The organism is Pseudomonas sp. Z18(2022) (genome assembly GCF_036346535.1).
In the GTDB taxonomy this organism is placed as follows: domain Bacteria; phylum Pseudomonadota; class Gammaproteobacteria; order Pseudomonadales; family Pseudomonadaceae; genus Aquipseudomonas; species Aquipseudomonas yamanorum_A.
The window spans coordinates 1-57545 of the sequence record NZ_JAOTOA010000023.1; the positions used below are offsets into that span (position 1 = coordinate 1).

At 63.1% G+C, this 57545-nt stretch carries 47 protein-coding genes (1 of these 47 running past the window's edge); 19 read left to right on the forward strand and 28 right to left on the reverse strand.

What is annotated here, in order from left to right; genetic code table 11:
- Positions 1–37 precede the first annotated feature (37 nt).
- The 3 genes from V3W39_RS28455 to V3W39_RS28465 all read right to left on the reverse strand — a co-directional run bounded on the left by V3W39_RS28455 (position 38) and on the right by V3W39_RS28465 (position 5025).
- Positions 38–1885: an ABC transporter ATP-binding protein gene (locus tag V3W39_RS28455; protein ID WP_177116290.1), complete on the reverse strand. Its 1848-nt coding sequence runs from the start codon at positions 1883–1885 to the stop codon at positions 38–40.
- Positions 1878–3644, reverse strand: a complete 1767-nt coding sequence (locus tag V3W39_RS28460; RefSeq protein ID WP_330213799.1) for an ABC transporter ATP-binding protein — start codon at positions 3642–3644, stop codon at positions 1878–1880. The genes V3W39_RS28455 and V3W39_RS28460 overlap by 8 nt, the downstream gene beginning before the upstream one ends.
- A gap of 148 nt (positions 3645–3792) precedes the next feature.
- Positions 3793–5025 carry an acyl-CoA dehydrogenase family protein gene (locus tag V3W39_RS28465; RefSeq protein ID WP_177131241.1) on the reverse strand — a complete coding sequence of 411 codons (1233 nt, stop codon included), beginning with the start codon at positions 5023–5025 and terminating at the stop codon, positions 3793–3795.
- A gap of 411 nt (positions 5026–5436) precedes the next feature.
- Between V3W39_RS28465 and V3W39_RS28470 the strand changes: the two genes are divergently transcribed.
- The 7 genes from V3W39_RS28470 to V3W39_RS28500 all read left to right on the forward strand — a co-directional run bounded on the left by V3W39_RS28470 (position 5437) and on the right by V3W39_RS28500 (position 13763).
- A complete protein-coding gene (locus tag V3W39_RS28470) occupies positions 5437–6480 on the forward strand; it encodes an ABC transporter substrate-binding protein (protein WP_330213800.1) in 1044 nt (347 codons plus the stop codon).
- A 16-nt stretch (positions 6481–6496) separates the two neighbouring features.
- Positions 6497–7228 carry a class II aldolase/adducin family protein gene (locus tag V3W39_RS28475; RefSeq protein ID WP_177079989.1) on the forward strand — a complete coding sequence of 244 codons (732 nt, stop codon included), beginning with the start codon at positions 6497–6499 and terminating at the stop codon, positions 7226–7228.
- Between the two features lie 158 nt (positions 7229–7386).
- The gene (locus V3W39_RS28480) at positions 7387–8562 is read left to right on the forward strand and encodes an LLM class flavin-dependent oxidoreductase (protein ID WP_330213801.1); all 1176 of its coding nucleotides are present in this window, start codon (positions 7387–7389) and stop codon (positions 8560–8562) included.
- A gap of 3 nt (positions 8563–8565) precedes the next feature.
- Positions 8566–10116 carry an ABC transporter substrate-binding protein gene (locus V3W39_RS28485; protein ID WP_177116292.1) on the forward strand — a complete coding sequence of 517 codons (1551 nt, stop codon included), beginning with the start codon at positions 8566–8568 and terminating at the stop codon, positions 10114–10116.
- Positions 10109–11155, forward strand: coding sequence for an ABC transporter permease (locus tag V3W39_RS28490; RefSeq protein WP_330213802.1), 1047 nt, complete (start codon positions 10109–10111; stop codon positions 11153–11155). The genes V3W39_RS28485 and V3W39_RS28490 overlap by 8 nt, the downstream gene beginning before the upstream one ends.
- On the forward strand, positions 11152–11988 hold the full coding sequence (locus V3W39_RS28495) for an ABC transporter permease (protein ID WP_177079985.1): 837 nt from the start codon (positions 11152–11154) through the stop codon (positions 11986–11988). Before V3W39_RS28490 ends, V3W39_RS28495 begins: the two co-directional genes overlap by 4 nt.
- On the forward strand, positions 11985–13763 hold the full coding sequence (locus V3W39_RS28500; RefSeq protein ID WP_177116293.1) for a dipeptide ABC transporter ATP-binding protein: 1779 nt from the start codon (positions 11985–11987) through the stop codon (positions 13761–13763). The genes V3W39_RS28495 and V3W39_RS28500 overlap by 4 nt, the downstream gene beginning before the upstream one ends.
- A gap of 87 nt (positions 13764–13850) precedes the next feature.
- On the opposite strand, the gene V3W39_RS28505 is transcribed toward V3W39_RS28500, so the two are convergent.
- From V3W39_RS28505 to V3W39_RS28535, 7 genes are all read right to left on the reverse strand, one after another.
- Positions 13851–14309: an REP-associated tyrosine transposase gene (locus V3W39_RS28505; RefSeq protein WP_177079983.1), complete on the reverse strand. Its 459-nt coding sequence runs from the start codon at positions 14307–14309 to the stop codon at positions 13851–13853.
- Positions 14310–14451: 142 nt separating this feature from the next.
- Complete coding sequence (locus tag V3W39_RS28510) at positions 14452–15531, reverse strand: LLM class flavin-dependent oxidoreductase (protein ID WP_330213803.1); 1080 nt, start codon at positions 15529–15531, stop codon at positions 14452–14454.
- A 19-nt stretch (positions 15532–15550) separates the two neighbouring features.
- The gene (locus V3W39_RS28515) at positions 15551–18112 is read right to left on the reverse strand and encodes a TonB-dependent receptor plug domain-containing protein (RefSeq protein WP_330213804.1); all 2562 of its coding nucleotides are present in this window, start codon (positions 18110–18112) and stop codon (positions 15551–15553) included.
- Positions 18113–18260: 148 nt separating this feature from the next.
- Positions 18261–19817, reverse strand: coding sequence for an ABC transporter substrate-binding protein (locus V3W39_RS28520; protein WP_177121403.1), 1557 nt, complete (start codon positions 19815–19817; stop codon positions 18261–18263).
- A gap of 4 nt (positions 19818–19821) precedes the next feature.
- Positions 19822–21030, reverse strand: a complete 1209-nt coding sequence (locus V3W39_RS28525) for an LLM class flavin-dependent oxidoreductase (protein WP_177116296.1) — start codon at positions 21028–21030, stop codon at positions 19822–19824.
- A gap of 13 nt (positions 21031–21043) precedes the next feature.
- Positions 21044–22270 (reverse strand): alpha/beta hydrolase family protein, encoded by a 1227-nt coding sequence (locus V3W39_RS28530; RefSeq protein ID WP_177079978.1) that lies wholly within the window; start codon positions 22268–22270, stop codon positions 21044–21046.
- Positions 22271–22284: 14 nt separating this feature from the next.
- On the reverse strand, positions 22285–23361 hold the full coding sequence (locus V3W39_RS28535; RefSeq protein ID WP_177116297.1) for an ABC transporter substrate-binding protein: 1077 nt from the start codon (positions 23359–23361) through the stop codon (positions 22285–22287).
- Between the two features lie 402 nt (positions 23362–23763).
- Here V3W39_RS28535 and V3W39_RS28540 point away from each other — a divergent pair, with 402 nt between their 5' ends.
- Together V3W39_RS28540 and V3W39_RS28545 are read left to right on the forward strand one after the other, a co-directional pair.
- Positions 23764–24840: a sigma-54 interaction domain-containing protein gene (locus V3W39_RS28540; protein ID WP_177079976.1), complete on the forward strand. Its 1077-nt coding sequence runs from the start codon at positions 23764–23766 to the stop codon at positions 24838–24840.
- A gap of 48 nt (positions 24841–24888) precedes the next feature.
- Complete coding sequence (locus V3W39_RS28545) at positions 24889–25500, forward strand: LpxA family transferase (RefSeq protein ID WP_259201230.1); 612 nt, start codon at positions 24889–24891, stop codon at positions 25498–25500.
- 835 nt (positions 25501–26335) lie between these two features.
- On the opposite strand, the gene V3W39_RS28550 is transcribed toward V3W39_RS28545, so the two are convergent.
- The 7 genes from V3W39_RS28550 to V3W39_RS28580 all read right to left on the reverse strand — a co-directional run bounded on the left by V3W39_RS28550 (position 26336) and on the right by V3W39_RS28580 (position 33929).
- Positions 26336–27106: an SDR family NAD(P)-dependent oxidoreductase gene (locus tag V3W39_RS28550; protein WP_201124220.1), complete on the reverse strand. Its 771-nt coding sequence runs from the start codon at positions 27104–27106 to the stop codon at positions 26336–26338.
- 27 nt (positions 27107–27133) lie between these two features.
- On the reverse strand, positions 27134–28192 hold the full coding sequence (gene rhaT, locus V3W39_RS28555; protein WP_177079746.1) for an L-rhamnose/proton symporter RhaT: 1059 nt from the start codon (positions 28190–28192) through the stop codon (positions 27134–27136).
- 39 nt (positions 28193–28231) lie between these two features.
- Complete coding sequence (locus V3W39_RS28560) at positions 28232–29107, reverse strand: amidohydrolase family protein (RefSeq protein WP_330213805.1); 876 nt, start codon at positions 29105–29107, stop codon at positions 28232–28234.
- A 70-nt stretch (positions 29108–29177) separates the two neighbouring features.
- Positions 29178–30611 (reverse strand): aldehyde dehydrogenase, encoded by a 1434-nt coding sequence (gene aldA, locus V3W39_RS28565; RefSeq protein ID WP_330213806.1) that lies wholly within the window; start codon positions 30609–30611, stop codon positions 29178–29180.
- Between the two features lie 10 nt (positions 30612–30621).
- The gene (locus V3W39_RS28570) at positions 30622–31422 is read right to left on the reverse strand and encodes an HpcH/HpaI aldolase family protein (protein WP_177079749.1); all 801 of its coding nucleotides are present in this window, start codon (positions 31420–31422) and stop codon (positions 30622–30624) included.
- 11 nt (positions 31423–31433) lie between these two features.
- Positions 31434–32618 carry an L-rhamnonate dehydratase gene (gene rhmD / locus V3W39_RS28575; protein ID WP_330213807.1) on the reverse strand — a complete coding sequence of 395 codons (1185 nt, stop codon included), beginning with the start codon at positions 32616–32618 and terminating at the stop codon, positions 31434–31436.
- Between the two features lie 15 nt (positions 32619–32633).
- Complete coding sequence (locus tag V3W39_RS28580; protein WP_177048912.1) at positions 32634–33929, reverse strand: MFS transporter; 1296 nt, start codon at positions 33927–33929, stop codon at positions 32634–32636.
- 117 nt (positions 33930–34046) lie between these two features.
- On the opposite strand from V3W39_RS28580, the gene V3W39_RS28585 reads away from it, so the two are divergent.
- The 3 genes from V3W39_RS28585 (at position 34047) to V3W39_RS28595 (ending at position 36531) form a co-directional block, all read left to right on the forward strand.
- Positions 34047–34988, forward strand: a complete 942-nt coding sequence (locus tag V3W39_RS28585; RefSeq protein WP_177048913.1) for a LysR family transcriptional regulator — start codon at positions 34047–34049, stop codon at positions 34986–34988.
- Between the two features lie 92 nt (positions 34989–35080).
- Entirely contained in the window at positions 35081–35599 is a 519-nt protein-coding gene (locus V3W39_RS28590) for a sigma-70 family RNA polymerase sigma factor (protein WP_177048914.1), read from the forward strand.
- Complete coding sequence (locus V3W39_RS28595) at positions 35596–36531, forward strand: FecR domain-containing protein (RefSeq protein ID WP_177122092.1); 936 nt, start codon at positions 35596–35598, stop codon at positions 36529–36531. The genes V3W39_RS28590 and V3W39_RS28595 overlap by 4 nt, the downstream gene beginning before the upstream one ends.
- A 601-nt stretch (positions 36532–37132) precedes the next feature.
- On the opposite strand, the gene V3W39_RS28600 is transcribed toward V3W39_RS28595, so the two are convergent.
- From V3W39_RS28600 to V3W39_RS28610, 3 genes are read right to left on the reverse strand one after another with little or no spacing between them, the layout of a single operon-like run.
- The gene (locus V3W39_RS28600) at positions 37133–37846 is read right to left on the reverse strand and encodes an ABC transporter ATP-binding protein (protein WP_177048916.1); all 714 of its coding nucleotides are present in this window, start codon (positions 37844–37846) and stop codon (positions 37133–37135) included.
- A 2-nt stretch (positions 37847–37848) separates the two neighbouring features.
- Positions 37849–38682: an ABC transporter permease gene (locus V3W39_RS28605; protein ID WP_177048917.1), complete on the reverse strand. Its 834-nt coding sequence runs from the start codon at positions 38680–38682 to the stop codon at positions 37849–37851.
- A 10-nt stretch (positions 38683–38692) separates the two neighbouring features.
- Positions 38693–39664: an aliphatic sulfonate ABC transporter substrate-binding protein gene (locus V3W39_RS28610; protein ID WP_177048918.1), complete on the reverse strand. Its 972-nt coding sequence runs from the start codon at positions 39662–39664 to the stop codon at positions 38693–38695.
- Between the two features lie 411 nt (positions 39665–40075).
- On the opposite strand from V3W39_RS28610, the gene V3W39_RS28615 reads away from it, so the two are divergent.
- A complete protein-coding gene (locus V3W39_RS28615; protein ID WP_003217010.1) occupies positions 40076–40291 on the forward strand; it encodes a TOBE domain-containing protein in 216 nt (71 codons plus the stop codon).
- 72 nt (positions 40292–40363) lie between these two features.
- Here the strand turns inward: V3W39_RS28615 and V3W39_RS28620 are convergent, their stop codons facing one another.
- Complete coding sequence (locus V3W39_RS28620; protein WP_177077471.1) at positions 40364–43711, reverse strand: hypothetical protein; 3348 nt, start codon at positions 43709–43711, stop codon at positions 40364–40366.
- A gap of 94 nt (positions 43712–43805) precedes the next feature.
- A complete protein-coding gene (locus tag V3W39_RS28625; protein WP_330213808.1) occupies positions 43806–44954 on the reverse strand; it encodes a MalY/PatB family protein in 1149 nt (382 codons plus the stop codon).
- A 147-nt stretch (positions 44955–45101) separates the two neighbouring features.
- Between V3W39_RS28625 and V3W39_RS28630 the strand changes: the two genes are divergently transcribed.
- Entirely contained in the window at positions 45102–47357 is a 2256-nt protein-coding gene (locus tag V3W39_RS28630) for an Orn/Lys/Arg decarboxylase N-terminal domain-containing protein (RefSeq protein WP_177048921.1), read from the forward strand.
- Positions 47358–47377: 20 nt separating this feature from the next.
- Positions 47378–47947: a GNAT family N-acetyltransferase gene (locus V3W39_RS28635; protein ID WP_177048930.1), complete on the forward strand. Its 570-nt coding sequence runs from the start codon at positions 47378–47380 to the stop codon at positions 47945–47947.
- Positions 47948–48055: 108 nt separating this feature from the next.
- Here the strand turns inward: V3W39_RS28635 and V3W39_RS28640 are convergent, their stop codons facing one another.
- Positions 48056–48973 carry a LysR substrate-binding domain-containing protein gene (locus V3W39_RS28640; RefSeq protein ID WP_177048922.1) on the reverse strand — a complete coding sequence of 306 codons (918 nt, stop codon included), beginning with the start codon at positions 48971–48973 and terminating at the stop codon, positions 48056–48058.
- Positions 48974–49149: 176 nt separating this feature from the next.
- On the opposite strand from V3W39_RS28640, the gene gspG reads away from it, so the two are divergent.
- Positions 49150–49578, forward strand: coding sequence for a type II secretion system major pseudopilin GspG (gene gspG, locus V3W39_RS28645; RefSeq protein WP_330213809.1), 429 nt, complete (start codon positions 49150–49152; stop codon positions 49576–49578).
- Between the two features lie 4 nt (positions 49579–49582).
- On the opposite strand, the gene V3W39_RS28650 is transcribed toward gspG, so the two are convergent.
- On the reverse strand, positions 49583–49819 hold the full coding sequence (locus V3W39_RS28650; RefSeq protein WP_010171188.1) for a hypothetical protein: 237 nt from the start codon (positions 49817–49819) through the stop codon (positions 49583–49585).
- Positions 49820–50047: 228 nt separating this feature from the next.
- On the opposite strand from V3W39_RS28650, the gene V3W39_RS28655 reads away from it, so the two are divergent.
- The gene (locus V3W39_RS28655) at positions 50048–50605 is read left to right on the forward strand and encodes an NADPH-dependent FMN reductase (protein ID WP_177048924.1); all 558 of its coding nucleotides are present in this window, start codon (positions 50048–50050) and stop codon (positions 50603–50605) included.
- Positions 50606–50747: 142 nt separating this feature from the next.
- Here the strand turns inward: V3W39_RS28655 and V3W39_RS28660 are convergent, their stop codons facing one another.
- On the reverse strand, positions 50748–51377 hold the full coding sequence (locus V3W39_RS28660) for an FMN-dependent NADH-azoreductase (protein WP_177048925.1): 630 nt from the start codon (positions 51375–51377) through the stop codon (positions 50748–50750).
- A gap of 100 nt (positions 51378–51477) precedes the next feature.
- Here V3W39_RS28660 and V3W39_RS28665 point away from each other — a divergent pair, with 100 nt between their 5' ends.
- Positions 51478–52332 (forward strand): LysR family transcriptional regulator, encoded by an 855-nt coding sequence (locus tag V3W39_RS28665; protein ID WP_177048926.1) that lies wholly within the window; start codon positions 51478–51480, stop codon positions 52330–52332.
- On the opposite strand, the gene poxB is transcribed toward V3W39_RS28665, so the two are convergent.
- Complete coding sequence (poxB, locus tag V3W39_RS28670; RefSeq protein ID WP_010171185.1) at positions 52329–54053, reverse strand: ubiquinone-dependent pyruvate dehydrogenase; 1725 nt, start codon at positions 54051–54053, stop codon at positions 52329–52331. The two genes, V3W39_RS28665 and poxB, sit on opposite strands and share 4 nt — an antisense overlap.
- Before the next feature lie 78 nt (positions 54054–54131).
- A complete protein-coding gene (locus tag V3W39_RS28675; RefSeq protein WP_177048927.1) occupies positions 54132–55364 on the reverse strand; it encodes an NADH:flavin oxidoreductase/NADH oxidase family protein in 1233 nt (410 codons plus the stop codon).
- Positions 55365–55433: 69 nt separating this feature from the next.
- On the opposite strand from V3W39_RS28675, the gene V3W39_RS28680 reads away from it, so the two are divergent.
- Positions 55434–55856: a MerR family transcriptional regulator gene (locus tag V3W39_RS28680; protein ID WP_177048928.1), complete on the forward strand. Its 423-nt coding sequence runs from the start codon at positions 55434–55436 to the stop codon at positions 55854–55856.
- A gap of 33 nt (positions 55857–55889) precedes the next feature.
- Here V3W39_RS28680 and acnB read toward each other — a convergent pair whose 3' ends face one another.
- Positions 55890–57545 carry the 3' portion of a bifunctional aconitate hydratase 2/2-methylisocitrate dehydratase gene (gene acnB, locus V3W39_RS28685; protein WP_177048931.1) on the reverse strand. The gene runs 945 nt beyond the window's last position, so the window shows 1656 of its 2601 coding nt (coding positions 946–2601); its start codon lies beyond the right edge, outside the window; it ends in the stop codon at positions 55890–55892.

Genomic DNA, 57545 nt, shown 5'->3' on the forward strand with positions numbered 1-57545 from the left:
ATAGCGGCCCTGACCGCAGCAACGGATATGCCCCCCATCACCCAGCCACCAACCCCCCCACCTGAGCACCCCGCAAATACGTCTGATACAACGCCGCATAAGCCCCCCCACGCTCAATCAACGCATCATGCGCCCCAAGCTCCACAACCCGCCCATGCCTCACCACGGCAATCCGGTCCGCGTCCCGAATGGTCGCCAACCGGTGGGCTATGATGATCGCCGTGCGCCCCAGACACAGCCTGCGCAACGCCCGCTGAATCCGTCGCTCCGTGTGAATATCCACCGCCGAAGTCGCCTCATCCAGCACCAGCACCGCCGGGTCCGCCAGATACGCTCGCACCAGGCAAACGAGCTGCCGCTGCCCATGACTCAAATGTGCGCCCAGGGGCCCGACTTCGGTGTGGTACTGATGCGGCAACCGCTCCAACACCTCATCAGCCCCCAGCTCCCGGGCCGCCGCGATCAATGTCGCGTCATCCGCCAACGGCGCCGCCAGCCGCAAGTTGTCGAGAATGCTCCCGCTGAACAACACATTGTCCTGCAACACCACCCCGACATTGCGCCGCAACGCATGCTGGCCCAGCTCCCGCACGTCAATTCCATCCAGCCGCACCGCGCCCGACTGCACCTCATAAAACCGCGTCAGCAACTGCACCAGCGTGCTTTTCCCATGCCCCGAAGGCCCGACAATCGCCAACACCTCACCTGCCGGAATATGCAAATCCAGGCCATCGATCACCGGCGCCTGCGCACTCGGCACATAGCTGAAGTCCACTTTTTCAAAACGCACCTCACCCCGCGCCCGCCCCAAATGACGGGGCGCCACGCTGTCGGTAATCTGCGCCTGGGTATCCAGCAACAGGAAAATCCGCTGCGCCGACGCCGACCCGGTGGCATACCGCTCAAACAGATCCGACAGTTCCTGCAGCGGCCCCAAAAACAAAAACACGTAGAACAGACTCTCGGCCATTTGCCCGACCGACACTTCACCCGCCGCCAGCCCATAGCCGCCCACCAGCAGCAACAGTGCGATCCCCGCCGAACTCAGCAGCGCCGTAAAGGGCGCAAACCACCCCGACCGCAGGCTGCCGCGAATCAGCGCGTGGTTGAAGTCGTCCAGCAGCCCGCGATAACGCAGCAGGTTCGGCGCTTCCTGGGCGCACTGCTGCAGCATCCGCGCGCCGCTGACGCTTTCCACCAGGTGCGCGGTAAAGCGGCTGCGGTTTTCCGCGACCCTGGCCCAGTTGCGCTGGGAAATCCGCTTGAAACTCCAGGTCGCCAGCACCAGCAAAGGTACGGTGGCCGCCAGGCTGAGGAAGAAGCGCGGGTCGATCCGCCACAGCATCACCGACGCCAGGCCGCAGCGCAGCACGGCCCCGAGCAATTCCGGCGGGCCCTGGATCACCAGCGGTTCGAGGGCGTCCACATCACGGTCAACCCGGGAAATGATCCGCCCGGCACGGGTCTGGTCGAAGTAGCTCACGCTCAAGCCCTGGACATGCGCAAACACCTGCACCCGCAGGGCATTCAGCACGCGGATCGCCGCGCTTCCGGCGACAAACTGCGAGACCCCGGCCAGCAGGAAGCGCACCAGCCAACTGGCGGCCAGCCCAAGGCCCAGCCACAGCACCAGGCGCTCATCCAGCAGCCAGTGGTCGGCTTGTTGAATCAAGCCACGGTCCAGCAGTTCACGCACGAACCAGGGGCGCAAAAACACCGTGAACACCAGCAACAGCTCAATGCCGATCACTGCGACAATCGAGCGGCGGATTGGCCTGAGCAGCGGCAGCAAGCGTTTGAACATGCTGCGGTCGAGGGCCTTTTTTGCGAGCATTTCTTCAATTTCGATATCGCTCAAGGCTTTGCCGGCGATTGGATTAGCCATGGTCGATCCCCAGCAGGTCGCGGTAGTGCGGGTTGGTGTGTTGCAGCTCGGCGTGGGGGCCTGCGGCGGCGATCTTGCCGTGCGCCAGCATCAGCACCCGGTCGGCCAGGAGGATGGTCGACAGCTTGCTGGAGATCACCAGCACCGTGGTGCCGCGCAAGTCCCGCAGGTTATTCAGCACGTGGCGTTCGCTGATGGCGTCGAGGGCGCTGGTGGCGTCGTCCAGGCACAGGATGTCCGGTTTGCCCAGCAGCGCCCGGGCCAGGCACAGGCGCTGGCGCTGGCCACCGGACAAGGTTACGCCGCGATCACCCAGCGGCGTGGCCAGGCCGTGGGGCAGGCGCAGCAAGATATCGTCGGCCGCGGCGAGACGCAGGGCTTCGTGCAGTTGCTCATCGGTGGCGTCGGGGGCGGTCAGGCGCAGGTTGGCGGCGAGGCTGCCGGCAAACAGGAAGCTCTCTTGCGGAACCACATGCACCCGTTGGCGCAGCGAGCCGAGGTCGAGTTCACGAATGTCTTGCCAGCCAGCGTCGTCGTTACCGAGCAACACACGCCCGGCGCTGACATCCGTGAGACGCGGCAGCAGGCTGGCCAGCAGGCTTTTCCCGGTACCGGTGGCGCCCACCAGCGCGACAATTTCACCGGGCACCAGGGTCAGCGAACAGTCATGCAGAATGTCCCGGCCACCGCCTGGAGCGCTCACACTGACGTGCGCCAGGCGCAGCCCCAGGGGCGAAGCGGGCAGGGTGGCGCTGCCGCTGCGTATGGCGGCCGGGGCGTCCAGCAGTTGCCAGATGCGCTCGGCACTGGCCCGGGCATCGGCGAAGGTCTGCATCACCCGGCCAATGCCTTCGATGCGAAACACCAGGGTGGTGGCGATCAGCAGCGAGGTCACCAGTTCACCAATGCCCAGTTGGCCGGCGGCCACCAGGTGGGCGCCGTAGACCAGGATCCACACATGGCCGAGGGCGACCACTGCCTGGGGCAGCGGAATACGTGAACTGGAGTACGCCAAGGCTTGGCGGGCCAGCCCGGCGAACACCGCCACTTGTTCGGAAAAGCCCTGGATACGGCTCTGTTCAAGGGCAAAGGATTTGATCACCCGCACGCCGCCGATGCCTTCGCTGAGGTCCTGGTTGACCCGGTCGTAGGCCGCGCCGACGCTGCGGTCGAGTTCAACCAGGCGTTCGGTTTGCAGCACGAAGATCCACAGCCCGGTGACGGTCAGCAGCAGCGGTACCAGCCCCAGCCACGGGTTGTACCAGCTCAACAGGCCGACGGTGGCCAGCACCACCAGCGGGGTTTCCACCACCTGGCGCCAGAAGGTGATCAGGGCGTCACGCACCTTGTCGGCGTCACGGGTGGTACGGGTGATCATCTCGCCCATGCCGTGCTGCCAGTGGTAGCCCAGGTGCAGGCTTTGTACCTGGGCCAGGATGCGTTCGCGCAGGCGCGTCAGCAGTTCCTGGCTGAGCACCAGGGACAGTACGCTGGCGGCGTATTGCAGTACGCCACGGCCCAGGGCCACGGCAAGCATCAGCCACAACCAGTGCCAGCCGAGGCTCGCGTCGAGGCTGCCGTCGGCCTGGCGGATCACCGCGCGGCCGGCGCTCACGTCGTTGACGGCATGGCCGATCAGCCATTGTTGCCAGACCAGGCCGAGGTTGATGGCTACGAACAGCCCGGCGACCAGGGCGAAGCGCCAGGGCATTTCGCGGTAGATCGCCAGGCTGCGCAGAAGAGGGTGTTTTTCGATCATGAAAAGCTCGTTGGGGGGTTATTGATCGTTCCCAAACTGTGGCGAGGGAGCTTGCTCCCGTTGGGTTGCGAAGCGACCCCAAAAACTGGGCCTGCTACGCAGTCCAGCGGGAGCAAGCTCCCTCGCCACAGGGATGTGTTGGGCGGGTCTAGCGAGTGGTCGCCCCCTGGGTTTCCTTGGCGTTGAGGATCGCCGTGTACTCCCCCGGATCAATCCCGTTCAGGTAGTAGTTGCCCACATGGTGCAAGCGCCAGCGAATCGGGTCATGGGTGGTGTGCACCCGGGCGTTGCGCCAGAACCGGTCCAGGTTCCATTTGCTCAGTGACGAGCTGGCCCCGAGCAACGAGAAGATATCGCTGGAAATCTTCAACGACGCGCTGTCTGAATGCGCCCGTGCGGTGGCCACCGACAGGATCAATTCGTCCTGCAGTTCCTTGTTTTCCGGGTCCCGTTCATGCGCGTCAAACACCCGCGCCGCATCCCGCAGCAGTGATTCGGCGGCGCGCAGGGCCACCGCGTATTCGCCGATCTGCTTGATGATGTGCGGCTCTTCATTGGCGTGGTCCACGCCGCTTTCCACCCACGGCCGGGCGTTGTGTTTGAGGTAGTCCACCGCAGCGCTCAGCGCGCCGGAAGCAATCCCGGTATCGATCGCCGCATGCAGGATCTGCGGAAAGGTCAGCCCGGTGCGTTTCATCGGGCCCTTGCGCCGGGAGACGAAGTCTTCATCCAGTTCGATATTGTCGAAATTCACCGTGCCGCTGACCGAGTTTTTCTGGCCGAAGGCTTCCCAGTCGTCCACCAGGGTCAGGCCCGGCGCGTTGCGGTTGAGCAGCACGCCGGCACCGCCGTCATCGGAGGCGGCGGTGAGGGAGATCCACTCGGCAAGGTAGGAACCGGTGGAGTAGAACTTGCTGCCATTGAGCACCAGCTTGCCGTCGGCACGCCGCTCGACGCGGGTCTTGAGGGCGAACTTGTTCTTGCCGCCGACTTCCGCCAGGGCGTTGCCAAAGCGCTTGCCGGCCAATACGTCAGCCACCAGGCGATCACGCACCGTATCCGGATAACCGTTGAAGATGCCCCGCAGCATCACGTTGTGAATCTGCAGCAACTGCCCCACACCGCCATCGGCCACCGAGACCAGGCGCACGGTTTCGACGATGGTTTGCACCGAGGCACCCAGCCCGCCAAATGCCTTGGGCACGCCGATGGCGGTCAGGCCGCTCTGGGACAGCAATTGCGCCTGGCGCCACGGCAGTTGGCCGTTCTGGCTGCTGTCGGCGGCGATCGCGGCGATCTCCACGGCGATCTCTTTGGCTGCGGCAATCGCCTCGGCCTCGCTGTGCAGTTGGCGTACCGGTACCTGTTCGAACGTACTCATAGTTTCTTCCCTTGATGTGGCCCGTGTGTGTAAGCCCCCTGTAGGAGCTGGCTTGCCAGCGATGGTGGTTAACGATGACGTGTACTGACGGGTTTACGCGGTGCACTTGAGTCCATCGCTGGCAAGCCAGCTCCTACAGGGGATTGCGCTGGATGTCGGGCATTGAAGGTGCCTTGAGCAAGTTCTGCGCCAATGCCGAAAACCACGCCTGGCGGGGCCTGCGATAACGGGGTGTTGCTGGGGAAGCAGTGGTGAACGGGTGACTGCTGGATCAGCAGCAGTGCTGCTGACAGGCCAGCAACCGCGCTTTGGCCGTTTGCGCCAAAGCCTTGCAAACCGGGGCTTTGGCCAATTGGCACGGCCTCTGCAATACCTCCATGGACTGCCTTGCCCAATTCAATGGAGCTGCCCATGACCCTTTCCGCCGTCCTGCCCAAGCCTGCGCTTGAGCAGATCTGGTTTACCCGCTGCCCGGTGCCGACCGCTTCCGGCATCGCCTACAAACTTGGTTGGTTGAGCGAAGAATTCGCCGCCGACGGTCTGCCGGTCTCGACCCTGCAGGAGGCCCGCCAGTTGGGCCATCACCACTACGATCACGAACTGCCCGGGCTGTTTCGCGAAGGCGGTAACGTGCCGGCACTGGCCGCCCGTGCCGCCGGTGCACCGAGCCGTTTGATCGGCCTGACCTGGATCGAGGAATGGCAGACCATTCTGGTCCGCCCGGACTCCAGCATCACGCGTCCCGAACACTTGAAAGGCAAGCGCCTGGCCTTGCCGGCGTGGGGCGACAGCCGCCCGGGCAGTATCGCCCGGGCCATGAGCCTGCACGGCTATAAAGGCGCGCTGAGCCTGGCCGGCCTGGGCTTTGATGATGTGCAACTGGTGGAGGTCGCGCTGCACGATCAGGAACAGGCGAGCAACCCTCAGGAAGGTTTGCAGCGCCTGTGGTCGGGCCTGGATTACCTGGCTCGCGGCGAAGTGGACGCGGTGTACGTCAAGGGCGCTTCGGCTGCCGACGCTGCCCGTCGTCTGGGCCTGGTGGTGGGCATCGACCTGGACCTGATCGCCGAGCCGCGCTACCGCATCAACAACGGCACGCCGCGCCCGATCACTGTCCACCAGAGCCTGCTGGACAACCACTTTGACCTGGTGGTGCGATTCCTCGCGCAAACCCTCAGCGCGGCTGACTGGGCTGCGAACAATCGCGACGGCCTGAACGCGATTCTCGAAGAAGAAACCCGCGCCGGCAGTGCCGGGGTGGCCGAGGCCTATCGCGGTGATTTCCATACCACCCTGGCCCCGGACCTGTCGGCCCAGCGCCTGGATTTTCTCGGTGTCCAGAAAGACTTCCTGTACCTGCACGGCTTCCTGGAGCGCGATTTTGCAATCGCCGACTGGGTCGACCCGCGCCCCCTGCAAGCTGCCCATGAACTGTTGGCCAAGCGCCGCGCCTGAACCCGGAGAAACTGCCATGACTGCCATTGTCCACGCCCAACCGATCACCCAGGAACTGCAGGGCTTCATCGACAAAGTCCTGCTGGAAGCCGAAGAAGCCTTCACCGTCTTCCGTGAAACAAACACCATCACCGCCAATGGCACCGTGGGCTTTATCGAGCGTGTGCCGGGCCAGGAACTGCTGGTGTCGGTCAACTACGGCGGCCCGTGGAACTACCGCAAGCCGCTGCAAGCCACCGTCACCGACTTTGCCGGCAACGTGATCTTCGGCAAAGGCAAGGGCGGCCTGGGGCGCTACACCAAGCTGTTCCAGCAGCATGCGGACGTGACCACCGTGTCCCACGTGCACTCGCCGTACCTTGGTGCCTGGGCCCAGACCCATCGCACGCTGCCGTTCCATTACGTGCCGGTGCAGCGCTACCAGCTGGCGCGCGAGCTGCCGGTGTACATCGACCGTCGCCAGCAGGAAGTGGATTTCATCCTCGACAAGATCGCCGAAAACCCCTTCAACCTGGCGATCCTCGAAGCCAATGGCGGCTCCACCGTGTGGGGCAAGCAAGGGCTGCGGGCCACGGCTGAATTCATCCTGTTGCTGGAGGAGGGCGCGCAGCTGCAATTGCTGGCGGACGCCCTGGGTGGTTCGCGGGCTTACGGCCCGGGCGTGCTGACCCAGCAGTGGAAGATGAGTGGCTTGTTTGAGCAGGCCACGGCGCTGGGCCTGGTCCCCGCCATCGACCGCAAAAACTGAACACACCCTCATCACGGTGACTGAAACCACCACGACCCCTGTAGGAGCCGGCTTGCCGGCGATCGCGGTGCATCAGGCGACATTCCTGTTGGATGTGCCACCGTCATCGCCGGCAAGCCGGCTCCTACAAGGGGCGGTTCCATTCAAGGATGTCTGTCATGGCTGTAAAGATTCTCTGGTACCTCACCACGCCCGATGGGCCTTATCCGTGGGAGCCTGAAGGGCGCTGGAAAACGGACTTCCAACACCTCAAGCAATTAGCGGTCGCCAGTGATCGCCTCGGCTATTACGGCTCGCTGCTGGGTTCCAGCCCGAATGAAAGCCTGGCGGTGGCCGCCTCGCTGATCGACGCCACCCAGCGCCTGCGTTTCCTGGTGGCGCAACACCCGGGCGAACTGTCGCCGGCGGTGTTGGCCAAATGGGCCCTGACCTTCGACCAGTTCTCCAATGGCCGCCTGCTGTTCAACGTGGTCAACGGTAACGACGCGGGCCTGGCGACCCTCGGTGTGCATTACCCGCACGATGAACGCTACGCCTTCAGCCTCGAATACTGGCGCGCTTTCCAGGGCTTTTACGCCGGGGATACACGGGGCTACGACGGCGAATACATCAAGCTCGCCCCGCGTGCGCCGGGGGCGGCCAAACATCCGCTGGGCGGCTGGCACCCGCCGTACCAGAAACCCGGCATCCCGCTGTGGGGCGCCGGCACGTCGGGCCCGGGGGTTGAACACTCGGTGCAGTTGCTCGACGTGTACCTGAGCTTCGCCAATACGCCGCCAAAACTGGGTGACAAGTTCCGCAAGGTCGCCGCCGAAGCCGCAAAGATCGGCCGCGACCTGACCTTCGGCACCCGCCTGCAAATCATCGTGCGCGAGACTGAAGAAGAGGCTTGGGCCCACGCCGAGAAACTGCTGCAACGCACCTCGCTGCAAACCGCCCGCACTGCCATCGAACGTCAACTGCCACCCGGAGTGAGCTTCGAGGATTTCCACAGCGACGACCCGCAAACCCAGCGCAACGTCGAGACCATTCGCGCCGGCCGCCTGCCCAAGGCCCGCGACCTGGAGATCTACCCCAACGTATGGCTGGGCCCGAGCCTGTTCGGCTTCAACATCCTCGGCCCGGCCGCCGGCACGTATCTGGTGGGCAGCGCCGAGCAGGTGGCCGAGCGCATTCGCGAGTACGAAGCCCAGGGCACTTCGGCGTTCATCCTGTCGGGCTTCCCGCTGATCGATGAAGCGCACCGGGTGGCGGACCTGCTATTCCCGCTGCTGGGCCTGGACCACGGTTTTGAAGTGCCGCGTCTGAACGCCGTGCAACACCAAGAGGCGTAACTGATGAGCGAAGGATTTTCCCGCCGGGTGTTTCTCGGCAACAGCCTGGCCATTGGCGGCGGTTTGCTGCTGGGTGGCTGCGACAGCGGTGCAGCGCCAGCGGCGCTGATGTCGACCACACCGACCACCGGTGGACGCCTGCGCATCGGCATCATCGACGGCGACCAGTCCGGCAACCTCGATGCCCATAAACCGGTAGGCGGCGGGATCATTCGCGGCTGGGCGCTGTACAGCAAGTTCTGGGAGTGGAACACCGACGTCAGTACACGCCTGGCCCTGGCCGAGTTCGCGGAACCGAACGCCGACGCCAGCGCCTGGACCATCCGCATCAAGCCCGGGCTTGAGTTTCATCACGGCAAGACCATCGGCGCGGACGACATGCTGTTCTCGCTGCTGCGCCTCACCGACCCGAAACTCGCCTCGCCGTTTGCCGGGCTGGTGGGCGCCATCGACCGCAATGCGCTGCGCAAGCTGGATGAACGCACCATCGAAATCCGCTTCAAACAGGGCCAGAGTTTCTTCCCGCTGGATGAAACCCTGATCAGCTTCGGCGGCATCGTGCCCACCGACTACGACCCCATCACCAATCCGGTGGGCGCCGGCCCCTACAAGCTCAAGCGCTTTGTGCCCGGCCAGCGTTCGCTCTACAGCCGATTCGAGAATTACTACAAGCCCGGCCAACCCTATGCCGACGAACTGGAAATCATCGAGTTCAAGGACCAGGTGTCGCGGGTCGCGGCCTTGCGGGCCGGGCAGATCGACGTCGCCAGCGGGGTGCAGGCCGAGCACAGCGCATTGCTCAAGGCCGACTCGCGCCTGTCGCTGTGCGTGTCGCCCAGCACCTCGTTCACCGGGTTCAACCTGAACCTGGCCAAGCCGCCGTTTGATGACGTGCGGGTGCGCCAGGCGTTCCGTCTGCTGGCCGATCGGCAGGAGCTGGTGGACCGTGGGCTCAACGGTTTTGGGCGCATCGCCAACGACCTGTATTCGCCCCACGATCCCACCTATAACCATGACATCGCTCAGCGTCCCCATGACTTGGAACAGGCGCGCTCGCTGCTGCGTCAGGCCGGGCAGACCGATCTGCGGGTGGAGCTGACCACCCCGTCGGGCCCCGGCGTGAATGCCGCGCTGGTGTTTGCCCAGCAGGCGAAGAAGGCGGGCGTGGAGGTGCGTGTGACTCAGGTCGACGGCGCCGTATTCAACGGCCCGCAGCGTGAGCAATGGCAACTTTCACCGGGTTCGACACCGGCCCGTGGCTTCCTCGCGTCGGCTTTACATAACGACGCGCCATTGGCGATCTACAACCGCAGCAATTTCCACGACGAGCGTTTCGACGCGCTGTACCGCCAGGCCCTGGCCCAGCCGGACTTGCAATTGCGCAAAGGTCTGGTGCACGAGGCCCAGCAGATTCAACACGAACGCGGCGGGCTGCTGATCTGGGGCTTCAACGATGTGCTGGACGCCGCTTCGGTGCGGGTCGGCGGCCTCACGCCGGAACAGACCACCTTCGCCTCCTGGCGCTTTGACGAGCTGTGGTTGAACCATGTCTAAACCCCTGCGAACGCCGGCCTGGCTGGCCTGGTTTATTGGTCGGCTGGGCTACGGCCTGCTGACCGCCTGGGTGATCAGCCTGGTGGTATTTATCGCCACCCAGGCGCTGCCCTCGGACCCGGCCCGGGTGATTCTTGGCCCCGACGCGCCGCTGCAAAGTATCCTCACCCTGCAACATCAACTGGGGCTGGACCAGCCGATCCTGCGGCAGTACCTGCGCTGGCTCGGCTCGGTCCTGAGCGGCGACCTGGGGGTGTCACTGGACTCCAACGCGCCGGTCAGCAGCATCCTGTGGGGGCGTTTCGGCTACACCCTGGCGTTGCTCGCCGGGGTGATCGCCGTGGTGGTGCCGGCAGCGCTGGCCCTTGGCGTGTACCTGGCGTTGCGTCGTGACAGCCACCTCGACCGCTGGAGCCTGTCGTTGCTGATTTTCCTCAAGGCCACGCCGGGCTTCCTGTTGGCCATCGGCCTGGTGTTGCTGTTTTCCATGCCGCATATGGACTGGTTGCCGGCGGTGTCGATCCTCGATCCGGACCAGTCGCTGTGGCGCCAGTTGCCGTTCCTGGTGCTGCCGGTGTTGGCCCTGAGTCTGTCGGCGCTGCCGTACCTCACGCGCATGGTGCGTGCGGCGATGATCGATGCACTGGAGTCCGACTACGTGATTGCCGCACGGCTGCGGGGCATTCCCCACTGGCGGATCGTGTGGCGGCACACCTTGCCCAATGCGCTGGTGCCGGCGATTCAAGGCGTGGCGCTGACCCTGCGCACGTTGATTGGCGGCGCGGTGCTGGCGGAAGTGATCTTCAGCTACCCGGGCATCGGTACGGCACTCAACGCGGCGATCCAGATGCGTGATCTGCCGATGATCCAGGCCATCGTGCTGGTGATCACGCTTGCAGTGGTGTTGATCAACCTGCTGGCCGACCTGTTGACGGTGCTGCTCACGCCCAAGCTGCGCACGGCCCGTCGTGTGACCCTGATTTCGCGCAACCGCCGGGGCATTACCCCATGGTGGCGGCGCTCCCGAGGTGATGCATGAGCAAGAGTCGAGTATCCCGCTGGCTGGCTGAGCCGCAAACCCGCAAGGGCGCGCTGATCACCCTGCTGGTGATCGCTGTGGCGCTGCTGGGGCCATTGCTGGCGCCCCATGGCTCGACGGACATGGTCGGGCCGGTGTACGGCGCGCCGACGGGGTGGGCGCTGCTGGGCTATGACTTTTTGGGGCATGACGTGTTGTCGCGGCTGCTCAGCGGTGGCCTGTCGGTGCTGTGGATGTCAGTGGCGGCGGCAAGCATTGCCCTGGCGGTGGGCAGCACCCTCGGCTTGCTCGCAGGGCTCTCGCGGCGGCGCCTGGACCAGTTGATCACCTGGCTGGCGGACGTGTCCCTGGCGTTTCCCGACCTGATCCTGGTGTTGTTGATTGTCTCGATGCTGGGCCGTGCACCGTGGTTGATCGTGCTCACCGTATCGATTGCATTTATTCCCGGGGTGATTCGCCTGGCGCGGGCCAGTGCGGTGGCAGTGGCGGGGCAGGAGTTTGTCGAGGCGGCGCAGATGATGGGCTACTCGCGACGGCGGATCCTGTTCAAGGAAATCCTGCCGAACATCCTGACGCCGTTGCTGGTGCACTTCGGCAACATGCTGACCTGGGGCGTGGGCATGCTCTCGGGCCTGAGTTTCCTCGGTTATGGCGTGGCGCCGCCGACGGCGGACTGGGGCTTGATGATCAATGAAAACCAGGCAGGTTTACTGGTACAGCCCTGGGCGGTGCTGGCCCCCGCCGTACTGATCGGCGTATTTGCCTATGGCACCAATATCCTCGCCGAAGGCATTGGCCGCAGCAGCGCACGCCTGGGAGAAAAACAGCCATGAATGCAATTGCGGAGATTACGACGACGGTGCTGCAGGTCAGCGGCTTGCGGGTTGAGTTGCCGGGGCAGGTGGATGTGCTGTCCGGGGTGTCTTTCAGCCTGCAGGCTGGCGAAATCCTTGGGCTGGTGGGTGAGTCGGGTTCCGGCAAGACCACCTTGGCCACCGCGCTGCTGGCCCATGCCCGGCGCGGTGCGCGGATTGTCGGTGGCCAGGTGCATATCGCCGGCCAGGCGCTGTTGAGCCTGGAAGGTGAAGCCTTGCGCCGCGCCCGTGGCAGCCTGATCGGCTACGTCGCCCAGGACCCGGCCACCGCGCTCAACCCGGCGCTGCGCATTGGCAGCCTGCTGCGCGAAACCCTGGCGGTGCACCCACTGCAGTTGGACAAGCCTGCGCAGCAACAGCGAATTATTGAAACCTTGCGTGATGTCGGCCTGCCGGATGATCCGGAGTTTTTACGGCGCTTTCCCCATCAACTGTCCGGCGGCCAGCAACAGCGGGTCATGCTGGCCCTGGCGTTTGTGCTGCGGCCCCGGTTGATCGTGCTGGACGAGCCGACCACCGCCCTGGACGTCACCACCCAGGCGCACATCCTCGCCACCTTGCGCCGCTTGTGCAAAAGCCAGGGCGTGGCGGCGGTGTATGTTTCCCATGACCTGGCGGTGATCAAGGACCTGGTGGACCGGGTGATGGTGATGTACGCCGGGCGGATTGTTGAAACGGCCACCCGGGAAGGGTTGTTCAGCCGGCCGTCCCATCCCTACACCCGGGGCTTGCTGGCGGCGATTCCCGATGTGGCCGGGCGCCGTGAGTTGCTCGCGATTGCCGGGCATGCACCTGCGCCGGGGCAGCGGCCGCAAGGCTGCGGGTTCGGGCCACGGTGTGAGCGTTTCCGGCCTGAGTGTTCACAGCAGGAACCGTTATTACAGACGCTGTCGGCGGCGCATGAAGTGGCGTGTTTCGCGCCCCATGATCAGCCGTTGCAGCGCATCGCCCTGACGCCGATTGCCGCCGTGGATGCGCGCACCGATACCGCCTTGCTGGAGATCAGCGGGTTGAACGTGGCGTATGACCGGCAGGTGCTGTTTGACGTGTCGCTGCAGTTGCTGCCGGGGGAATGCCTGGCGCTGGTGGGCGAGTCCGGTTCCGGCAAGACCAGCCTGGCGCGGGCCGTTGCCGGGCTGGGGGAGAATGCCGAAGGCGAGCTGCGTTATGCCGGGCAGCCGTTGCCGCTACAGGCACGGCAGCGCGAGGCGGAGTTGCGGCACCAGATTCAGTACATCTTCCAGAACCCGTATCGGGCGTTGAATCCCCGGCAGACGGTGTATCAGACCTTGAGTGCACCGCTGGAGCATTTCTTTGCGGTGAAAGGTGCTGCGGCGCGGGAGCGGGTGGAGGCGGTGCTCAAGCGGGTGTCGCTGCCGGCGTCGGTGGCCGGGTTGTATCCCCACAGCCTGTCCGGCGGTGAGCGCCAGCGCGTGGCGATTGCCCGGGCGTTGCTGTGTGAACCGAAGCTGCTGATCTGCGATGAGATCACCTCGGCGCTGGACGTCTCGGTACAGGCCTCGATTCTGGATTTGCTGCGCCAGTTGCAGCGGGACGGGTTGACGTTGTTGTTCGTCACCCATGACCTGGGCGTGGTGCGGGCGATTGCTGACCGGGTGCTGGTGCTGAAGGTGGGGCGGGTGGTGGAGCAGGGCGCGGTGGATAGCGTGCTGGATCAGCCGCAGGCGGCGTATACGCAGACGTTGCTGGAGCATTCGCCCTCGCTGGGTTGACTGGCACTGCTGCGCAGTGATCGCCGGCAAGCCGGCTCCTACAGGTTTCGTGTAGGAGCCGGCTTGCCGGCGATGGCGTCCGTCCGTTCACACCCAAATGGCATCCCACAGCGGATAGTCATGTACCCGCCGCACCAGCCCCGCCCGTATTGGGTTGGCGATGATGTAACGAGCCACGGCCTGCAGGTCTTCCTCCCGGCGAATTGCCCGATCGTGAAAACCTTTCTGCCAGAAACGCCCCGAGCGCCCCAAGTGCGCGTTAACCGCTCGTGCACTGCGGGACTTTGTTGCAAGCATCAGTTGCGCCAGCGTGCTGTGCTTGAGCTCAACCAGCCAATGGAAATGATCAGGCATGACGACCCAGGCGAGAGAGTCAGCCAAGCCTTCGGTTTGGGCCTGGCGGAATTGATGAACGACTAGTCGGCCGACCCGCCAATCGGCAAAGACAGGATCGCGGTGCTGGGTGACTGCCGTAAGCATGTAAATCTGCCCGGGTTCGGAATAGCGGCCGCAGCGTAGGTGTTTGGCGTGGGGAAGCGTGGACATTCCTTGTCCTCCTGTTGTGAATACAGGCAGGAAAGGCTAGTGCGGAACGTCGAGATTTGCGGCGGGCTTTTGGCTCAGGGTGTGTCTGTGGGGGCGCCATCGCCTGTAGGAGCCGGCTTGCCGGCGATGGCGTTGGCCGCCGTTACGCGACCTTGCGCCTACGCGCGGCCTCGCGCACCGCCGGAATGATCCACCGCCCATAATCCACTGTGTCATACAGCGGGTCATACCCCCGGTTCAAAAACGTCGTGACCCCTAGATCCACATAATCCAGCAGCGCCTGGGCCACGGTCTCCGGTGTGCCTACCAACGCCGTGGTGTCGCCATACGCCCCAACAGCCGTCGCCGTCGGCATCCACAACGCCCGATCATGCCGATCCCCCAGCGCAGCCGCCGCCAACAACCGCTCCGACCCCGTGCCCTTGATCCTCTTCTGCCACGGACTGCCCGCCGCAAACTGCGGATTGGCCTTGATCTGCGCCAGGATCTGCTCGGCCCGCTGCCACGCCAATTCCTCGGTCGCCCCCAATATCAGGCGCACCGACAAACTCACCCGTGGCGCCTGCACACCGGCCGCACTGGCCGCTGCCTTGAGCTTGGCAATCTGCTCCGCCACACCGCTCAACGGCTCGCCCCACAGCGCGTACAAATCCGCATGCTTGACTGCGATCTGATAGGCAATGTCCGACGAGCCGCCAAACGAAATCGGGATATGCGGCTGTTGCAGCGGCTTGACCGGCGAAAACGCGCCCTTGATGTTGAAGTACTTGCCCTCGAAGTCGAACGGCTCTTCGGCGGTCCAGGTGCGTCGCACAATCTCCAGGTATTCGTCGGTACGCTGGTAGCGCTCGGTCTTGTCCAGCAGGAAGTCGCCTTCCTGGGGTTCGGCGGTGATGCCGGTGATGGCGTGCAGGCGAATACGCCCACCGCCGGTGGTGTGATCCAGCGTGGCAAACGCACGGGCTGCGACGGTTGGCGCGGTAAGCCCCGGGCGGTGGGCGATCATGAAGCCCAGGCGCTCGGTGTGCGCTGCCGCATAGGCGGCGATCTGCAAGCTGTCTGCACTGACGGGCCCGCTGGCGATCAGCACCCGGTCAAAGCCTGCGTGTTCATGGGCGCGGGCGTGGTGGCGGATAAACTCGAGGTCGAAATCCGGGCTGCGCACGCCACGGGTTTCGGACCATTGGCGGGGGAAGATCATGCCGACAAATTCGATGGACATGGTGGGGCTCCTTTGAGGGTTAGAACTGGTAGTCGACCTGGGCGAGCAAGGTGCGGCCCGGCATCGGTTGCAGGAAGGTGTTGGTGGAGCCGGCCAGGCCACTGACGAAATTCAGTTCGTTGGTCAGGTTCAGCACGCGCAAGGTGGTGCTCCACTGCGGCTGGCGGTAGTACACGGCAAGGTCGAGGTTGTATTCGTTGGGGATCTTTACGGTCTTGCTCAGGTTCAGGTACCAGTTGCTGGTCCACCAGCCGGACAGCTCGGCGCCAAAGCCCGAGTCGAAGCGGTAGTCGACGTAGCCACTGGCGGTGTATTCAGGAATCTGCACCGCGTCGAAACGCCCGGAAGGCCGCTGGTTGAGGCTGTTGTTGTCGCCGAATACGGTGCCGTTGTCGGGCACGAACCCGGCGGAGGCAAAGCCTGCCTGGGAGGTGAATTCGTTGTAGGCGTTGAGCTTGGACAGGTTCAAGCCGCTGCGCAGGTGGTCATCCGGCTGGTAGCGCACGGTGGCCTCCACGCCCTTGATCACCAGCCGCGCGATGCTGTTGTTGCTGTCCGGCGCCTGGTCCCGGGCCTGCTTGAACGCGGCCAGGGTCATGAACAGCTGGTTAGGCACCGCTTCCACTTTCACGCCCACTTCGTGCAATACGCTCAGGCTCTGGAACGCCAGGGGATTGAGCAGGTTCGCGCCACTGCCGCTGCCCCAACCGAGGCCGTTGGAAAAGAACCCGGTGTTGACCGCCAGCGATCGATCGAAGGTGTAGTAGAGCGTGGTGTTTTCCGTGGGCTTGACGTAGGGGCTGACCTGGAAAGCGAACAGCCGGTAGTTGTCGCTGTCCTTGCGCGGGTTGCCGCCTGCGAGCACGAACGGGTTGTCGATCTCGGCCTCGATCCAGCTGCGGCTGGCACCGATGTTCAGGCCGAAATAATCGCCGTACTTGAGGTTGTGCTGGCTGAACAGGGTCTTGGTGGTCCAGGTGCTTTCGGCGGTGTAGGGCGCCACGGACTCGGCGTAGAGCCCGTGCCCGGCGGGGTACATCGGCGGCAGACTCAGCCAGCCGTAGTAGTTGGAGTACTGCGGCACGCCGGGTTGGCCGATCCAGGCGCCATTGCCGCCGGCGGGGTTGGCGCCGTTGAGGCCCAGCAGATCGCCGGAGTTCTTGCCCGAAGGGTCCTGGGTCAAGTCATAGGCATTGATGGTGGAGCCGAAGCTGTTGTTGGCAGCGATCGACTGGTTGAATTCCCGGCGATAGATCAGGCCGGTGTTGCTGTCATCCCGCAGGGTCCAGCCGCCCAGGCGGGTTTCATTACGCGAGCGGAATTCGAAGCGGTTGTCGAAGATGTTGTCTTTGGACTGCACCTGGAACGAACCCACGGCATCGGTGATGTCTTTGGAGCGTTGGTAGAACGTGCTGTTGGCCACGGTGATGGTGGGCGACAGGTCGGCCTCGATGCGCAGTTGCGTGGTAAAGCGTCGCGAGCTGCTTTCATCTTCCTTGCGTTGCCCGGTTTGCGAGGACAGCGAGCGCTCACCATTGCCCGCCAGCGTCGGGTCATACACCCAGCCCCGCAGGCTGCCGGGGTTGCTCTGGGTGTTGGGCGAGGCGGTCTGGAAGCTGCCGTCCACCACGCTGTATTGGCCCTGGGCATTGCGCTGGCGTTTGACCCAGCCGAGGGTCGGCGCATCGGCGGCGCCGGAGGCCAGCACCGGCGACCACAGGGTGTTGCCGTTCTGGATAATCGGCGTGGCGCGCCCGGCGTAATACTTGCCGTTGTCCACCAGGTCCTGGGTGGCGCGGTTCCAGCCGTGGGTGATGTTGTAGTCGTAGTAGTTGTCGTAGCTGGCGTTCCAGTCCACCCGCACGTTGTCGTTGCGCCAGGCGAGGGCGCCGTAGAAGGCGTCGAAGTTGTTGTCGACGTTGTCGTAGAAGTCCTGCTGGCGCTGCTTGGTGATGCTCAGGCGGTAGGCCAGGTTGTCACTCAAGGGCCCGGTGTTGTCGATGCTGAACTTGTTGGAACTGCGGGACGTGCCGTCCGGTATCCACGAGCCCAGTTCGCCACTGAGTTTGGTCTTGAACTCGTTGAAGTTCGGCTTCTTGCTCAGGTAGTTCACATAACCGCCGCTGCCGGACACCGAACCGTAGGTGACCGAGGATGGCCCGGCGACGATGTCGGCGCCTTCATAGGCGTTGAAATTCGCCGGGTGGCGCACGCCGTAGGCGCGCTGGCCGTCCTGGAACACCTCCGAGCCCTGGGCGCGAAACTGCGGGGCGATGCCGGCGTTCTGGCCGCCGCCGCGGGTGATGCCGGGGGCGTATTTGACCAGGTCGTCGGCGCTGCGGATCGAGTCGTTGGCCAACTGCTCGGCGTTGATTTGCACCACCGAACGGGGCGTATCGAGGACCTTGGTCTCGGTGCCGCCGTACACCGACGTCGGCGGGCGAGTGGGCAGGGCGTCGTCATCGGACTGGCTGGCACTGGCCTGCACGGTCACGGTTTGCAGTTGGGTATCGGCGGCAAAGGCCTGGATTGGCAGGCTTGCGGCCAGCAGCAGAGGTAAACGCAAGGCGATAGCGTGCATGGCAGAAATGCCCCATAAAAAGAATGAAGAGCGCACGGTCCCTTGTAGGAGCTGGCTTGCCGGCGATAAGGCCCTTGAGCCCTGCGCCGGTCGACCGGACGTCATCGCCGGCAAGCCGGCTCCTACAGGGCGATGCGGTGTAAGTGGGTCAGGCGGTGTCTTTGAGCCAGAGCTTTTCGAAGCGCCAGGTGCTGAACAGCGACTCTTCCGACTGCGCCCCGCCGACGCGGGTGGAGACGCTGTCGAGCAAGTCGGCGTAGCCCCAGATCAGCATCCCGCCGCGCTCGTACTGGATCTGCTGGACCTGATGCACCAGGGCCTTGCGTTTTTCCAGGTCGGGCTGGGCCATGGCGGCCAGGAACAGCTCACTGAATTGCGGGTCGTTGAAGTGGGTCTTGTTGGACACCGCGAACGGCGCGTCGGTATGGATCGCACTCGCCAGGAACGGCGCGCCGATGCTGCCGCCGGTGCTCAGGGTCCAGTCGTTTTTCAGCGGCCCCTGGAAAGTCGCCAAATCCACCTGCTTGACCTTGAGGGTCACGCCGATGCGCTTGGCCTGTTCGGCCAGCACCAGCGCCGAACTCAAGCCCGGCCCCGGGGTGGTGATCAATTCCACCTCGAGGTTTTCCTGGCCGGCGTCCTTGAGCAGTTGCGCCGCGCGTTGCGGGTCGTAGGGGCGCGGCCCGAGGTCGTGGTTGAAGGTCGGGTCGCTGGGTGCATACAGGTCGTTGGCCACCCGGCCCTGGCCGTTCAGGGCACGGCGTACCAGCTCTTCACGGTCGGCCATCAAGCGAAACGCTTCGCGCACCCGTGGGTCGTTGAACGGTGGCTTGTCGAGGTTCATGTCGAACGACAGCCAGTTGCCGGTCACCGAGGTGATCACCTTCAGGCGCGGGTCCTTTTGCAGGATCGGCAGCTGTTCGGTGGGCATCACGTTGGCCATGTCGATTTGCCCGGAGCGCAGGGCGGCCAGGCGCGAAACCTGGTCCTTGAAGTCGATGATTTCCAGCTCATCGGCGTAGGGCTTGCCGTCCTTGTAGTAGTTCTCGAAGCGGGTAAACAGCGAGCGCTGGCCGGGGGTGAAGCTTTTCAGCTTGTAGGGCCCGGCGCCCACCGGGTTGGTGACCGGGTGGTAATCCACCGGCACGATGCCGCCGAAGTTGACCCAGGTTTCTGCCAGCGGCATGTAGCTGCGGCCGTCGCGAAAGCTCAGGCGCACGGTGCGGTTGTCGAGCTTGACCAGGTTGTCACGGTCCACCCAGTGCAGCAGCGCCGCGTAGGGCGAGGCCAGTTGCGGGTCGGTGAGGCGGCGGATCGAGAAGATCAGGTCATCGGCATCGATGGTCTTGCCGTTGTGGAATTCCAGGCCGGGGCGCAGGCGCAGGGTCCAGCTGCTGGCGTCGGCATTCGGCTCGGCAAATTCGGCCAGGGCCAGGCGCGGTTGCATCTGCTCGTCCCATTCCCACAGCTTGCTGTACAGCGCAAAGCCGCGAACGATGCCACTGCCCACGGGCTTGTGGGCATCGAGGTTGCCGCTCTGGTTGCCATCCAGGATGCCCAGGCGCAGGCGCCCGCCATAGCGTGGCTGATCGTTGCCGGCAACGCTTTTGGGCGTGTCTGCGGGGCCGCAACCGGCCAGCAGCAAGCCGCCGCCGACGGTCACGCTGTAGCCGAGAAAGTCCCGGCGGCTAAGCAGTAGGCTCATGGCATCAGACTCCGGCCGGGCCGTTGGCGGAGCGCAGTTCCAGCACGGGCTCCTGAGGGCGACTCAGCTCGGCGCGTTCACTGCGAAAGTGCGGCAGGATGTGCTCGCCCAGGCGATAGGCCTCTTCCAGATGCGGGTAGCCGGCGAGGAAGAACAGGTCGATGCCGATGGCGTTGTACTCGCGAATCCTTGCCACCACGTTCTCGTAGCTGCCCACCAGCGCACAGCCCGGCGGGATGCCGATGTAGCCCAAGCCAGTCCATACATTGGGGTGGATGAAGAAGTCGTCGAAGCTTTGGGTCTCGGTTTTTTCACTGAAGCCGTGCTCGTAGCTGAGTTTGCGCGCCGTACGCAACCCGGCATGGGCCGCCACGGCCTTGACCGCGCCCCGGGCGATGCCTTCGTCGAAGAAACGCTTGGCTTCGGTGCGGGCCAGTTCTTCGGTTTCCCGGGTGATCACGTCAATCGACAGGCCGAAGCGAATGTCGGTGCGGCCCCATTTCAACGCGCGCTCGCGCAGGTCGGCGATCAGGGCGGCGATCTCGTCCGGGTGTTCGGCACGCATCAGGTAGAAGTCAGCATGCTTGGCGGCAAACTCCCGGGCGGCGATGGACGAACCGGCGGTGCAGATCAGCGGCAACCGGGCCTTCTTCAACGGCCCGCGCAGGCCGCCACCCTCGGCCTTGTAGAACTTGCCGTCGTAGTGGAAGGACTCGTTGTGCCAATAGCCCTTGACCACGTCCATGAATTCGGTGGCGCGCGCGTAGCGTTCATCGTGGTCGCTGAAGTCGCCCACCTGGCGCTGGATCGCGTCCGAGCCGCCGTTGATGATGTTCCACACCAGGCGGTTGCCGGTGGCGCGCTGGTAGGTGGCCGCCTGCTGCACCGCCACCCACGGGGTGTAGTGGTAGGGTTGGAACGCGGTGACGAATTGCAGGGTGCGGGTTTCCCGGGCCAGCAGCGCGCAGACGGTCCACGGCTCTTCGCCGGTGGGCGCGTTGACCATCAGCGCACCGCCAAAGCCGTTGATTTCTGCGGCCCTGGCGATTTGCCCGAGGTAGTCGATGTAGGTGAAGTGATCACCTACGCTGAAACCCGATACTGCGCCGGTGCTGGGCCCGCCGCGATGCCAGTCGCCGCGGTTGCGTGGGTCGCCGGGCAGGAACTGGGTTTCGCCGTGCAACGGCAGGCGGGTGAAGAATTCGATGCTCATGCAAGCCTCCTGCTTATTGCGCGGTCGGGGCGCAGATCGGGGTGATCGGCTGGTCGTTGATGACCTTGTGGGCAAACGGGATCGAGTCCTTGAGTGATGCATTGACCGTGGCGCTGTGGCCCAGGCCTTTGTACAGGTGGCCTTCGACGATGGAGCCGGCCTTGCACGCGTCCTGCATCAGCTTGACCTGGGTCGCGGCGGCCGGGGTGGTGTCTTCGGCACCGGTGCCGATGAAGATTGGCTTCGAGGTTTTCAACGTCGGGTAGGACACTTGCGCCAGCCACGGGGCGAGCTGCTTGCCCTTGTAGTCTTTCTTGGTGTTGGCGATGCTCAGGCCCAGGCCTTCCACGTCGCCTTCGAGGGCGAACAGGCAACTGGTGCGGGCCTGCTCGAAAATCGGCAGGGCTTTTTCGGTGTAGAAGTCGGCCGGGTTGATGCTCGGGTCGTATTGCTGGGCGGCGAGCAAGGTGTAGAAACCGTAGGCCAGGGTGGGGTCGACCTTGTTGCGCACTTCTTCGCTGGGGTTTTTCGCGTAGTCGAGGGTGTAGATCACACCGGTGCCGATGCTGCCTTTCACTCCCAGGTCCGGGGCGTAGGTGGCGGCATAGGCTGCGGCGGCGAAGGCACCGGCACCGCCCTGGGACTGGCCGACGATCAACACCTTGTCGGCCAGCCCAGGTACGCCGGCCACCACGGCCTTGGCGGCGTCGAGGATTCCGTAGGCAGCCATGCGGCTGTTCAGCAAGGGGTGGCCGCCGGGCACGCCGAGGCCCTGATAGTCGGTGGCGACCACGGCAAAACCTTCGGCCAGCCAGCGATTGAGGTAGGCCACGTCACGGTACGAGCGACCTTGCCAGGACGGTGCACACACGTCCGCCACGCCCACGGTGCCATGGCCCCAGCTCGCCACCGGCCAACCACCGGCAGGCGGCGTGCCTTTTGGCAGGAACAGCGCGCCGGACACCACCACCGGCGTCTTGTTATCGATGCCGTCGGTGGAGGTGTACAGAATCCGCTGGGCGCTGGCGGCATTGGCCAGGCTCAAGGTGTTATCCAGGGGCTCGCTGCGCAGCAGTTTGCCGGGAACCGTCGGGATGGCTTTTTCCCAGGTGTAGAACGCCGAGACGCGGCCATCGCCTTGCAGCGGGTCGGGTTTGGGGGCGTAGGTGTCGGCAGCAAACACGCTCATGGACAGGGCCAGGACGCTGAGGCCAAAGGCAAAGGAGTGCGACAGTTTCATGCTTAATTTCCCTATTACGGATTAGTGCTGACCTGGCCATGCAGGGCCGGCCAGTAGTCGGTGAGTTTCAGGTCGATCAGGGCCTGGTTGGTAAAGCCGGTGGCCAGTGACGGGCCGATGTCGTAGGTGCTGCGAATCAGGTGATTGGCCAGGGCGTAGGTGGTGAGGGCCTGGTAGTGCGCCTTGAGTTGCTGGTCGCTTTTCGGCGCCCAGCGATCCTTCCAGGCCACCGGGTCGTCCTGGTCGTCGCGGCGCAATACGCTTTCGGCGGTGCCGGCGCGGGAAGACAGCTGGTAATAGGCGTCCTGGTTCTGCGGCTGGGAAATCCACCACGCGGCTTTCACCCAGGCCGTGGCGAGCAATTGGGTGATGTCCGGGTGCTGCTGCACGAAGCTGTCGGTGCCCCACAGGTCGGAGACCAGGCGCCAGTCGTTGTTGCCTTGCTTGGTGGACCAGATGATCTTGCCCACGCCCTTGTCTTCCAGGGCATAGGCCTCGCTGAGCAGCACCGCAGCGTCGACCTTGCCGGCAGACACGGCCGCGGCGCCGACTTGCGGGTTGAGGTTGGCGATCTTGAAGTCGTCGAGCTTCAGGCCCTTGCTGGCCAGGAAGTTGCTGAAGGCGAACTCCCATGGCCGGCCGCGATGCAGCGCCAGGCGCTTGCCCTTGAGGTCGTCGATGGTTTTTGCGGTGGAGCCTTCGGGCACCACCAGGTAGATGTTGTTGCCGCTGCCACCGGGCACGATCAGCTTGCCCGGCACGCCGCCGGCCCCGGCGATCACCGAAGGCAGGTCACCGCGCACGGCGAAGTCCAGGCTGTTGTTGCTGAAACCTTCGTTGATCTGCGGCCCGGCGCCGGCGTGGGGCAGGGCGATCCACTCCAGCTTGACCCCGCGTTCACGCAGTTGCGCTTCGAGCCAGCCGTCTTCGATCACGCGCCCGGCGATGCCGCCGAACACCGGTTTGCCGCCCTGGGTGTAGGCGACGATGGCGATCTTCACCGACGCCGGTGGCGCCTGTTCGGCCAGCACGCCGGTGCTGACCAGCACACCGAACACGGTGGCAATGCTGTTGCGCCAGAAGTTTTTCATTGGGATCTCCCTGCTAAGTGATCGCGACCCCCTGTAGGAGCCGGCTTGCCGGCGAAGGCGTCCGTTTGGTCGGTGCAAGGCCTGAGGGCCTCATCGCTGGCAAGCCAGCTCCTACAGGGGAGGCGGCGTTGGGAGGGAGAGAGCAGATTGCATGCCATCAGCGGAAAAACGCGCTGCGCGCCTTGTAGGCCGTGGCTTTGAGGGTTTTCGAAAAGCTGGCTGGCAATGGCTTGGTGTTGATCTGCACACACGCAGGTGCTGGCCGATTGCTGCTCCAGCAGCAGGTGGAGGGGGATGTGTTGGTATATTCTTTTAAGGCATATATAAATATTAATTAATAATTAAATGGTATAGAAAACTTCATGCACTATTGACACGCGCTTTTACTGCCAGGAATGCACCATGTCGCTGATTACCCATCCCAACGCCCGTGAATTGACCAAGTCGGTGCGCGCCACCGTGCTGGTCTTCAAGGACCCGCGCTCACAGGAACTGCTGGCCCGCATCGAGCGCCTGGCACCCAGTGAGGCCAACACCTTGATCATTGGCGAGACCGGCACCGGCAAGGAATTGGTTGCGCGGCATATCCATCATCTGAGCCGTCGCGGGCGTGAGCCGTTTGTGGCGGTGAACTGCGGCGCGTTTGCCGAAACCCTGGTGGAAAGCGAGTTGTTCGGCCATGAGAAGGGTGCGTTCACTGGCGCCACCACCCACAAGGCCGGCTGGTTCGAAGCGGCCAACGGCGGCACGCTGTTTCTCGATGAGATTGGCGATTTGCCGTTGAACATGCAGGTCAAACTGCTGCGAGTGTTGCAGGAGCGCGAAGTGGTGCGCCTGGGTTCGCGCACGCCGATTCCGATCAATGTGCGACTGGTAGCGGCCACTAACGTGAACCTTGCCGATGCAGTGGTGGCGGGGCATTTTCGTGAGGATCTGTTCTACCGCCTGCACGTCGCCACCATCCGCCTGCCGCCTCTGCGGGAACGGCCGGGGGACATCCTGCCACTGGCGGAATTTTTCCTTGAGGAACACTGCCAGCGCCTGGGCTACAACCGCGCTTCGCTGAGTATCGAGGCCGAGCGCAAGTTGCTGGAACACAGCTGGCCGGGGAATATTCGCGAGCTGGAAAACGCGATTCACCATGCCTTGCTGGTGTGCCGAAACCAGTTGGTGCAGCCGCCGGACCTGCACCTGGTGGACATGCGTTCCTCGGGCATTCGCCAGGACGAGGCGAACCAGGCCGCGCCTGCGATCGCCGGGCCGGTGAGCCTTGAGGCGGCGCTGAATGCGTTGTTCGAGCAGAACATTCCGGACCTTTACGAACACATCGAAGAGACGGTCTTTCGTGCGGCCTATCGTTACTGCCATGGCAACCAGTTGCAGACCGGGCGCTTGCTGAATATCAGCCGCAACATTGTGCGGGCGCGGCTGGAGAAGATCGGCGAGTTGGGCAAGCCGGTGCTGCTCGACGGGCAGTGACGGGGGTGTTAGCGTTTCGGGCTTCTCTGATCTGTAGAGGGCTCGACGTTGATTCGACTCACCGATTACATCGCTGATTTTTCCCGTTCGCCGCTGGCACCCTGGGTTGATCTTGCTCCCTGGGAGTTGGTGAGCCAGGCGCCTGGCGTTGTTCGCCAATTGCTGGCGGGGTTGTCTGATGATGACTATGAGATTCATGACGAGATTGCCGTGCACCGTACGGCGGTGGTTGAGGCGGGCGCTGTGTTGAAAGCGCCGCTGATCATTGGTGCCCACTGTTTTATCGCTGCCGGGGCTTACCTTCGTGGTGGTTGCTGGGTGGATGAATATTGCATCTTCGGGCCGGGTGCGGAGCTCAAGACGTCCTTTGTTTTCAGCGGCAGCAAGTTGGCGCACTTCAACTTTGTCGGGGATTCGGTGTTGGGGCGGGGGGTGAATCTGGAGGCTGGGAGTATCGTTGCCAACTACCGTAATGAGCGGGATGACAAGGAGGTCCAGGTGCGTATTGGGGGGCAGTTGCAGCGTACCGGGTGCGACAAGTTTGGGGCGCTGTTGGGGGACCTGTCGCGGGTTGGAGCCAATGGTGTGTTGGCGCCGGGGGCGGTGCTTGCGGCGGGTAGTGTGGTAAGGCGGGGGGAGGTTTTTGATTGTGAGGGGTAGGCGGGGGGGGGCGTACATATCCGTTATTCAGGTAACGGCGGCTTATGGTTTCGCTCTTACAGCGAGTCACTTTGCAAAAGCGGCAAAGTAACCAAAACGCTCTGCCCCGCCTGTCGGCACCTCGCCTAGGCTCGGTGTTCCCTCACTCCAGGATTGCTCCGCGGGCCGCCGCGACGGCCCGTCCCTGGCCCGTCGCGGCTAAACCGGCGTCCTGCCGGTTTACCCGCTCCTCAATCCCTGCGTTCGGCCTCGGGCTGAATGGGGCAGTCAGATCAAAATCAAAAGCAAGAGCACAGCGGCCTACAGGCCGGCTTGAGTGGTAGAAGCCAGAGCAAAAGCCAAAGCAAAAACAGAGCTGCTTTTCTGTAGGAGCCGGCTTGCCGGCGAAGAGCCTGAGGTCGCCGCGTTCATTCAGGACGCCAACGTCATCGTTAACGACCATCGCCGGCAAGCCAGCTCCTACAGGGATCGTGCCCGCTTTAGATTTTGATTTTGCTTCACCACACTCAAGCCGGCCTGTAGGCCGCTGTGCTGTTGCTGTTGATCTGCTTTTGATCTTGATCTTAGGCGCCCCGTTAAACCACGCTGGCCGAACGCAGGTAGTACGGAGCGGGTAAACCGGCAGGACGCCGGTTTAGCCGCGACGGGGCAGGGACGCCCCGTCGCGGCGGCCCGCTTCGTGCTACCGGAGCTGAGGGCACACCGAGCATTAGCGAGGTGCCGAGTGGTGGGGCAAGAGCCTTTTGGTTACTTTTGGGCTCCTTTCAAAAGTGACCCGCTGTAAGAGCGGAACCCATATCAGACATCACCCAAATAACGGATATGCCCCCCAAAGCTACTGCAAGTTGACAAACAACCCCCCGTCTACCAACAGCGAAGCCCCAGTCACATACCGCGCCATATCCGAAGCAAGAAACACAATGGGCCCCGCAACATCATCAGGCTCCCCCAACCGCCCCAGCGGCGTACGCGAAGTCATGTACGCCAGCTTCTCTTCATCCGCCAAATCCTCCTTGTTGATGTCGGTAGCAATCGTCCCCGGCAACACCGAATTACAGCGAATCCCATAAGGCCCCAGCGCAATCGCACAAGACTGCATCAACGAATGCAGCCCGGCCTTGGTCGGCGTGTAATGCGTCTGCATCCCGCCCCCCACCAGCGCACTGATGGAACTGACGGCGATGATCGCGCCACCCTTGCCCTGGTTCTTCATCTGGTTGGCCGCCGCCTGCACGGCGAAGTAGGCGCCGTTGAGGTTGGTGTTGACGGTCTTGAGGTAAACCTCGCGAGGCATGTCGAGGAAAGAGTGGAACGGGCAAATCCCGGCATTGTTGACGAACACATCCACACTGCCAAACGCCTTGAGCGCGCCCGCCACCAGCTTGTCACCCGTGTCCGGATCCGCCGCATCGCCGCCCACTTCCACCGCCTGCCCACCAAACCCCTTGATCTCCTCGATCAACGAAAACGCCGCCTCAGTCCCCTGGCCACTGCCACTATGACCAATCACCACACGAGCTCCCTGACGCGCGCACTCACGGGCAGCAGCGCGTCCGATACCTCGGGAAGCGCCAGTAATAATCACGGTTTTATCTGCAAGCAACATAAATAAACTCCTGGAAAACAAGCGGCCTCAGCCGAGATAGTTGCCGTAACCGACCATGGCGATAGCCCCGAGAATCACCGCGATACCGGCAACCAATACGCTTTTGTTGGTAGCGCTGGTGCCTTGCCATTCACGGAAATACAGGCCCCAGCAGTTGGATACGATGATGATGAAAGACATGTGCAGCACCCAGGAACTGGCGTCGTTCTGCAGGCGGCTTTCGCCCATGCCGTAGAAGAAAAATTGCAGGAACCACAAGGTCCCGGCGCACGCCACCAGCAGGTAGTTACGGAACAGCGGGGTGCTGCGGTCGGTGTAGTTGTGGAACGTGCGGTTGCGCCAGTTCAGCCACAGGCACCAGAGGCCGTTGGTGGTGAGCCCGCCCCACATGATCACCATGAAGGTCACGTTGTTCTGGAACAGGCTGTTGGCGCCGTGCTCCACCGCCGCGGCAGCCAGCGGACGCCCGGCGGAAATGCCGTAGCTGAAGCAGGCGCTCAGCACGCCTGAGATCACCGCCACCAACATGCCCTTGGCCACCGAGAACTCGCTGATGCTGGCGAATTTCACCGCTTCCGGCACTTCCCGCTCCTTGATCAGCCCGGCCTTGCCGCACACCGCAATGCCCACCAGGGACACCGCGACACCCCACAGCACCCAATGCCCGCCCTGGGAGGCGAGCATCGAGGTCAGGGTGCCTTCGGTGGCGTCGGTGAACAGGTCGCGGTACAGCGCTGGCATCAACGCACCGAGGGCCGAGGTCAGGCCGAGTACCAGCGACATGCCCAGGGACAGCCCGAGGTAGCGCATGGTCAGGCCGAAAGTCAGCCCGCCGATGCCCCAGAGCACGCCGAACAGGTAGGTCCAGAGCAGGGTGCCGCTGTCGGCCTGGCGCAGGATGTCGGCCCAGCCGGGCACGGTCAGTTGCGCGGCAATCAGCGGCACGATCAGCCAGGACACCAGGCCGCCGGTGATCCAGTAGCTTTCCCAGGCCCAGCCACGGACTTTCTTGTAGGGGATGTAGAAACTGCCGGAGGCGAAGCCGCCGATGAAGTGCAGAATCACACCGAAGAGAATGATTTCCACGTGTTCAATTCCTTTTTATTGTTGTGGTTGGCCGTGGGTTCAGCCATGGGCAGGCGTGGGGCTGTAGATCCGCACCGCGTTGTGCAGGAAGAACTTGCCCTGTACGTCCTCGGGTTTGCCCGCCAGGCAGGCTTTCACCAGGCCCAGGGTGGTGGCGAAATCGGCCAGGTGATCGCTGTTGGGCCAGTCGCTGCCAAAGAAGCAACGGTCGTTGCCAAAGGCTTCCCACAGCACGGCCAGACGGTCGTTGTAGAACGACGGGTCAAGGATCAATCCACCCGGCCCGACCTGGGGGATTTCCGCCAGTTTGGCAAACACATTGGGCCGCTCGGCCAGGCGCATCAGGTCAGCGTGATAGGCCGATTCTTCACCGGCCGGCACGCTGGCGTTGGGCAGGTGATCGACGATGATGCGCAGCTCGGGCAAGGCATCGCTCAAGTGCAGCAGCCCTTTGATCAGGCGCGGGTTCGGGTTGGCGCTGTCCAGGCTGCGCCCGTATTCGGCAAGGCGGCGCAGGCCTTCGATAAAGCCTTGGCGCTTCTGGTCATCGAGCAAGTCGCGGTCCCACAGGTTGCCGTAGCGCAAGCCGAGGAACAGCGGTTCAGGGGCCAGGGTTTCAAGGTCTGCCGCAAAGTCGCTGTGCAGCGGGTCGAGGTTGCCGACGAAGCCGAGCATGCGCGGGTCGCTGCGCAAGGTGTCCAGCAACCAGCGGTTGTCGTCGCGCCACGGGCTGGCTTCCACGGCGATGGCGCCGATCACATGATGTTCGCCCGCCAGCGCCCAATAATCCGCCGGTAAATGCGCGGCATACAGCGCGTTGCCCGGCTCGGGCCAGGGGATGCCCTGGGAGCGGCGCGGGTCGAACAGGTGCAGATGGCTGTCGATGATCGGCCCGCTGTATGGGGTAAGAGGCATTGCGCAATCCTTCGGAAGAATGGACAGGGAAGGGCCCGCACGCTACCGCGCCAGGGCCCGTTGCACCACCTCAGCCCTGCAAGTACACCGCATGGGTATGGGTGTACTCATACAGGCCGTGTTTGCCGTCGGCGCCGCCGATCCCGGATTTGCGCACACCGGCATGGAAGCCCTGCATTGCCTCGAAGTTCTCGCGGTTGATATAGGTTTCGCCGAACGACAACTCGCGTACTGCCTGCATCGCCTTGCCCAGGTCGCGGGTGTAGATCGAGGAAGTCAGGCCGTAGTCGCAGTCGTTGGCCAGGGCGATGGCTTCATCCAGGTCATCGACAATCTGGATCGGCAGCACCGGCCCGAAGATCTCTTCGCGCATGATTTCCATGTCGGCGCGGCAGCCGGCCAATACCGTAGGCTGGAAGTGAAAACCCTGGCCCAGGTCGGCGATTTGCCCACCGGTGACCAGCGATGCACCCTGGCCCAGCGCGGTGCGCACCTTGCGGTTGACGCTGTCGAGGCCCTGGCGGTTGATCAGCGGGCCCATTTCTACATCGGCCTGGGCGATGGGGTCGCCGTAGCGGGTGGCGGCCATCGCGGCACTGATGCGCTCGATAAACTGGTCGGCCACCTTGCGTTCCACATACACCCGTTCGGCGCAGTTGCACACCTGGCCGCTGTTGATGATCCGCGAGTCACGAATGGCTTTTACCGCCAGGTCCAGGTCGGCATCGGCGAGGACGATGGCGGGAGCCTTGCCGCCCAGTTCCAGGTTGAGCTTGGTGATATTCGGCGCGGCGGCGGCCATGATCCGCGAGCCGGTGGCGACGCTGCCGGTGAAGCTGATCATGTCTACGCCCTTGTGGGCGGTAAGGGCGCCACCCACCCGCCCATCGCCGCAGACCACGTTGAACACCCCGGCCGGCAGGTCGGTCTCGGCCACCAGCTTGGCGAATTCAAAGCAGTTGTTGGGCGTCTCTTCGCTGGGCTTGATCACGATGGTGTTGCCGGTCAGCAACGCCGGGGCCATCTTGCGGGCGATCAGGAAGAACGGGAAATTCCACGGCAGGATGCCGGCCACCACGCCCAGGGGTTTGCGGAACAGGAAGATGTTTTCATTGGGCCGGTCGCTGGTGATGATCTCGCCTTCAATGCGGCGCGCCCACTCGGCCATGTAATCGAGGTAATCGGCAGTGAAGTTGACTTCGACTTCCGCAAGGCCCGTGACCTTGCCTTGTTCCAGGGTGATGGTGCGCGCCAGGTGGGCGACGTTTTCCCGCAGCTTGGCGGCGATGCGGCGCAAGTGCCCGGCGCGTTCGATGGCCGGTTTGCGGGCCCAGTCCTTTTGCGCATGGCGGGCGGCGGCCAGGGCCTGGTCGACGTCTTCGGTGGTGGATGCCGGGACCTTCGAAAGCAGGGCGCCGGTGGCCGGGTTTAACACGTCCAGGTGGGCATCGCTTGGGGTAAAGCGGCCGTTGATGAAGTTCTGGTAGACCGGTACGGATGACATGGGCAGCTCCTCAGTAAGTACGTGACGGCGCCTTGGCGTCGGCGGCGGGGCGGTAGCGGGCCAGGGTGGCCATGGCGCTCTGGCGCAACAGGCTGATGTCGATGGCCACTGCGATGAACTGGCAGCCCCAGGCTTGATAACGGCGGGCATCGTCTTCGTTGGGGGCGAGGATGCCGCAGGCTTTACCGGCCGCCAGCGTGGCGTCGACCGCGTGGCGGATACGTTCCTGCACCTCGGGATGCCCGGGATTGCCGGCATGGCCGAGGCCGATGGACAGGTCGGCCGGGCCGATGAATACCGCGTCCACGCCTTCGACCGCCGCAATCGCCGCGACGTTTTCCACCCCGAGGCGCGACTCCACCTGCACGATCAGGCACAGCTGTTCATGGGCGGTGTTGAGGTAGTCGTTCACGCCGTCCCAGCGGGTGGCGCGGGTCAAGCCGCCGCCGACGCCACGAATGCCGTGGGGCGGATAACGCATCGCACGCACCAGGGCCTGGGCCTGTTCGGCGGTTTCCACCATCGGGATCATCAAGGTCTGGGCGCCGACGTCCAGCAGTTGCTTGATCAGGTTGGCGTCGCTGCTCACCGCACGTACCACCGGCGCGGTGGCGTAGGGCGCCACGGCCTGGAGCTGGTTGAGCACGCTGGGTACGGTGTTGGGGGCGTGTTCGCCGTCAATCAGCATCCAGTCGTAACCGGTGCTGGCGACGATCTCGGCGGCATAGGCCGTGGCGAAACCGGCCCAGATCCCGTATTGCGCAGCGTCTTTATGCAGCGCGGCCTTGAAAGCGTTGTGGGGCATGTTCATGGCAGGAGTCCTCAGCGGTTATACGGACGGTGCAGTTGGCAATCGGGGTTGAGGTCTACACCAAATCCGGGTTTGTCGAGCACCGAAAGACGCATGCGGCCATTCACCGGCACCGGTTCACCGAGCAATTGCGGGTGGAACATCGGCACCACTTCATCGGCCTTGGGCGCCATCATCAGGAACTCGGCGAACGGGCTGTTATGGCGGGTGGCAACGAAGTGGTAGCTGTAGACCGACGAGCCGTGGGGCACCACCAACGCATTGTGGGCATCGGCCAGGGCAGAGATTTTCACCAGCTCGGTGAGGCCGCCGCACCAGCCCACATCCGGCTGGATAATGTCGCAGCAGCCCATCTCCAGCAGCATGCGAAAGCCCCAGCGGGTGGCTTCGTGTTCGCCGGTGGTGACCAGCATGCCCTTGGGCACGTTGTTGCGCAGCGCGGCATAGCCCCAGTAGTCGTCGGGCGACAGCGCTTCCTCGATCCATTTCAAGCCGTATTCATGGGCGCCTACTGCCAGTCTGGTGGCGTAGTTCAGGTCCAGGCTCATCCAGCAGTCGAGCATCAGCCAGAAGTCCGGGCCGACCCGTTCGCGCATGGTCGCCAGTTCCTCGAGGTTTTTGCGCAGGCCTTCTTCGCCTTCGGACGGGCTGTGGTGCAGGGGCATCTTGCCGCCGATAAAGCCCATCTTCTGCGCGAGGTCCGGGCGGGCGCCGGTGGCGTAGAACTGCAACTCGTCCCGCACCGCGCCGCCGAGCAACTGGTGCACCGGCTCCTGGCGGACTTTGCCGAGCAAATCCCACAGCGCCAGGTCGACACCGGAGATCGTGTTGATCACCAGGCCCTTGCGCCCGTAGTACAGGGTGGACTGGTACATCTGGTCCCAGATTTTTTCGATATCGGTGACGCGGGCGCCTTCCAGGAAGCGCGCCAGGTGCTTCTCGACGATATAGGCGGCGGGCTCGCCACCGGTGGTCACGGCGAACCCGACGGTGCCGTCGCTGGCCTCGATTTCCACCACCAGGGTGCCCAGCACGTTGATCCCGAAACTGCGGCGGCTCTGGCGGTATTCGGGGTATTTGCTCATGGGGGTGCTGATGTGATCGTCGATCCAGTGGCCGTCTGCCTGGTCGTGGTAGTCCGCGCCGCCGCCGCGCAGCACAAAGGCGCGTACGTGCTTGATAGTGAGGTTGCCCATGGTGTGACTCCTTGATTAAACAGTGGCCGGCGTGTTCGTCGCTTTTTGGCCTGGTGAATGGATACCGAGTACCAGCAAGGCGGCGAGCACGGTGGTGGCGGACAGCAGGTAAAGGCCGGCCGCAGGGGAGTGAAAGGCGGTTTCCGCCCAGTTCTTCAGCACCGGGGCGATAAACCCGCCGAGGGCGCCGAAGGAGTTGATCAGGGCAATGCCGGCCGCCGCAGCGCTGCCGGCCAGGTAGCTGGAAGGAAAGGTCCAGAACACCGGTTGCACGGCGATGAAACCCGAGGCGGCGAAACACAGGGCGAGCATGCCCAGCAGCGGGTTGGCGAAGGTCACGGAGCAGGCAATCCCGGCGGCCGCCATCAACAGGGTCAGGGACGCGGTTTTACGCCGTTCGCCGGTGCGGTCGGAGTAGCCGGGAATCCACCAGGCCGCGAACAGTGCACACACCCACGGTATCGCCGAGACCAGCCCCACCATCAAGCCGACCTTGGTGCCCAGCAGGCCGCCCACCTGCGTCGGCAAGTAAAACACCACGCCATACACGCTGGCCTGGATCAGCAGGTAAACGAGGCACAGGTACAGCACGCTGGGTTGGCACAGCACGTTGAGCAGGCTGCGGCCGTGGGAGGTTTTGTGCTGGTCTTCGGCGTCCAGCAGGTCCTGGATCTGGCGGCGTTCGGCAACGGTCAGCCATTTGGCATCGGCGGGGCGGTTGTCCAGGTACCAATAGGCCCAGATGCCAACCGCCGTGGCCATCAGGCCTTCCACGGCGAACAGCCATTGCCAGCCGTGCAGCCCGGAGAACCCGTCCAGCTCCAGCAACAAGCCCGACAGCGGGCTGCCGAAGATGAAGGCCAGGGGCGCGCCAAAGTAGAAGAACCCCATGGCCTTGCCGCGCACGGCAGAGGGGAACCAGTAGGTGAGGTAGAGGATCACGCCGGGAAAGAACCCGGCTTCGGCTACGCCCAGCAGGAAGCGCAACACGTAGAAGCTGGTTTCGTTGTGGGCAAACATCATGGCGGCGGAGACGAGACCCCAACTGACCATGATCCGGCACATCCACAAGCGAGCGCCGACGCGGTGCATGATCAGGTTGCTTGGCACTTCCAGCAGCGCATAGCCGACAAAGAACACCCCGGCGCCAAAGGCGAAAGCGGCATCACTGAGGCCGGTGTCGGCCTGGAAGGCTTGCTTGGCGAACCCGACGTTGGCGCGGTCGAGGAAGGCCATGATGTACATCAACAGCAGGAAGGGCAGCAGCCGCCAGGAAATCTTGGCGAGCAGAGACGCAGGCAGGGTCTTCATTGGTCAGTCCGGTTGTTTTGTTCTTATGGGAAGGACTGTACGGCGCTGGATCTATACGCTACAAATCGAATCTCGCTTACAACTGATAACCTCAGGGTATCGATAACAAGGAAAAAAATGAGTAGTCCGTTGATCTCCCGCCACCTGTTCAACCGCCTGCGCTACAAGCATTTGCATATGCTGGTGGCCTTGAGCTCCAGCCAGAACCTGCACCGGGCGTCCCAGAGCCTGAACATGTCGCAGCCGGCGGCGACGCGCATGTTGCGGGAGATCGAGGACATGTTTGCCTGCGACCTGTTCGAGCGCCTGCCCCGGGGCATGCGCCCCACGGCGCTGGGCAAGGAGCTGATCCGGTTTGCAGAATCGGCCCTCAGCGGGCTCGACCGCTGCGCCGAGGAATTGATGGTGCGCCAGCAGGGCGGCTACGGGTATTTGTCGATCGGCACCATCATGGGCGCGGCCCCGGACCTGGTGATGGACTCGATTGCGCAGATCAAGACGCTCAACCCGCAGATGCGCATTCGCATCATGGGCGACACCAGCGACCAGGTGATCCAGTTGCTGGAACAGGGCCGCATCGACCTGGCCATCGCCCGGCGCAACGCCGCCACCGACAGCGAGCATTACAGCTTCGAACCCCTGGGCAATGAACGCATGCTGGTGGTGGTGCACGCCGGCCATCCGCTGGCCCAGCGCGAACACTTGCCGCTGGCGGAACTGGTCAGCGACTGGCCGTGGATCCTGCAACCGCAAACCAGCCCGGCGCGCATCGGTTTCGATGAGGCCCTGCAACACCTGGCCTTGCCGCAGCCAGCGGACATCATCGAGTGCAGCTCGGTGTATTCCATGCAGCAACTGATTCAACTCACCGACGCAATCATGGTGCTCTCGGAAAGCGCCCTGCGGGATTACCTGAAAATGGGCCTGGTGGTGGCCTTGCCGGTGGTGCTGGAGGTGCAATTGGCGCCGTTCGGCATGTTGCTGCGCAAGGGCGACCCGGTGAGCCGCGAATTGGGGTTGTTTATCGACATGCTCAGGCAAAAGGCCGCGATGCTCTAAACGCATTGTGCAAAAGAACATGGTATGCCGGCGGGATATTAAATAGAATGAATCTCATTTGAGACTGACTCGCGCCGCGCAGGTTACTTGCCATGAATGAAGCTGTAGTGCCGACGCACCTCGCAGAACCGAGCCTTCACGCCTTGTACCGCGACCACCGCAGTTGGCTGGAAAGCTGGCTGCGGCGCCGTTTGGGCAATGCCTGGGATGCGGCCGACCTGAGCCAGGACACGTTCCTGCGGGTGTTGGCCAGTGCCCAGCCGATTGCCCAATTGCAGGAACCCCGGGCTTACCTGGTGACCGTAGGCAAGCGCTTGCTGGTCAACTTTCACCAGCGGCGCAGCCTGGAGCAGGCGTACCTCAATGCGTTGACGCACCTGCCGCAAGCCTGCGTGCCGTCGCCGGAACAGCGCTGGTTGCTGCTGGAAACCCTGCAGGCCCTGGATGAACTGCTCGACGGTTTGCCACCCGTGGTGCGCCGTGCGTTTCTCTGGAGCCAGCTGGAGGGCCTGGGCTATCGCGAGATTGCCGAGCGGCTCAAGGTGTCCGAGCGCACGGTCAAGCGCTACATGGCCCAGGCCTATGAGCATTGCCTGCTGGTGGAGCTGTGAGCCGCACCGCGCCGGATCTCGCCCGGGCGGCGGCGCAATGGCTGGCGTTGCTGGAGTCTGGCAGTGCCACCGAGCGTGATCACGCCAGCCTGCAACAGTGGCGCGACAGCCATCCCCAGCATGAGCAGATCTGGCAGAAAGCCCAGTTGCTGCGCCAGCGATTTACCGATTTGCCACCGGCATTGGCCATGGCCAGCCTTGATCGTCCGCAGCCGGGACGGCGTGCGGTGCTCAAGCGTGCCTTGGGCGTGGCGGCGCTGGTGCCGGCCGCGTGGTTGCTTAGCCGGCAATTGCCGATCGATGTCTGGCGCGCGGACCTGCATACGGCTACCGGCGAACGCAAGCGCGTGCCGCTGGCGGATGGCAGCAGCCTGCAACTCAATACCGCGAGTGCGGTGGACGTGGATGTGGCCAGGCGCCGTGTGACGCTGGTGGACGGGGAGATGGCGTTGACGGTGCCGGGGGCGGGTGCGCTGACGGTGCAGACGCGTTATGGGCAGGTGATTGTCAGCCAGGCCGAGGTGTGTGTGCGGCAGTTGTCTTCCGGGTGTCTGGTGTCGGTGTTGAAGGGGGCGGTGCAGGTGCGGGACCTGCGGGGGCAAGTGGCGACGTTGCGAGGTGGGCAACAGGCACGCTTGCAGGCGTCCGGGATGGGTGCAGCTGTAGCGTTTGATGCGCTGCAACTGGGGTGGCGTGATGGTGTGTTGACGGCGCAGAACCAGTTGTTGGGCGATTTTTTGCGGGAGTTGGAGCGGTATCGGCCGGGGGTGCTGCGCTGGGATCTGAGCCTTGAAGCGTTGCGGGTGACCGGGAGTTTTCAGTTGGCCGATACCGATCGTATTCTTGCGTTGCTGGTGTCGACGATGCCGCTGGAGGTGCAGTCGCGTACGCGGTATTGGGTGACGCTGGTGCCGCGTAAGACGGCTGCCTGATGACATATCCGTTATTCAGGTAACGGCGGCTTATGGTTTCGCTCTTACAGCGACTTACTTTGGAAGAGCCGGAATGCCGGCCCAGCCCAAAGAGTGTTAAAAGCCAGATCAAAAGCCGCTTTTCTGTAGGAGCCGGCTTGCCGGCGATGCAGGCGACTCGGTGCATCAGGTACACCCAGTTGATGCCATCGCCGGCAAGCCAGCTCCTACAGTGGACCGTGGTCGCTTTAGATTTTGATTTTGCTTCACCACACTCAAGCCGGCCTGTAGGCCGCTGTGCTCTTGCTTTTGATCTTGATCTTAGGCGCCCCGTTAAACCACGCTGGCCGAACGCAGGTAGTACGGAGCGGGTAAACCGGCAGGACGCCGGTTTAGCCGCGACGGGGCAGGGACGCCCCGTCGCGGCGGCCCGCGGAGTAATGCCTGCGTTCGGGCACACCGAGCCTAAGCGAGGTGCCGAGTGGTGGGGCAAGAGCCCTTTTGGTTACTTTTGGGGCTCTTTTCCAAAAGTGACCCGCTGTAAGAGCGGAACCAATAGCAGCCGTTACCTAAATAACGGATATACACCCCAGCCTGACTTACCACCCCCAACACGTGCCTTTCAGATCACATGCGCCCGTTGCAACTCGGTCAACGCCAGTGCCTTGAGCCGCGCCAACAGCGGATCCCGCCGGTCCCGCGGATGCACCAGATCCACCGCCAGCTCCTGGCGAATACTGCTCGGCCGGTTATCCATCACCAGCACCCGGTCACTCAGGTACAGCGCCTCGTCCACATCGTGGGTCACCAGCAACAGGGCGATCCCATGGTGCTCGGCCAATTGCAGCAGCAGGTCCTGCAGCTTCATGCGGGTAAACGCATCCACCGCGCTGAACGGCTCGTCCAGCAACAATACCTGCGGCCTTGAATACAACCCGCGAGCGATGGCCACCCGTTGTGCCATGCCGCCAGACAGGGCCTTGGGCAATGCCTGGGCAAACCCGCCAAGGCCCACCTCGTCAATCAACTGCGCCACCCAGGCCTTGTCGTAGCCATCGTCATCACTGAAGCCGATATTTTGCTCCACCGTCAGCCACGGCATCAGGCGCGGTTCCTGGAAGACAAACGCGACCTCGCCACCGCCCTGCAACAGCTCACCCTGATAGTCCTTTTCCAGGCCAGCGACGATCCGCAGCAAGGTGCTTTTGCCGCAGCCGCTGGGGCCGAGCAAGCTCACCGCTTCCCGTGGTTGCAACGCCAGATGCACGTTGGTCAGCACCGTGGTGGCGCCGAAGTTTTTCCGCTCGACGCGAATATCCAATAGCGGTTCGCTCATGCTCAACTCTCCGAACCTTGACCGTTGAAGGTGTCGCGCCAGACCAGGCAGCGTTTTTCCAGCGCGGCCAACAGACCGTCGCTGATCTTGCCCAACAAGGCCAACACGATGATCGCGGCCAGCACAATGTCGGGCCGTGAGGTTTCCCGGCCATCGCTGAGCAGGTAACCCAGGCCCTTGGTCGCGGCGATCAACTCCGCCGCCACCAGAAACATCCACGCCAGGCTCAACCCGCTGCGCAAGCCGGTGAACAACCCGGGCAGGGCGGCAGGCAACAGGATGCGGCGCACCAGGCGCGTACGGCTGAAGCCATACATCTGCCCGACTTCCACCAGCTTGCGGTCGATGTCGCGGATCGCCGCGACGCCGTTGAGGTACACCGGGAAGAACGCGCCGATGGCAATCAGCACGATCTTGGAGGTCTCATCAATCCCCAGCCACAGCAGCAACAGCGGCACCCAGGCCAGGCTCGGGATCGAACGCAGGCCGGCGAACGTCGGCTCCAGGTACGCCTCGGCCTCGCGGCTCAAACCGACCCAGGCGGCAAACACCAGGGCCAGGCTGGCGCCGATGGTGAATCCCAGCAGCACCCGCAACAGGCTGGCGCTGATGTGTTTCCACAACGCGCCTTCGGCGAGGTCGGTGAGGGTCACGGCGATCTCGCTGGGGGCCGGCATCTGGTAGGACGGCAGCCAGCCGATGCGCACCACCACTTCGAGGATCACCAGGATCAGCACCGGCAACGCCAGGCCTTTCAATCGCCGTGGCCAGGCGCTGCGCTGCTCGGTGACAGTGGGCGCCAGTGCGACGGGCAAGGTTTCGCTTTTGCTGCTCATGACGCTCCCCTTATGGACGAGGCAAAGCCTGGCCGAAGCTTGGGTCGATCAACTGGTCGATCACCTGATCCACATTCACCCCACGGCGCACCAATTCTTCCGACACCAGGATCGGCGCGGCAGCCTTGGACGACACCACGTCCTGGGCGGTAAGCAACGGGCTGCTCAAGTCGGTACGCGACAGTTGCAGCTTGGCCACGTCCAGGGGCAGGCCGGATTCGTCCGCCAGCAGCTTGGCGAATTCATCCGGGTGTTTCACCGCCCAGTCGCGGGCCTTTTCATAGGCGCCAAGCACCTTGGCGATGGTCTGCGGATGCTCCTTGGCGTACTTGTCGGTCACGCTGACCACGCCGTAGCTGTTGAAGTCCTTGTTGCGATACAGCAGGCGTGAACCGGCCTGGATTTCGCTGGCGGCCATGTGCGGGTCGAGACCGGCCCATGCGTCGACATCACCTTTCTCCAGGGCGGTGCGGCCGTCCGGGTGTTGCAGGTGCACCAGTTCCACGTCGTCCTTGCTCAGGCCGGCTTTCTGCAGGCTGCGCAGGGTGAACAGGTACGGGTCGGTGCCTTTGGTGGCGGCGATTTTCTTGCCCTTGAGGTCGTTGACGCTCTTGAAGGTGGAGTCCTTGCGCACCACCAGCGCGGTCCACTCGGCGCGGCTGTACACATACACCGACTTGATCGGGCTGCCGTTGGCCCGGCTCAACACGGCCGACAGGCTGGCGGACGAGGCGAAGTCGACGCCGCCGCTGTTGAGATATTCCAGGGAGCGGTTGCTGCCCTGGCTCAGCACCCAGCCGACCTTGGTTTTTGGCAGTGCTTCTTCGAGCCAGCCGAAGTGCTTGAGCACCAGGCTCACCGGGGAGTAATAGGCGTAGTCGAGGTTGACTTGCGCAGGGTCGGTTTCCGCTGCATGGGCCACCGGTTGCAGGCTGAGGGCGAGGGCGCAGGCGCCCAACAGGGTTTTGGCGAAGGGTTTCATGGAACAGCTCCGGACAAGGCGGGAAAGAGAAGGCTTTTCTTATATTCAGAAAATTCATATGGCATGTTCCATCATGCGTTATAGGAATATGCAGTCTCTGTGCCAGCGTCTTTGCGGTGCCGGGCAATACCCCACGTAGCAGCTGTCGAGCCTTAGCGAGGCTGCGTCAGCGGTATATCAGACATACCGCTGACGCAGCCTCGCTAAGGCTCGACAGCTGCTACGTGGGGGGAGGGTGGAAGTGGGGAGGCGGGCACTTTGTTGAATCACTGTTGGCTGCGCAACAGCTTGCATATGTTTTTATGGAATAAATAAAGAGTTATATATTCCTTTTGTTGGTTTCACGAATAGGGCACTTTGAGTGCCTGCGCATTCGTGCGGATTGACCCAACAGACCAAAGGAAAGCCGACATGACCATTAAAGCGATCAACGTGCGCAACCAGTTCAAGGGCGTGATCAAGGAAATCCTGATCGGCGAAGTGGTGTCCGAGATCGACGTGCAAACCGCGTCGGGGATCGTGACGTCGGTGATTACCACGCGCTCGGTGCGTGACCTGGAATTGAAAGTGGGCAGTGAAGTGATTGCCTTTGTGAAATCGACCGAAGTGTCTATCGCCAAGCTGTAACTGCAATCCAGTTGTGAACCTAATCCAAATGTGGGAGCTGGCAAGCCAGCTCCCACACTGATTTGTGTAGATTTAGTTGAGTCGAGGTCCGCCTCCCGATGGCCGGGACCCAGGCTTCTCACCCGAAGCATCCGGCAGTTCCTTGGGCGTTTCGCTCGGGTCCTTGTAGTCCTTGTGCAAATCCCCATCCAGCCGGTTGCTCGACGAGCCGCCGCTTTGTGGCGTGGCGTCAAAGTGCTCCCACTCCGATTGCTGGAAGCGGAACAGGCTGTCATCGGTCGGCGTGTCGCGGCCGTGGTAGTGGTGGATTTCGTAGTGGGCGTATTCGACCTTGTCGGCCCAGTTGTCCTGCAGCAAACCGTCGCCGGCCAGGTCGCGGTACCAGTCGTTTTCCTTCTCGGTAGCCTTCTGTTTTTTGTTGTGGTCGACGAAGTAGCCGATGATCCCGCCCACCACTGCCAACACCACGCCCACCAGGAACAGCGGCCCGGTCAGCGCCGCCGCCGTGCCTGCGCCAAACAGCGCCGCCGCGCCCAATACCCCGGCCGATGCGCCGAACGCACCGCCCGCCACCTGCAAGCCACCGGCGGCCTGAGCCAACGGGTCTTTGCTGTCCACGCCGCTTTTGATCGCCAGCGCGCCGAGCACGATGTCGGCAAAACCACCGGCGATATCGGTAGCCGGGCCCAGCACCTTGATTACGGAACCGGCGATTTTTGCCGATTGTGAGGCGCCCAGCTTGGCCGCGCCGGCTGCCTTGAGGCCGTCGTCCAGGTGGGTGGCGAGACCTTCGGTGGCTTCGGTCACCGCCTTGTCGCCTTCGCCAAATAACTTGGCAACACCGTCGTACTGGCTGTCGGGCACCGCATCCAGGGCTGCGGCAATTTCCTTGCTGACCTTTGAGTCGATCTCGGTAGGCTTGCTGAAGTCGATGACCTTGCCCGCCGCGCCTTCCTTGCCCCAGATTTCCGGCAGGGTCTTGTCCAGGCCGAGGAAGTCCACCAGGCCGCCCTTGCCCAGGGCTTCGCCGATCTTGTCGCCGAGCTTGACGAAGTGGCTCGCGCCGCCGGCAAAACTCAGGAAGTCCTTGGCGATGGTCATGCGCTGGGCCGGGGTTTCGCCGAGCTTGCCGCCTTTGCCCACCAGTTGGTAGATCCCCGAGAACAGGCTGACGCCGGCGCCCATCGAGCCGAGGATGCCTTTGCTGTTGAGGGTGTTGAACACCTCGCCGAGCATGCCGCGATCCGCCACCGGGATATACGGTTTGCTCAGGGCGGTTTTCACATCGGCTTCGCTGATGGTGCCGCTGTTCTTGTAGACGTCGCCGAGTTCTTCCAGTGCCTTGGTCACGGCCGAGGATTTCTCCTTGCCCTCCAAACCTTCGTTGAGGAATTTCTCCAGCACTTCCTGGCTGCGTCGTGGCAGGTCCAGCAGGTTGCCCTTGAGCACGCCCTTGAGCAGGCCGAACAGGTCCTTGGTGGCCAGTTCCTTGTTTTCGTCGGAGATCTTGCTCGGGTCCGACAGGATCTCGTTGAGGTCGGTGGTCAGCCCGTCGGCCTGGATATTCTGCGCGGCCTTGGTGGCGGCCTCCGGGTCGAACAGCGACAGCGAGGTGAGGGTATTGCTCAGGTCCTGCTGGGCTTCGTGGCTCTTGCCCTGTTTTTGCAGGTCCTTGAGGTAGAGCACGTAGTCGGGGTTGCTGGTCAGGTCGAGGAGCTTCTGCTTGATCTCGTCCTTGTTGGGCAAGTGGCTGATGGCGTCGTCCATCTTGGTCTTGTAGTCGGCCTGCACCGTCGGGTCTTTGAACAGTTCGCCGATCTGCTCCTGCACCGCCTTGCCGTCGATGATGTCGTGCATGTCGGCGGAGGTGAGCTCGGTCTGTTTGTCATCGAACTCGCGCCAGGTGGTGTTGAACGGGCGCTTGGATTCTTCATAGCCGGTGATGCCGTGCCCGTTCTGGTAGGCGGCCTGGGCTTCCAGGGCACGCACAAGCTTGGCTCGCGGGTCGTCCTTGGGAATCGAGCCGTCCTTGACGCCGGCGCGGTAGGTGTCGATCAGCTCGGTGGTGGCCAGCTCGCTGACGCTCTGGGTCGGCGATTTGTCGTCGTCCTTGTCGGCGTGCACGCCGGTGTCGAGGTTGAGCACGTCCAGTTCGTCGTTGCTCGGCAGGTTGTACTTGGCGCGGGTCTCATCCACCGTGCCGGCGCTCCAGGCCTCCCATTTGGCGACCACTTCATCGTAGAGCTGCGGGCTGAGTTCCTTGGAGACGATGACCTTGCCTTCGCTGGTTTCATAGCGGATCAGGCCGTCTCCCAGCTCGTCGGGGGAGCCGAAGGTGATGTCGGTGTTTTTCAGGAAATCATTCGGCCCGGCCAGCTTGTAGCCGGCGTCTTCACTGGAGTGGATCTTGCTCCAGGTATCCTGGGCGGTGGCCACGCTCTTGAACAGTTCCGGGCTGACATCGGCCGACACCACGACCTTGGTGCCGTCGTGGGTTTCATAGGTCAGCACGTTGCCTTGCTGGCCTTCGATCCAGCCGAAGCCTTTGTAGTCATTCAGTTCCGGTGGCTGGGTGTTGGCGTCTGCCAGTGTGGAGCCGTCGTTGAGGGCGGATTCCACGGCGGCCTTTTTGTCGGGGTTGGTGTAGACCTCGTGCAGGCCTGCCAGGTAGTCGAACAGCTTGGGGTTGTCGTCCCGGGCCACGACCATTTTCTGGCCGTTGCTTTCAAAGCGGATCAGGCCCGGGCCGACTTCATCCTTGGGGCCCACGGTGGTGCCGGCGTAGGGCGGCCACACTTCGTTGTCGCCGGCGCGCTTGTAGCCGGCGTCTTCGCTGGTGGCAAGGCCCGTGAAGCTTTCATAGGCTTCCTTGGCCTTCTGGAACGCCTCGGGGTTGTCGCGCTGGCTGATGACGAACTTGTTGCCGTCCTGGGTTTCGTAGCGAATCACACCCGGGCCGGTTTCGTCGGGTGGGCCGAGGGACTTGTAGTCGCCGAGTTTTTCCGGGGCCGTGGCGTCGCCGCCCAGGCGCTGGTAGCCGGCGGCTTCGCTGGCGTTGACGCCGGAGAGTGCCTTGAAGTCGGCGCTGACTTGCTTGAACAGCTCGGGGCTGTCTTTTTCGCTGACGATGACTTTCTTGCCGTCCTGGGTTTCATAACGAATCAGGCCGGGGCCCACTTCGTCCGCCGGGCCGATGGCCTTGTAGTCGCCCAGGGTGGTGGGCGGCGCGGCGTCCTTGGCGGCCAGTTCATAGCCTTGTTCCTGGCTGGCAGCGAGCCCCTGCGCGGTCTTGTCGCCGGCCTCGACCTTCTTGTTATTGGCGCTGTTCTTGAGCAGCGCATGGAACGCCGCGCCGGACTTGGGCGGCGTGAGAGGAAGGGCTTTGGGGTCGGTCGAGCGGTTGAGCGGCTGGGTCGTCATGCCATGGAACTCCTGCTGTTACCGGTGGGACGAATCGGCAAAAACAGTAACAGCAGGGGTTCGGCGGTCGTTGCGAAAAGTTGTGAATTGCGCCTTAACGGTGACGCAGGCTGCGTTCCAGGCGGGCAATGCCTTCTTCCAGCATGGCCCGTGGGCAGCCGAAGTTCAGGCGCACGAACTGCTGGCTGTCATCGCCGAATTCAATCCCGGCGCTCAGGCCGACCTTGGCCTGTTCCAGGAAGAACTGTTGCGGGTCGTCCAGGCCCAGGGCGCTGCAATCCAGCCAGGCCAGGTAGGTGCCTTGGGGCGCATGCATCACTACGCCGGGCAGGCGGGTTTGCACGGCGTTCAACAGGTAATCGCGGTTGGCTTGCAGGTAGGCCACCAGCGCTTGCAGCCAGTCGCCGCAGTCGCTGTAGGCCGCGCGGGTGGCTTCCAGGCCCAGGGGGCTGACGCTGTCGACCATGCCGCAACGGGCGTGGTTGAAGCGCTCGCGGATCTCCGGGTTCTGTATCACTGCAAAGCAGGTCTTCAGCCCGGCGACGTTATAGGCCTTGCTCGCCGACATCAGGGTGATGGTGCGCTGGGCGATCTCGGGGCTGAGGCTGGCGGTGGGGATATGCCGGCGGCCGTCAAAGCACAGCTCGGCGTGGATCTCATCCGAGACGATCAGTGCGCCCCGGTCCAGGCAGGCGGTGGCCACGGCCAGCAGTTCTTCACGAGGGAAGACCTTGCCCATCGGGTTGTGGGGGTTGCTCAACAGCAGCGCGCCGGCGCCTTTGAGTGCCTCACGCATTGCGGGCAACGGCGTGAGGTACTCGCCCTCGGCGCTCAGTTCAAACGGCACTTCGATCTTCGGCAGGTTCCAGTGGCCGGGGGCCAGGCGGATCGGGCGATAGTTGGGGGTTTGCAACACCACCGGTTGCCCAGGCTGCACAAACGCATGCAAGGCCATGTTGAAACCCGGCTCGACACCCGGCAAGAACAGCAGCTCATCCGGCTGCACGCGCCAGGCGTACTTGGCCCACAGGTCGGCGACGATCGCTTCGCGCACGCCATCGCAGGCCACGCTGTAGCCGAGGATCTGCTGGCCGAGGCGCTGTTGCAGCGCCTGCAGCACGGCCGGTGGCGCGGCGATGTCCATGTCGGCAATCCACATCGGCAGAACGTCTTGCGGGTAACGACTCCACTTGGTGCTGCCGGTGCCGAGGCGGGAGTGGATCGTGTCGAAATCAAAGCTCATGGGTGGCTCGTGTCAGGGAGGCGGGCGTGGAAATGGCGCTGATTCTAGCGCCATTAATTTTATAGGCCAGCATTTGCGTATCTTCATTCGCCACATCGGCCCCAAGCTTCTACCCTGAAGGCATAGCCCTCAGGACGCCCAGTGCTCATGTACAAAGACCTGAAGTTCCCGGTTCTGATCGTACACCGCGACATCAAGGCCGACACCGTTGCCGGCGACCGCGTCCGGGGCATCGCCCGGGAGCTGGAACAGGAGGGCTTCAGTATCTTTTCGGCGGTGGACTACGCCGAGGGCCGCCTGGTGGCATCGACCCATCACGGCCTGGCCTGCATGCTGATTGCCGCCGAGGGGGCCGGGGAAAATACCCACCTGATGCAAAACATGGTGGAGCTGATCCGCCTGGCGCGGGTACGGGCACCGAACCTGCCGATCTTTGCCCTCGGTGAGCAAGTCACCCTGGAAAACGCCCCGGCCGACGCCATGAGCGAACTCAACCAGTTGCGGGGGATTCTCTACCTGTTTGAAGACACCGTGCCGTTTCTCGCCCGGCAAGTGGCCCGGGCGGCGCGGGCTTATCTGGATGGCCTGTTGCCGCCATTCTTCAAGGCGCTGGTGCAGCACACGGCAGACTCCAATTACTCCTGGCACACACCCGGCCACGGCGGTGGCGTGGCCTATCGCAAGAGCCCGGTGGGGCAGGCGTTTCATCAGTTCTTCGGGGAAAACACCCTGCGCTCGGACTTGTCGGTGTCGGTGCCGGAGTTGGGTTCGCTGCTGGACCACACCGGGCCGCTGGCCGAGGCCGAAGCCCGGGCGGCGCGCAACTTCGGCGCCGATCACACCTACTTTGTGATCAATGGCACCTCCACCGCCAACAAGATCGTCTGGCATTCGATGGTGGGCCGCGACGACCTGGTGCTGGTGGACCGCAACTGCCACAAGTCGGTGTTGCACTCGATCATCATGACCGGCGCGATCCCGCTGTACCTGTGCCCGGAGCGCAATGAACTGGGGATTATCGGGCCGATTCCCCTGAGCGAGTTCAGCCCCGAGTCGATCCGCGCCAAGATCGACGCCAGCCCGCTGACCCGTGGCCGGCCAGCCAGGGTCAAGCTGGCGGTGGTGACCAATTCCACCTACGACGGCCTGTGCTACAACGCCGAACTGATCAAGCAGCAACTGGGCAACAGCGTCGAGGTGCTGCACTTCGACGAAGCCTGGTACGCCTACGCGGCGTTTCATGAGTTCTTTGCCGGGCGCTACGGCATGGGCACCTCGCGCACGCCCGACAGCCCCCTGGTGTTCACCACGCACTCCACGCACAAGTTGCTGGCGGCGTTCAGCCAGGCCTCGATGATCCACGTGCAGGACGGCGGCGTGCGCAAGCTGGACCGTGACCGCTTCAACGAAGCCTTCATGATGCATATTTCCACCTCGCCGCAGTACAGCATCATCGCCTCCCTGGACGTGGCATCGGCCATGATGGAAGGCCCGGCGGGGCGTTCGTTGCTGCAAGAGATGTTTGACGAAGCCCTGAGCTTTCGTCGCGCCCTGGCCAACCTGCGCCAGCACATTGCCGCCGAAGACTGGTGGTTTTCCATCTGGCAGCCGCCGCTGGTGGCGGGCATCGACCGGGTGGTGACGGCGGACTGGCTGCTGCAACCCGAGGCGGACTGGCATGGCTTTGGCGATATTGCCGAAGACTATGTGCTGCTGGACCCGATAAAAGTCACCCTGGTAATGCCAGGCCTGAACGCTGGCGGGGCCTTGAGCGAGTGCGGAATCCCCGCTGCGGTTGTCAGTAAATTCCTCTGGGAACGTGGGCTGGTGGTGGAAAAGACCGGGCTGTATTCGTTCCTCGTGCTGTTTTCCATGGGCATCACCAAGGGCAAGTGGAGTACCCTGCTCACCGAATTACTGGAATTCAAGCGCAGTTATGACGCCAACGTAAGCCTCGCCAGCTGTTTGCCATCGGTGTTTGCGCAGGGGCCGGCGCGGTATCAGGGCCTGGGGTTGAAGGATCTGTGCGATCAGTTGCACGGCTGCTATCGCAGCAATGCCACGGCCAAGCACCTCAAGCGGATGTACACGGTTTTACCGGAAATCGCCATGAAACCGGCGGATGCCTACGACCTGTTGGTCAAGGGCGAAGTCGAGGCGGTGTCCATCGACGCTTTGCCGGGACGTATCGCAGCGGTCATGCTGGTGCCTTATCCGCCGGGCATTCCGTTGATCATGCCGGGGGAGCGGTTTACCGAGTCGACTCGCTCGATCATTGATTACCTGGCGTTTGCCAGGACGTTCGATAGCAGTTTCCCCGGCTTTGTCGCGGATGTGCATGGACTGCAACATGAAGATGACGGCAAGGGTCGTTGTTACACCGTCGACTGCATCAAGGGTTAAGAATGTTTATGCAAGCTGTGATGAACCCGAAGTACCCGGGCCTCAGTGTCCGGGTGGCGGACGAGGGATTTGACGCCTACGTGTGGGGTAACGACTTCAGTTTTGAGGTCGACGCCTACGGTGTGCCGGAAATGGGCAAGCGCGTCGATCAGTGGGCGGTGGAGCGGATCGTGCCTTACCGCAAATGCTACGGCATCGACCCCGAGGAATTCGCCAGCTTTCGCGACGTGCCAGACAGCGCGGTGTTCATGGCGTACCTGGATGACCGGCCCGTGGGGCATATCGTGGTCAGCACCAACTGGAACGGCTTTGCCCATGTGGATGAACTGGCGGTGGTACTGCCGGCGCGGCGCCACGGGGTGGCCAAGGCGTTGCTGGACGTGGCGCAGTTCTGGAGTCGCAAGAAGAACCTGCCGGGGATGATGCTCGAAACCCAGAACAACAACCTCGGTGCTTGCCGGTTGTATGAGCGTTGCGGGTACGTGATGGGCGGGATCGACCACCTGCGCTATCGCGGGATTGATCCGCAGACGCGCGAAGTGGCGATTTTCTGGTATCGGTTATTCAAGTCAGAACTGGAAGTGGTCTGAAGCCGGGCGCTGATTAACTGTGGGAGCTGGCTTGCCTGCGATAGCATCACCTCAGTGTTATTGATACACCGCGGTGTCCGCATCGCAGGCAAGCCAGCTCCCACATTTTTATCTCTGTTGGTCAGGAGAGAGTGTGTTGGTCAGCAGGCTTTCGGCCTTCTCGGTGACAATCTCCAGCAGAGCATTCAAGGCGGGCGATGCCTCGCTGCCTTTCAGCGTCAACGCATACAAAGTCACCACCATCGGCGGTGACAACGGGCAGGCATCCAGCCCGGCTTCCCGTGCACCCGTGGCGGTGAATGGGTCGACAATCGCCAGGCCTTCTCCGGCTTCAACCATGCTGCGCATCATCTGGTAGGTCTGCACCCGCGTCTGCACCACCGGCAACGGGCGCAGGGCTTGCAGCTTGCTGTCCAGCAGGCGGCTCAGCGGGTCCTGGCCTTCGAGCCCGATCATCGACTGCCCGGCCAGCTCCTGCAGCGCAATGTACTTCTGCCGAGGTTTCAGCCAGCCATGGGGCGCAAGCAATTGCAGCTTGCCGTGGGCCAGCGGGGTGCTGTGGATTTGCGGGTGTTCCGGGTCGTGCAGGCTCAGCCCCAGGTCGGCTTCGTGCAGCAGTAGGCTCTTGACGATCTCCCGGGTGGAGTGGCTGGAAAGGTTGCACGGCGTGTCTTGAAAGCGTCGGCGCAGCACGGCGATCGCCTGGGGCAACAACTGGTTGGCCAGCGGCGGGGTGCACAGGGCGCGCAAGGGCGGGGCATGGTGGTGTTTCAGGCTACTGGCCAGGCGCTGCACCGGCTCAAGGGCGGTATAGATGTGGGCAATTTCGCCCTGCAGCTCGAGGGTTTCCCGGGTGGCCTGCAAGCGTCCGCGCACACTGGCGAACAGCATGAAACCCAGTTGCAGCTCGGCGTCCTTGAGGGTCGCGTCTACATCGGCCACAGGCAGTTGCAACCATTCGGCGGCCGTGCCGAGGTGTCCGGTCTGCAAAATGGCCTGAATCACTTCGATATGACGTAAACGCATGGCCGGAGTCTATGTTTAGTGCGATAGGGATTCAATGGCTGAATCCCGGGCGTGGAAAAAAGACCCGGCGCGGGAACGGCCCAACTAGACTTGCACGATCAAGCCTCCTGGCACCTGCAACCAACAGGTCATACAAAGGGCGTATCAACCAAGGGATCCAAGGGGGAGCCTCATCGATGTTCGGTAAAACACAGACGCGCGGGTTTTCGTTGTGGGACCTGCTGGTGGTGGTACTGGTGGTGGGTGTGCTGGCAATTGCGGTGGGGCCGCGGCTCTTTGGCGACGTGACCGAGGCGGAAATCGCCACGGCCAAGGTCCAGTTGAATACGCTGGGCAAGGCGGTGGAGCAGTTTCATCAGGATGTGGGGCGGTATCCAACGGATGACGAGGGCTTGGCGGCATTGACTGCTAAGCCTGCGGGGGAAGTGAAGTGGCGGGGGCCCTATCTCAAGGACGAAGACATGCTGACTGACCCCTGGGGCGTGGCCTATCAGTACCACTATCCTCCCAGCCAGGCCAAAATTCCTTTTGATCTGTTCTCGTTCGGCAAGGACCGAACACTGGGAGGCGTCGGCGATAATGTGGATATCGCCTATGGGGAATAAGGTCTTATGAAGCGTGGGTCGTTGCCGATTCGCGGGTGATGATGGTGCCCGACTGAATCAATCTGAATTCATCGCCGTCCAGTTTTTCTACACGATCGCCAATGGCCAGCTTGTAGGTAATGGTGGGCGCCGAGCCAGTCAGGTCGCCTTGGGGCGGGTTGGATTCCTGGAACTCATGCACCGAATAAACGCGACCTTCTGCGTCTCTGGCATGGAACTGTCCGACAAGTACTGCTGCCATCTGTTTAGAACCTCTGGAGATAAACACTCGATTTGCGGTTCTGTAGACCGTAGGAGAGCGGGGTAGTTTACCTATGGAAAAAAAATACTATTCGTTGACTTTTTCAGACATTACTTACAAGTCCGTCTGCGGTGTAAACGTCCCTGGAGATTGCAAAAACACGCTGGTGATAGCGCCGCGCAGGCTCTATAACTACAAGCTCCTTAAGTCAGAAACCGGGAAACCCCAATGAGCAAGGTCTACACGATTGCCGTACTGGTCGGCAGCTTGAGAAAAGAGTCGATCAACCGCAAGGTCGCCCTGGCATTGGCCGAGTTGGCGCCCGCCAATCTCAAGTTGAACATTGTCGAAATTGGCGATTTGCCGCTCTACAACGAGGACATCGACGGTGCTGCACCGCCGGCAGCCTACAGTACTTTCCGCCAGCACGTGCGTTCATCCGACGCGGTGCTGTTTGTGACCCCCGAATACAACCGCTCCGTGCCGGGTGTATTGAAGAATGCGATTGACGTCGGTTCACGCCCTTACGGCCAAAGTGTCTTCAGCGGCAAGCCGGGCGCGGTGATCAGTGTGTCCCCCGGTGCCATCGGCGGTTTTGGCGCCAATCACCATCTGCGCCAGTCGCTGGTGTTCCTTGATGTGCCGTGCATGCAGCAGCCGGAAGCCTACCTGGGTGGCGCGGGCAGCTTGTTTGACGAGTCGGGCAAGGTGTCGGAAAAGACCAAGCCGTTCTTGCAGGCGTTTATCGATGCCTATGGCAAGTGGGTGGAAAAACAGCACGGCTAAACCGCAATCCCGGGGTAGCAGCTGTCGAGCCCCAGCGAGGCTGCGTCGGGCGCGCCTGGCTCTTGTGCCAGGCTCGACATCAGCAGCGCGGCCAACGCAGCCTCGCTGGGGCTCGACAGCTGCTACGGGGGGGCGGCGTTAATCAGGCCAGGCGGTCGGCCAGGGCGATTGCCTGTTCGCCGGTGTGCTGGCGCGAGGCCAGGTCGACTTCGGGGCCCAGGATGGTTTTCTCAACAAACAGTGAGTGCACATCGGTTACCCCGATAAACCCCAGCCACGCATCCATATAGGGCTTCTGAAAGTCCATCGGTTGCGCCGCAGGCTCGGAAAAATCCATACCTCGTGCATACACATTCACCGCCGTCTTGTTGTGCAGCAGGCCACGCAAGCCGTGCTCGGGGCTGAATTCAAACAGCACATCTTTCTGCGATACCACGTCGATAAAATGCTTGAGCTTGTAAGGCACCGCGAAATTCCATAGCGGAACCGAGAACACCAGTACGTCAGCCTTGTGCAGGTGAGCGGCAAGGCTTTTCAGGGCGGCCCAGGCGGTCTCCTGTTCTTCGGTCAGCGGCGTGCCGCTCAGGCCGGCGTACTTGGCGTCCATCACCGGGCCGTCGAATTCCGGCAGGTCCAGGCTCCACAGGTCGAGGGTAAGTACTTCGGTGTCCGGCGCGTTCTGCTGGTAACGGGCAATAAACTGGCGGGCGATTTCCAGCGAGGCGGAACGCTGTTTGCGGGGTGAGCATTCGACGTGCAAAAGGACGGTCATGGTGGGTCTCGGCGGTAGGGGAAAGGATGCGAGCATTGCAACATAGTGGAACTTGAAATATAAATCGTGTTTTAGCGCCTGATTGATCACGAATACACATATGTTCGATGCCTTGTTACTCAAGACCTTTGTCGCGGTGGTGGACGAGGGCGGCTTCAGTCGCGCTGCCGAGCGCCTGCACCTGACCCAATCGGCGGTCAGTGGCCATTTGCGGCGCCTGGAAGAACAGGTGGGCAAGCCGCTGCTCACGCGTACCACCCGTTCGCAACAGCTGACGGCCGATGGCGAGCGCCTGATGGCCTATGCCCGGGGAATTCTGGCGCTCAACCGCGATGCCTGGGCCGAGCTGACGCGCTCGGCGTTCAGCGGCAACCTGCGTGTCGGTGTGTCGGAGGAGTTCGCCGATGCCCGGCTGCTGCGGGAGTTGCAGGTGTTGGCGGCCGACTTCCCGGGCATGCAGGTCAGCGTCCAGGTGAGTATTCCGGGCTCATTGCTGAGCCTGATGAAGCAGGGCGAGTTGGATGTAGTGATCGGTTCGCTGTGTGAGTCCAGCGAGCCTGGGCTGGCGTTATGGCAAGAGCCATTGGTGTGGGCCTGGTCGGCGCAACCGCTGGGTACATTGCCAACTCCGTTGCCCCTGGCGCTGTTTCCGGAACCCTGTCCTTACCGCGAGGCGGCGTTGACCCGTCTTGCGCAGGCCGGTATCCCCCAGCGTACGGCCATGCTGTGTACCAGCTATGCCGGCTTGCACGCCGCGGCGCTGGCGGGTTTTGCCATTGCACCGATGGCCCGCAGCCAGGTGACCCAAGGCTTGGCGGTGCTCGGCACCGAGCATGGCTTGCCGCCCTTGCCCGATGCCGAGTTTCGCCTGTTCAGTGCGCCGGATGCCGACCCGCGAGTGGTCGAGGCTATCACGGCGCTGATCGTGCGCTACGGCGCTACCCGGCGCTATTAACGCAACCAGTTGGTCCGCGCCAACTCGATCACTTCATCACCGCGCCCACTCATCACCGCCTTGAGCATGTACAGGCTGAAGCCCTTGGCCTGTTCCAGCTTGATGCTGGGCGGCATCACCAGCTCCTGGGTAGCGGTGACCACGTCCACCAGCACCGGGCCGTCGTGGGCCAGGGCGCGGCGCAGTGCCGGCTCCAGGTCTTCGGACTGCTCGACGCGAATGCCGAGGATGCCCATGGCGTTGGACATGGCGGCAAAGTCCGGGTTCTTCAGCTCGGTGCCGGTGTCCAGGTAGCCCGCGGCTTTCATCTCCATGGCGACAAAGCCCAGGGACGAGTTGTTGAACACCACGAGTTTCACCGGCAGGTTCAACTGCGCCAGGCTGATGAAGTCGCCCATCAGCATGGTGAAACCACCGTCGCCCGACATCGAAATCACCTGGCGCCCGGGAAACGCCGCTTGCGCGCCGATGGCCTGGGGCATGGCGTTGGCCATCGAACCGTGGTTGAACGAGCCGATCAACCGGCGCTTGCCATTCATTTTCAGGTAGCGCGCCGCCCACACGGTGGGTGATCCAACGTCGGCGGTGAAGATCGCGTCGTCGTCGGCCAGTTCACTCAGCAGCCGCGCAACGTATTGCGGGTGGATCGGCCGGCCGGCCTTTGACGGCTCGGCCAGGTCATCCAGGCCTTGGCGCGCTTTCTCGTAATGCTTGAGGGAGGTTTCGAGGAAGCTGCGATCCGTCTTGCGGGTCAGGCGCGGCAGCAGTGCCTGAATGGTTTCGCTGACGTCTGCGGCAATCCCCAGGTCCAGGGTGGCACGCCGGCCCAGGGCCTGCGGGTTGCGGTCGACCTGGATGATCTTCGCGTCGGTGGGGTAGAACTGGCGGTACGGGAAGTCGGTGCCGAGCATGATCAGCGTGTCGCAGTTGAGCATGGCGTGGTAACCGGAGCTGAAGCCGATCAGGCCGGTCATGCCGACGTCGAACGGGTTGTCCCACTCCACGTGCTCCTTGCCGCGCAGGGCATGCACCACGGGCGCGCCAAGGGCGTCGGCCAGGGCCACCACTTCATCGTGCGCGCCGGCACAGCCGCTGCCGCACAGCAGGGTGACTTTGCCGCTGTGTTCAAGGATATCGGTGAGGCGTTGCAGGTCTTGTTCCGCCGGCAACGTACGGGGTGCCAACAGGGCCGGCCATGGCTTGAATGTGTCTTCCACTTCCAGCAGCGACACATCCCCGGGAATCACCACCACCGCCACGCCACGGTTGAGGATCGCCGAGCGCATGGCGCGGTGCAGCACGTGGGGCATCTGTTCGGGGTTGGTCACCAGCTCGATAAAGTGGCTGCACTCCTTGAACAGCTCCTGGGGATGGGTTTCCTGGAAGTAGTTCAGGCCGATCTCGGAGGAGGGGATCTGCGCCGCGATGGCCAGCACCGGCACATGGTTGCGATGGCAGTCGAACAGCCCGTTGATCAAATGCAGGTTGCCGGGGCCACAGCTGCCGGCGCACACCGTCAGTTCGCCGGTGGCGGCCGCTTCGGCGCCCGCGGCAAACGCCGCCACTTCTTCGTGGCGCACGTGCATCCACTCGATGCTGTCCATGGTGCGCAGGGAGTCGGTCAGGCCGTTGAGGCTGTCGCCGGTCAGGCCCCAGATGCGCTTGATGCCCGCCTGTTCAAGGGTGGTCGCCAATTGCTGGGCCAGGGTGATTTTCGCCATGAAGAACTCCAATCGTCAGTGAGGGTAAAAAGCTGCTGATCAGTAGAGGACAGTTCCAAGGCGCTGAATGCTCCCCGCTCAATGTGAAGAATTGGTCATCGCGGCGCGATATTGACGGGTGCGCCGGGCGATAAACAGTTGGTCCTTGATCAGGGCCAGCAGTGGCGAAACCCCGGGTTTCGGCTGGCGGCCACGGCTCAGGCGGCGTAGCTGATAACGCACCACCGCCATGCTCGCCAGGCTGGCCAGGGGTTTGCGCTTCCAGCGGATCGGCGGCAGTTGCGGGTTGAGGTCACGGCCGGCGCGCCATTGCTTGATCAGGTGCGGCTCCAGGGTGAGGGCGGTGGCGATCCCGGCCATGGCGATGCCGCTGTCGAGTACTTGCTGCACGATGGGCAAGCGCCGGATACCGCCGGTGACCATCACCGGCATGCTGGCGACTTTCGCCAGGTCGCTGGCCATCTCGATGAAATAGGCTTCGCGGGCCAGGGTGCGTCCGTCGCGGGCTTCGCCTTGCATGGCCGGGGCTTCGTAGCTGCCGCCCGACAACTCCAGCAGGTCGATGGCCAGCGGGTTGAGCAACTCGACCACGGCGCGGGCGTCGGCGGCGTCAAACCCACCGCGCTGGAAGTCGGCGGAGTTGAGTTTCACCGCCACGCAGAAACCCGGGCTCACGGCAGCGCGCACAGCCTTGATCACCTCCAGCAGGAGCCGCGCACGGTTTTCCACGCTGGCGCCCCAGCGGTCTGTGCGCTGGTTGCTCAAGGGCGAGAGAAACTGGCTGAGCAGATAGCCGTGGGCCGCGTGGATCTGCGCCCCGTTGAAGCCGGCCTTTTCGGCGAGACGCGCGCTGGTGGCGAAGCGCGTGATGACGTCCTGGATGTCGTCCTCGGTCATTGCCTTGGGCTGGGCGAACATCTTCGAAAAGCCGCCAAGGTCGAGGGACACTGCCGAAGGCGCCAAGGCCTGCTGGCCGAGATTGGCCATGGTCTGGCGGCCCGGGTGGTTGAGCTGCACCCAGAACTGCGCACCCTTGGCCCGACCGATATTGGCCCACTGGCGAAATCTGGCCAGGTGGCGTTCGTCCTCCAGCACCACACCGCCGGGGCCGGTCATGGCGCGGCGGTCGATCATCACGTTGCCGGTCAGGATCAGGCCGGGCTCGCCTTCGGCCCAGGCTTGATACAGGCGCATCAGGGCCTCGGAAGGCGCCTGGTCGGCATCCGCCATGTTCTCTTCCATCGCCGCCTTGGCGATGCGGTTACCGATGACCTGGCCGTTGGGCAATTGCAATGCTTCAAAGGGCGACATGCTTGACTCCTCACAATGGGAGCGCTCAGGCTAAGCTTAAAGGTAACTTTAAGGTCAATGGGGTAGGCGATGAATATCGGTGAACTGGCGGAACGCAGTGGGTTGGCGGCGTCGAAGATTCGTTTTTATGAAGCCCAGGGGTTGATCCAGGTGGAGCGGCAAGGCAATGGCTATCGCCGTTATCCCACGCAGACGTTGCAGACGCTGCAATTGATCCAGGGCGCCCAGCGGGCGGGTTTCAGCTTGCAGGAGTTGAAGGCCTTGATGCCGGATGACGCACCCAGTGAGGCCAAGCGCGCCGATATCGTCTCAAGGCTGGAACGCAAAATTGCACAGATAGAAGAGCTGCAGGCCCGTATGGACGAGAGCAAGGCCGAGCTGCGTGCCGTGATCGCAACGATCCAGTCGCACCCGCAAGGCACGCCGTGCACCCAGGCGCAGGACAAAGTCTGGGCCTCGATCGAGGCGCATAAAAAAACGCCGCGCATCTGACGATACGCGGCGTTCGTTTACAGCAACAAAACCTTAGGCTTGAACCACAGGAATGTTGGCGTTTGCAGCGGCTTCACGGAACTCGGCGATCTGGTCAAAACTCAGGTAGCGATATACGTCGCTGGCCATGGTGTTGATCTTCGCGGCGTATTCCATGTACTCCTCGACGGTCGGCAGGCGACCCAGGATGGAAGCTACCGATGCCAGCTCGGCCGAAGCCAGGTAGACGTTCGCGCCGTCACCCAGGCGGTTCGGGAAGTTACGGGTCGAAGTCGACACAACCGTCGAGTTCGGCTCTACACGTGCCTGGTTACCCATGCACAGCGAGCAGCCCGGCATTTCCATGCGCGCGCCAGCCTTGCCGTAGATGCCGTAGTAGCCTTCTTCGGTCAGTTGGTGAGCGTCCATCTTGGTCGGCGGCGACAGCCACAGACGGGTTGGCAGCTGACCCTTGACCTGATCCAGCAGTTTACCGGCAGCGCGGAAGTGACCGATGTTGGTCATGCACGAACCGATGAACACTTCGTCGATCTTCTCGCCTTGTACCGACGACAGCAGACGGGCGTCGTCCGGATCGTTTGGCGCGCAGAGCACAGGCTCCTTGATGTCGGCCAGGTCGATCTCGATGATTTCAGCGTATTCGGCGTCAGCATCGGCAACCATCAGCTCAGGGTTGGCCACCCAGGCTTCCATCGCTTGGGCGCGACGTTCCAGGGTACGCGCATCGCCGTAGCCTTCACCGATCATCCAGCGCAGCAGGGTGATGTTGGAGTTCAGGTATTCGGTGATGGATTCTTTCGACAGCTTGATGGTGCAACCGGCAGCCGAACGTTCAGCCGAGGCGTCGGACAGCTCGAATGCTTGTTCGATGCTCAGGTTGTCCAGGCCTTCGATTTCCAGGATGCGGCCGGAGAAGGCGTTCTTCTTGCCTTTCTTCTCTACGGTCAGCAGGCCAGCCTGGATCGCGTAGTAAGGAATGGCGTGAACCAGGTCACGCAGGGTGATGCCAGGCTGCATTTCGCCTTTGAAGCGCACCAGGATCGATTCCGGCATGTCCAGCGGCATAACGCCGGTGGCTGCGGCGAACGCTACCAGGCCGGAACCGGCCGGGAACGAAATGCCCATCGGGAAACGGGTGTGGGAGTCACCACCGGTACCGACGGTGTCCGGCAGCAGCATGCGGTTCAGCCAGCTGTGGATGATGCCGTCGCCAGGACGCAGCGATACACCGCCACGAGTCATGATGAAGTCAGGCAGGGTGTGGTGGGTGGTCACGTCGATCGGCTTAGGGTAAGCCGCGGTATGGCAGAACGACTGCATTACCAGATCGGTGGAGAAGCCCAGGCACGCCAGGTCTTTCAGTTCGTCACGGGTCATAGGACCGGTGGTGTCCTGGGAGCCGACGGTGGTCATCTTCGGTTCGCAGTAGGTGCCTGGACGAACGCCAGCCACGCCGCACGCCTTGCCGACCATTTTCTGCGCCAGTGTGTAGCCCTTGTCGCTTTCGGCCGGAGCTTCCGGCAGTTTGAACAGGGTCGAAGGTGGCAGACCCAGCTCAACGCGAGCCTTCTCGGTCAGGCCACGGCCGATGATCAGCGGGATACGACCGCCGGCACGGACTTCGTCCAACAGGACCGGGGTCTTCATTTCGAAGGTGGTCAGGACTTCATCGCTGTTGTGCTTGGTGAC

Coding starts and splice junctions, on each gene's coding strand:
- V3W39_RS28680 (WP_177048928.1), top strand. CDS start 55,434: ATGAATATCGGTGAACTGGCGGAACGCAGTGGGTTGGCGGCGTCGAAG.
- aldA (WP_330213806.1), bottom strand. CDS start 30,611: ATGTCATCCGTACCGGTCTACCAGAACTTCATCAACGGCCGCTTTACC.
- V3W39_RS28505 (WP_177079983.1), bottom strand. CDS start 14,309: ATGTCCACGCTTCCCCACGCCAAACACCTACGCTGCGGCCGCTATTCC.
- V3W39_RS28655 (WP_177048924.1), top strand. CDS start 50,048: ATGAGCAAGGTCTACACGATTGCCGTACTGGTCGGCAGCTTGAGAAAA.
- V3W39_RS28495 (WP_177079985.1), top strand. CDS start 11,152: ATGAGCAAGAGTCGAGTATCCCGCTGGCTGGCTGAGCCGCAAACCCGC.
- V3W39_RS28610 (WP_177048918.1), bottom strand. CDS start 39,664: ATGAAACCCTTCGCCAAAACCCTGTTGGGCGCCTGCGCCCTCGCCCTC.
- poxB (WP_010171185.1), bottom strand. CDS start 54,053: ATGGCGAAAATCACCCTGGCCCAGCAATTGGCGACCACCCTTGAACAG.
- V3W39_RS28515 (WP_330213804.1), bottom strand. CDS start 18,112: ATGCACGCTATCGCCTTGCGTTTACCTCTGCTGCTGGCCGCAAGCCTG.
- V3W39_RS28455 (WP_177116290.1), bottom strand. CDS start 1,885: ATGGCTAATCCAATCGCCGGCAAAGCCTTGAGCGATATCGAAATTGAA.
- V3W39_RS28650 (WP_010171188.1), bottom strand. CDS start 49,819: ATGGCAGCAGTACTTGTCGGACAGTTCCATGCCAGAGACGCAGAAGGT.
- V3W39_RS28600 (WP_177048916.1), bottom strand. CDS start 37,846: ATGAGCGAACCGCTATTGGATATTCGCGTCGAGCGGAAAAACTTCGGC.
- V3W39_RS28520 (WP_177121403.1), bottom strand. CDS start 19,817: ATGAGCCTACTGCTTAGCCGCCGGGACTTTCTCGGCTACAGCGTGACC.
- V3W39_RS28675 (WP_177048927.1), bottom strand. CDS start 55,364: ATGTCGCCCTTTGAAGCATTGCAATTGCCCAACGGCCAGGTCATCGGT.
- V3W39_RS28640 (WP_177048922.1), bottom strand. CDS start 48,973: ATGCGTTTACGTCATATCGAAGTGATTCAGGCCATTTTGCAGACCGGA.
- V3W39_RS28560 (WP_330213805.1), bottom strand. CDS start 29,107: ATGCCTCTTACCCCATACAGCGGGCCGATCATCGACAGCCATCTGCAC.
- V3W39_RS28620 (WP_177077471.1), bottom strand. CDS start 43,711: ATGACGACCCAGCCGCTCAACCGCTCGACCGACCCCAAAGCCCTTCCT.
- V3W39_RS28510 (WP_330213803.1), bottom strand. CDS start 15,531: ATGTCCATCGAATTTGTCGGCATGATCTTCCCCCGCCAATGGTCCGAA.
- V3W39_RS28665 (WP_177048926.1), top strand. CDS start 51,478: ATGTTCGATGCCTTGTTACTCAAGACCTTTGTCGCGGTGGTGGACGAG.
- V3W39_RS28460 (WP_330213799.1), bottom strand. CDS start 3,644: ATGATCGAAAAACACCCTCTTCTGCGCAGCCTGGCGATCTACCGCGAA.
- V3W39_RS28550 (WP_201124220.1), bottom strand. CDS start 27,106: ATGTTGCTTGCAGATAAAACCGTGATTATTACTGGCGCTTCCCGAGGT.
- V3W39_RS28475 (WP_177079989.1), top strand. CDS start 6,497: ATGACTGCCATTGTCCACGCCCAACCGATCACCCAGGAACTGCAGGGC.
- V3W39_RS28500 (WP_177116293.1), top strand. CDS start 11,985: ATGAATGCAATTGCGGAGATTACGACGACGGTGCTGCAGGTCAGCGGC.
- V3W39_RS28590 (WP_177048914.1), top strand. CDS start 35,081: ATGAATGAAGCTGTAGTGCCGACGCACCTCGCAGAACCGAGCCTTCAC.
- V3W39_RS28635 (WP_177048930.1), top strand. CDS start 47,378: ATGAACCCGAAGTACCCGGGCCTCAGTGTCCGGGTGGCGGACGAGGGA.
- V3W39_RS28585 (WP_177048913.1), top strand. CDS start 34,047: ATGAGTAGTCCGTTGATCTCCCGCCACCTGTTCAACCGCCTGCGCTAC.
- gspG (WP_330213809.1), top strand. CDS start 49,150: ATGTTCGGTAAAACACAGACGCGCGGGTTTTCGTTGTGGGACCTGCTG.
- rhmD (WP_330213807.1), bottom strand. CDS start 32,618: ATGGGCAACCTCACTATCAAGCACGTACGCGCCTTTGTGCTGCGCGGC.
- V3W39_RS28530 (WP_177079978.1), bottom strand. CDS start 22,270: ATGAAACTGTCGCACTCCTTTGCCTTTGGCCTCAGCGTCCTGGCCCTG.
- V3W39_RS28580 (WP_177048912.1), bottom strand. CDS start 33,929: ATGAAGACCCTGCCTGCGTCTCTGCTCGCCAAGATTTCCTGGCGGCTG.
- V3W39_RS28525 (WP_177116296.1), bottom strand. CDS start 21,030: ATGAGCATCGAATTCTTCACCCGCCTGCCGTTGCACGGCGAAACCCAG.
- V3W39_RS28535 (WP_177116297.1), bottom strand. CDS start 23,361: ATGAAAAACTTCTGGCGCAACAGCATTGCCACCGTGTTCGGTGTGCTG.
- V3W39_RS28465 (WP_177131241.1), bottom strand. CDS start 5,025: ATGAGTACGTTCGAACAGGTACCGGTACGCCAACTGCACAGCGAGGCC.
- V3W39_RS28660 (WP_177048925.1), bottom strand. CDS start 51,377: ATGACCGTCCTTTTGCACGTCGAATGCTCACCCCGCAAACAGCGTTCC.
- V3W39_RS28625 (WP_330213808.1), bottom strand. CDS start 44,954: ATGAGCTTTGATTTCGACACGATCCACTCCCGCCTCGGCACCGGCAGC.
- V3W39_RS28615 (WP_003217010.1), top strand. CDS start 40,076: ATGACCATTAAAGCGATCAACGTGCGCAACCAGTTCAAGGGCGTGATC.
- V3W39_RS28470 (WP_330213800.1), top strand. CDS start 5,437: ATGACCCTTTCCGCCGTCCTGCCCAAGCCTGCGCTTGAGCAGATCTGG.
- V3W39_RS28485 (WP_177116292.1), top strand. CDS start 8,566: ATGAGCGAAGGATTTTCCCGCCGGGTGTTTCTCGGCAACAGCCTGGCC.
- V3W39_RS28605 (WP_177048917.1), bottom strand. CDS start 38,682: ATGAGCAGCAAAAGCGAAACCTTGCCCGTCGCACTGGCGCCCACTGTC.
- V3W39_RS28490 (WP_330213802.1), top strand. CDS start 10,109: ATGTCTAAACCCCTGCGAACGCCGGCCTGGCTGGCCTGGTTTATTGGT.
- V3W39_RS28570 (WP_177079749.1), bottom strand. CDS start 31,422: ATGAACATGCCCCACAACGCTTTCAAGGCCGCGCTGCATAAAGACGCT.
- V3W39_RS28630 (WP_177048921.1), top strand. CDS start 45,102: ATGTACAAAGACCTGAAGTTCCCGGTTCTGATCGTACACCGCGACATC.
- V3W39_RS28540 (WP_177079976.1), top strand. CDS start 23,764: ATGTCGCTGATTACCCATCCCAACGCCCGTGAATTGACCAAGTCGGTG.
- V3W39_RS28480 (WP_330213801.1), top strand. CDS start 7,387: ATGGCTGTAAAGATTCTCTGGTACCTCACCACGCCCGATGGGCCTTAT.